Source organism: uncultured Gilvimarinus sp. (assembly GCF_963972205.1).
Lineage (GTDB): Bacteria > Pseudomonadota > Gammaproteobacteria > Pseudomonadales > Cellvibrionaceae > Gilvimarinus > Gilvimarinus japonicus.
Window position 1 is genome coordinate 1 of sequence record NZ_CAXAUC010000007.1, and the last position, 57671, is coordinate 57671.

General features: G+C 52.7%; 46 protein-coding genes (1 of these 46 running past the window's edge). 25 read left to right on the forward strand and 21 right to left on the reverse strand.

Translation table 11 applies throughout. From position 1 onward, the window contains the following. Positions 1-52: 52 nt before the first annotated feature. Positions 53-2062, reverse strand: a complete 2010-nt coding sequence (gene rep / locus AACY82_RS11520; protein ID WP_339616968.1) for a DNA helicase Rep — start codon at positions 2060-2062, stop codon at positions 53-55. A gap of 281 nt (positions 2063-2343) precedes the next feature. Between rep and AACY82_RS11525 the strand changes: the two genes are divergently transcribed. Continuing rightward, positions 2344-4071, forward strand: a complete 1728-nt coding sequence (locus AACY82_RS11525; RefSeq protein WP_339616969.1) for an EAL domain-containing protein — start codon at positions 2344-2346, stop codon at positions 4069-4071. Here the strand turns inward: AACY82_RS11525 and AACY82_RS11530 are convergent. Continuing rightward, a complete protein-coding gene (locus AACY82_RS11530; RefSeq protein WP_339616970.1) occupies positions 4068-5576 on the reverse strand; it encodes a YifB family Mg chelatase-like AAA ATPase in 1509 nt (502 codons plus the stop codon). The two genes, AACY82_RS11525 and AACY82_RS11530, sit on opposite strands and share 4 nt — an antisense overlap. A 52-nt stretch (positions 5577-5628) precedes the next feature. After that, positions 5629-5874: an accessory factor UbiK family protein gene (locus tag AACY82_RS11535; RefSeq protein ID WP_339616971.1), complete on the reverse strand. Its 246-nt coding sequence runs from the start codon at positions 5872-5874 to the stop codon at positions 5629-5631. Between the two features lie 454 nt (positions 5875-6328). On the opposite strand from AACY82_RS11535, the gene AACY82_RS11540 reads away from it, so the two are divergent. The 3 genes from AACY82_RS11540 to AACY82_RS11550 all read left to right on the forward strand — a co-directional run bounded on the left by AACY82_RS11540 (position 6329) and on the right by AACY82_RS11550 (position 8542). Continuing rightward, the gene (locus AACY82_RS11540; RefSeq protein WP_339616972.1) at positions 6329-6667 is read left to right on the forward strand and encodes a P-II family nitrogen regulator; all 339 of its coding nucleotides are present in this window, start codon (positions 6329-6331) and stop codon (positions 6665-6667) included. A 51-nt stretch (positions 6668-6718) separates the two neighbouring features. After that, positions 6719-7987 carry an ammonium transporter gene (locus AACY82_RS11545; protein WP_339616973.1) on the forward strand — a complete coding sequence of 423 codons (1269 nt, stop codon included), beginning with the start codon at positions 6719-6721 and terminating at the stop codon, positions 7985-7987. 216 nt (positions 7988-8203) lie between these two features. Further along, complete coding sequence (locus AACY82_RS11550; protein ID WP_339616974.1) at positions 8204-8542, forward strand: P-II family nitrogen regulator; 339 nt, start codon at positions 8204-8206, stop codon at positions 8540-8542. A 133-nt stretch (positions 8543-8675) separates the two neighbouring features. Here AACY82_RS11550 and AACY82_RS11555 read toward each other — a convergent pair whose 3' ends face one another. Then, positions 8676-8999, reverse strand: coding sequence for a hypothetical protein (locus tag AACY82_RS11555; protein WP_339616975.1), 324 nt, complete (start codon positions 8997-8999; stop codon positions 8676-8678). Between the two features lie 397 nt (positions 9000-9396). On the opposite strand from AACY82_RS11555, the gene AACY82_RS11560 reads away from it, so the two are divergent. Further along, on the forward strand, positions 9397-9675 hold the full coding sequence (locus AACY82_RS11560; RefSeq protein ID WP_339616976.1) for a hypothetical protein: 279 nt from the start codon (positions 9397-9399) through the stop codon (positions 9673-9675). Between the two features lie 312 nt (positions 9676-9987). Here the strand turns inward: AACY82_RS11560 and AACY82_RS11565 are convergent, their stop codons facing one another. From AACY82_RS11565 to AACY82_RS11575, 3 genes are all read right to left on the reverse strand, one after another. After that, the gene (locus AACY82_RS11565; RefSeq protein WP_339616977.1) at positions 9988-10584 is read right to left on the reverse strand and encodes an exopolysaccharide biosynthesis protein; all 597 of its coding nucleotides are present in this window, start codon (positions 10582-10584) and stop codon (positions 9988-9990) included. Next, positions 10581-10784, reverse strand: a complete 204-nt coding sequence (locus tag AACY82_RS11570) for a CsbD family protein (protein ID WP_339616978.1) — start codon at positions 10782-10784, stop codon at positions 10581-10583. The genes AACY82_RS11565 and AACY82_RS11570 overlap by 4 nt, the downstream gene beginning before the upstream one ends. A 252-nt stretch (positions 10785-11036) precedes the next feature. Next, positions 11037-12131, reverse strand: a complete 1095-nt coding sequence (locus AACY82_RS11575) for a GNAT family N-acetyltransferase/peptidase C39 family protein (protein WP_339616979.1) — start codon at positions 12129-12131, stop codon at positions 11037-11039. Positions 12132-12273: 142 nt separating this feature from the next. Between AACY82_RS11575 and AACY82_RS11580 the strand changes: the two genes are divergently transcribed. After that, on the forward strand, positions 12274-13728 hold the full coding sequence (locus AACY82_RS11580) for a RimK family protein (protein ID WP_339616980.1): 1455 nt from the start codon (positions 12274-12276) through the stop codon (positions 13726-13728). A gap of 93 nt (positions 13729-13821) precedes the next feature. Continuing rightward, positions 13822-14853 (forward strand): LacI family DNA-binding transcriptional regulator, encoded by a 1032-nt coding sequence (locus tag AACY82_RS11585; protein WP_339616981.1) that lies wholly within the window; start codon positions 13822-13824, stop codon positions 14851-14853. A 53-nt stretch (positions 14854-14906) separates the two neighbouring features. On the opposite strand, the gene AACY82_RS11590 is transcribed toward AACY82_RS11585, so the two are convergent. After that, complete coding sequence (locus tag AACY82_RS11590; RefSeq protein WP_339616982.1) at positions 14907-16412, reverse strand: MFS transporter; 1506 nt, start codon at positions 16410-16412, stop codon at positions 14907-14909. A 59-nt stretch (positions 16413-16471) separates the two neighbouring features. Continuing rightward, entirely contained in the window at positions 16472-18877 is a 2406-nt protein-coding gene (locus tag AACY82_RS11595) for a glycoside hydrolase family 15 protein (RefSeq protein WP_339616983.1), read from the reverse strand. A gap of 270 nt (positions 18878-19147) precedes the next feature. Between AACY82_RS11595 and AACY82_RS11600 the strand changes: the two genes are divergently transcribed. The 3 genes from AACY82_RS11600 (at position 19148) to AACY82_RS11610 (ending at position 29210) form a co-directional block, all read left to right on the forward strand. Continuing rightward, positions 19148-20779 carry an alpha-glucosidase gene (locus AACY82_RS11600; RefSeq protein WP_339616984.1) on the forward strand — a complete coding sequence of 544 codons (1632 nt, stop codon included), beginning with the start codon at positions 19148-19150 and terminating at the stop codon, positions 20777-20779. Positions 20780-21390: 611 nt separating this feature from the next. After that, positions 21391-27804, forward strand: coding sequence for a starch-binding protein (locus tag AACY82_RS11605; RefSeq protein ID WP_339616985.1), 6414 nt, complete (start codon positions 21391-21393; stop codon positions 27802-27804). A 17-nt stretch (positions 27805-27821) separates the two neighbouring features. After that, positions 27822-29210, forward strand: coding sequence for a DUF1552 domain-containing protein (locus AACY82_RS11610; protein WP_339616986.1), 1389 nt, complete (start codon positions 27822-27824; stop codon positions 29208-29210). Between the two features lie 184 nt (positions 29211-29394). Here AACY82_RS11610 and xerC read toward each other — a convergent pair whose 3' ends face one another. The 4 genes from xerC to lysA form a co-directional block, all read right to left on the reverse strand. Continuing rightward, entirely contained in the window at positions 29395-30333 is a 939-nt protein-coding gene (xerC, locus tag AACY82_RS11615; protein WP_339616987.1) for a tyrosine recombinase XerC, read from the reverse strand. 44 nt (positions 30334-30377) lie between these two features. After that, positions 30378-31040: a DUF484 family protein gene (locus tag AACY82_RS11620; RefSeq protein ID WP_339617131.1), complete on the reverse strand. Its 663-nt coding sequence runs from the start codon at positions 31038-31040 to the stop codon at positions 30378-30380. Between the two features lie 31 nt (positions 31041-31071). Continuing rightward, positions 31072-31902 carry a diaminopimelate epimerase gene (gene dapF, locus AACY82_RS11625; protein ID WP_339616988.1) on the reverse strand — a complete coding sequence of 277 codons (831 nt, stop codon included), beginning with the start codon at positions 31900-31902 and terminating at the stop codon, positions 31072-31074. 77 nt (positions 31903-31979) lie between these two features. Beyond that, entirely contained in the window at positions 31980-33227 is a 1248-nt protein-coding gene (lysA, locus tag AACY82_RS11630; protein WP_339616989.1) for a diaminopimelate decarboxylase, read from the reverse strand. A 359-nt stretch (positions 33228-33586) separates the two neighbouring features. On the opposite strand from lysA, the gene AACY82_RS11635 reads away from it, so the two are divergent. From AACY82_RS11635 to AACY82_RS11685, 11 genes are all read left to right on the forward strand, one after another. After that, complete coding sequence (locus tag AACY82_RS11635) at positions 33587-34297, forward strand: ABC transporter ATP-binding protein (RefSeq protein ID WP_339616990.1); 711 nt, start codon at positions 33587-33589, stop codon at positions 34295-34297. After that, entirely contained in the window at positions 34278-35234 is a 957-nt protein-coding gene (locus tag AACY82_RS11640) for an HlyD family efflux transporter periplasmic adaptor subunit (protein ID WP_339616991.1), read from the forward strand. Before AACY82_RS11635 ends, AACY82_RS11640 begins: the two co-directional genes overlap by 20 nt. Then, positions 35231-36403: an efflux RND transporter periplasmic adaptor subunit gene (locus AACY82_RS11645; protein WP_339616992.1), complete on the forward strand. Its 1173-nt coding sequence runs from the start codon at positions 35231-35233 to the stop codon at positions 36401-36403. Before AACY82_RS11640 ends, AACY82_RS11645 begins: the two co-directional genes overlap by 4 nt. After that, the gene (locus AACY82_RS11650; protein WP_339616993.1) at positions 36400-37623 is read left to right on the forward strand and encodes an efflux RND transporter periplasmic adaptor subunit; all 1224 of its coding nucleotides are present in this window, start codon (positions 36400-36402) and stop codon (positions 37621-37623) included. The genes AACY82_RS11645 and AACY82_RS11650 overlap by 4 nt, the downstream gene beginning before the upstream one ends. Further along, entirely contained in the window at positions 37620-38858 is a 1239-nt protein-coding gene (locus tag AACY82_RS11655; protein ID WP_339616994.1) for an ABC transporter permease, read from the forward strand. The genes AACY82_RS11650 and AACY82_RS11655 overlap by 4 nt, the downstream gene beginning before the upstream one ends. A 228-nt stretch (positions 38859-39086) precedes the next feature. Next, the gene (locus tag AACY82_RS11660; RefSeq protein ID WP_339616995.1) at positions 39087-39836 is read left to right on the forward strand and encodes a phosphatase PAP2 family protein; all 750 of its coding nucleotides are present in this window, start codon (positions 39087-39089) and stop codon (positions 39834-39836) included. A 46-nt stretch (positions 39837-39882) separates the two neighbouring features. Further along, positions 39883-40680: a DUF1206 domain-containing protein gene (locus AACY82_RS11665; RefSeq protein WP_339616997.1), complete on the forward strand. Its 798-nt coding sequence runs from the start codon at positions 39883-39885 to the stop codon at positions 40678-40680. Positions 40681-40687: 7 nt separating this feature from the next. Further along, entirely contained in the window at positions 40688-41602 is a 915-nt protein-coding gene (locus tag AACY82_RS11670; RefSeq protein ID WP_339616998.1) for a lipid kinase, read from the forward strand. Between the two features lie 31 nt (positions 41603-41633). Beyond that, positions 41634-42077: a hypothetical protein gene (locus tag AACY82_RS11675; protein WP_339616999.1), complete on the forward strand. Its 444-nt coding sequence runs from the start codon at positions 41634-41636 to the stop codon at positions 42075-42077. 101 nt (positions 42078-42178) lie between these two features. Continuing rightward, positions 42179-42886: a pseudouridine synthase gene (locus AACY82_RS11680; protein WP_339617000.1), complete on the forward strand. Its 708-nt coding sequence runs from the start codon at positions 42179-42181 to the stop codon at positions 42884-42886. A 606-nt stretch (positions 42887-43492) separates the two neighbouring features. Further along, positions 43493-44350: a hypothetical protein gene (locus tag AACY82_RS11685; RefSeq protein ID WP_339617001.1), complete on the forward strand. Its 858-nt coding sequence runs from the start codon at positions 43493-43495 to the stop codon at positions 44348-44350. Positions 44351-44432: 82 nt separating this feature from the next. Here AACY82_RS11685 and AACY82_RS11690 read toward each other — a convergent pair whose 3' ends face one another. Continuing rightward, positions 44433-44603: a hypothetical protein gene (locus AACY82_RS11690; RefSeq protein WP_339617002.1), complete on the reverse strand. Its 171-nt coding sequence runs from the start codon at positions 44601-44603 to the stop codon at positions 44433-44435. A 125-nt stretch (positions 44604-44728) separates the two neighbouring features. On the opposite strand from AACY82_RS11690, the gene AACY82_RS11695 reads away from it, so the two are divergent. The 4 genes from AACY82_RS11695 (at position 44729) to AACY82_RS11710 (ending at position 50064) form a co-directional block, all read left to right on the forward strand. Next, positions 44729-46021 (forward strand): hypothetical protein, encoded by a 1293-nt coding sequence (locus AACY82_RS11695; protein WP_339617003.1) that lies wholly within the window; start codon positions 44729-44731, stop codon positions 46019-46021. A 440-nt stretch (positions 46022-46461) separates the two neighbouring features. Continuing rightward, positions 46462-47106 (forward strand): DUF2959 domain-containing protein, encoded by a 645-nt coding sequence (locus AACY82_RS11700; RefSeq protein ID WP_339617004.1) that lies wholly within the window; start codon positions 46462-46464, stop codon positions 47104-47106. Positions 47107-47228: 122 nt separating this feature from the next. Then, a complete protein-coding gene (locus tag AACY82_RS11705; protein ID WP_339617005.1) occupies positions 47229-48449 on the forward strand; it encodes a hypothetical protein in 1221 nt (406 codons plus the stop codon). 1204 nt (positions 48450-49653) lie between these two features. Further along, a complete protein-coding gene (locus tag AACY82_RS11710) occupies positions 49654-50064 on the forward strand; it encodes a hypothetical protein (RefSeq protein ID WP_339617006.1) in 411 nt (136 codons plus the stop codon). A 68-nt stretch (positions 50065-50132) separates the two neighbouring features. Here the strand turns inward: AACY82_RS11710 and AACY82_RS11715 are convergent, their stop codons facing one another. From AACY82_RS11715 to AACY82_RS11745, 7 genes are all read right to left on the reverse strand, one after another. Beyond that, positions 50133-51119: a glycoside hydrolase family 43 protein gene (locus AACY82_RS11715; protein ID WP_339617132.1), complete on the reverse strand. Its 987-nt coding sequence runs from the start codon at positions 51117-51119 to the stop codon at positions 50133-50135. A 254-nt stretch (positions 51120-51373) separates the two neighbouring features. After that, positions 51374-52582 carry a D-mannonate dehydratase ManD gene (gene manD, locus AACY82_RS11720; protein WP_339617007.1) on the reverse strand — a complete coding sequence of 403 codons (1209 nt, stop codon included), beginning with the start codon at positions 52580-52582 and terminating at the stop codon, positions 51374-51376. Positions 52583-52707: 125 nt separating this feature from the next. Continuing rightward, positions 52708-53634 (reverse strand): sensor domain-containing diguanylate cyclase, encoded by a 927-nt coding sequence (locus AACY82_RS11725; protein ID WP_339617008.1) that lies wholly within the window; start codon positions 53632-53634, stop codon positions 52708-52710. A 48-nt stretch (positions 53635-53682) separates the two neighbouring features. Next, the gene (locus tag AACY82_RS11730) at positions 53683-54087 is read right to left on the reverse strand and encodes a GNAT family N-acetyltransferase (protein WP_339617009.1); all 405 of its coding nucleotides are present in this window, start codon (positions 54085-54087) and stop codon (positions 53683-53685) included. A 92-nt stretch (positions 54088-54179) separates the two neighbouring features. After that, the gene (locus AACY82_RS11735; RefSeq protein ID WP_339617010.1) at positions 54180-55706 is read right to left on the reverse strand and encodes a hypothetical protein; all 1527 of its coding nucleotides are present in this window, start codon (positions 55704-55706) and stop codon (positions 54180-54182) included. A gap of 191 nt (positions 55707-55897) precedes the next feature. Beyond that, positions 55898-56323 (reverse strand): DUF6491 family protein, encoded by a 426-nt coding sequence (locus AACY82_RS11740; RefSeq protein WP_339617011.1) that lies wholly within the window; start codon positions 56321-56323, stop codon positions 55898-55900. Between the two features lie 167 nt (positions 56324-56490). After that, positions 56491-57671: the 3' portion of a glycosyl hydrolase 115 family protein gene (locus AACY82_RS11745; protein WP_339617012.1), read on the reverse strand. The gene runs 1696 nt beyond the window's last position; only the last 1181 of its 2877 coding nucleotides appear in the window; the start codon falls outside the window, past its right edge; the stop codon is at positions 56491-56493.

Genomic DNA, 57671 nt, shown 5'->3' on the forward strand with positions numbered 1-57671 from the left:
CCCGTACCCCGTACCCCGTACCCCGTACCCCGTACCCCGTACCCCGTACCCTTCAATCAAACATATTTAGCAAGCTAGAGATAGTCTGCTCACCAGTGGCTTTTACCTGCTCGGCCGTGGCGGGGGTAAAGCCTTCAAACACAATATCTTCTTGTGGCAGCTCGTCGATAAAACGACTGGGCGTGGTCTCGTTAATATCGCCGTACTGCTTGCGTTTACCGGCCAGTGTCAGGGTCATAGTGCGCTGGGCGCGGGTGATACCCACATAGGCCAAGCGTCGCTCTTCTTCTATGTTGTCGGTTTCAATGCTGTTGCGATGGGGCAGCAGGTCTTCTTCCATGCCAACTAAATAAACATGGGGAAACTCCAAGCCCTTGGAGGCGTGCAAAGTCATTAATTGCACTTGATCGAGGGTCTCTTCTTCTTCTTGGCGCTCTAGCATGTCTCGCAGCACTAGCTTGCTGATGGCATCGTCGATGGTCAGAGGCTCGCCGTCATCGTCCCGCTCGAGCATTTTGCGAATGGAGTCGGTTAGATAGCGGACGTTATCCATACGTTTTTCGGCGGCTTTGGCGCTGGAGGAGTTTTGATGCAACCAGGCCTCGTAGCCGATGTCCTCCAGCATTTGCTCAATGCCCGCTACGGGTTCGGGACCGTTACAGCGCTCAACCACCCGGGCAACCCAATCGCTAAACAGGCGTAACCTCTCTAGGTTTTGTTTGGGAACGTGGCGCTGTAGGGCGATGTCGTCAGCGGCGGCAAACAAGCTTAAATGGCGCTCGCTGGCAAAGCGTCCCAGTGCTTCTAGGGTGCTGGTGCCAATCTGCCGACGCGGGGTGTTAATAATACGTAAAAAGGCGTTGTCGTCGTCCGGGTTGACCAGCAACCGCAGGTACGACATCACGTCTTTGATCTCGGTTTTGCCAAAAAACGACGAGCCACCGCTGATTTTGTAGGGAATTTGGTGCTGCTGTAGCTTCATCTCCAGCAGCCGGCCCTGATGGTTGCCTCGGTACAAAATGGCGTAGTCGCTGAACTTGCCGCCCCGACGCAGCTTGTTGGCTAAAATCTCGGTGGCGACGCGCTCGGACTCGGCGTCTTCACTGGCGCACTTCACTACACGAATCTCGTCGCCCAGGCCCATCTCACTCCACAGAGCTTTGTCGTATTCGTGCGGGTTGTGGGCAATCAGGTGGTTGGCCACCCGCAAGATCCGGCTGGTAGAGCGGTAGTTTTGCTCCAGCTTAATTAAGTGCAGACTGGGAAAGTCTTCTTTTAACAGCACCAGGTTTTCGGGTCGTGCGCCGCGCCATGCGTAAATAGATTGGTCGTCGTCGCCCACCACCGTCAGCGCATTGCGGCCACCTACTAGCTGTTTAACCAATAAGTATTGGCTGGAGTTCGTGTCTTGGTATTCATCCACCAGTAAGTACTGAATTTTGCGCTGCCAGCGGGCCAGCACTTCGGGATTGGTGTTAAATAAATGCACCGGTACCAGAATTAGATCGTCAAAATCCACCGCGTTATAGGCGCGCAACGCTTGGTTGTAGCGCTCGTAAATACGCACCATGGTCAGTTCGGCTGGGCTTTGGGCCAGCTCCTCCGCCGTTTCTGGGGTGGTGAGGTCGTTTTTCCAGTTGGAGATTTGGCTTTGCACCATATTGAGGTGGTCGTTATCCATCTCGCCGTCTTTCATCATTAGCTCTTTCAAGAGCGAGCGGGCGTCTTCGGCGTCGAAGATCGAAAACCCCGGCTTAAAACCGAGGGCTTTGGCCTCGCGGCGGATAATGTTGAGCCCTAAGTTATGAAAGGTCGAGACGGTTAACCCCCGTGCGGCACTGCCTTTTACCAGCCCGCCAACCCGCTCTTTCATCTCCCGCGCAGCTTTGTTGGTAAAGGTTAGGGCGGCAATGTGTCGCGCGGGCATATCGCACTTTTCGATTAGATAAGCGATTTTGCGCGTAATAACCGACGTTTTGCCGCTGCCGGCCCCAGCGAGTACCAAACAGGGGCCATCAACGTAGAGTACGGCTTCGCGTTGGCGGGGGTTGAGTCGGGTCACAGGGCCTCATTACTAGCAGGTGGCGGGATGACAACAGAGCGCGCCATTGTAGCAATGCCGCGAGCGAGATTAAACGTAAAGTTCAGACGAGAACTGTGCAAAAAGTGCGCGAATGGTGTATGTTTGCAAATTAGTTTGGTTATGTTGATTTAGGCGCTAAATGCGCCATACTAAAACTACCATATTGTTTGTGTAACCTATTTAATAATAAAGCCCAGAGCCGCTAACGACGGTGACCAAGGCTAATTAAGACGGAATTTGACGGTGAGCAGGGAATACCAATGACAAGCTGTACCCGAGTACTGCTGCTGGGCGACGAGGACGGCCTCGTCGAGCACCTAGGCCGGTGGTTGGAGGAAGCTGCGCCCGGCTGCTACCAATTAATGGCAGGCCATATAGAAGAAGATGGGTTGGCGACCTTATTAAGTGGTGATTTTGCCGCAGGCTTGCTGCTGGTTGCCGATCAGCCCACCGTAGCGCGCGATTTACTGGCAGCCGTAAAAAATCAATTTTGCTCCGTACCGGTAGTGGCTTTGTCGCATACGATGGATCTGGTGCTCGATCGCGAGGCCATTCCCAGTGGTGCCGCCGACTATTTAGCCCTCGACAATATCAGTGCGGTGCTGCTGGAGCGCTCTTTGCGCTACGCCATCGAGCGCAAGCGCACCGAGCAAAACTTGGCCCGCCTGGCCCACCACGACCCCCTGACTGATATCCCCAACCGTGTGCTGTTTCGCGACCGGCTTGAAAATGCTATTCGGGTGGCCGCCCGCGATCGCGCTCGTTTCGCCTTAATGTTTATTGATTTGGACGATTTTAAAGTAGTGAACGACCGCTATGGTCACGACATCGGCGATAGCCTGATTCGCTTGTGCGCCGAGCGTCTGCAAAAGCTGCTGCGGCGCAGCGACTCGATGGCGCGCATGGGCGGAGATGAATTTACCCTGCTGCTGTTGAATGTCGAAAGTTCGTCCAATATCGCCCACTTGGCGGTAAAAATTATTGAGCAGATAACCACGCCCTATGAAATCAACGGTTATCAGTTGTCCGTCGGCTGTAGTGTCGGGGTGGCATCTTTCCCCGAGGCTGGCCGCAGCGCCGACGCCTTACTAAAAAGTGCCGATTTAGCCATGTACCAAGCCAAACAGCTTGAGGGCAGCAACTTCCGCTTTTTTACCGAAGAGATGAACCGCGATGTGCGCTATCGCTTGAGCTTAGAAGAGGACTTGCGCCGCGCGGTGGAGAATCGCGAGCTTTACTTAGAGTATCAACCGCGTTTTGCCGTTAGTAGCGGCAAAGTGGTAGCGCTAGAGGCGCTGCTGCGTTGGAACCACCCGCAAAAAGGGATTTTAAGCGCGCCCAATTTTATCTCGATCGCCGAGGACACCGGGCTTATTTTTGCCATCGGCTATTGGGCGGTGCGCCAAGCCTGCGATGATTTACAGCGATTAAAGCGCGACGGCGGTATCGAGCTGAAAATGGCGGTAAGGCTGTCGGCGCGGCAGTTTCGCGACGACGCTATGGTGCAAACGATGGCCAATATTTTTGCCGAAACCGGCGTTAACCCGAAATGTATTGAGTTTGAGCTGACCGAGACCGCGTTGATGGAAAACATCGAGATGGTCAGCCTGTGTATGCGACCCCTGTCTTATTTTGGCGTGACCTTTACCCTGGATGACTTTGGTACTGGTAGCTCGTCGTTTTTGCACCTGCAGCGCTTGCCGATTGCCGCGCTTAAAATCGATTCACAATTTATGGCCGACTTACTCCGCCGGCGCAGTGAGCGGCGCTTGGTAGCGGCGATGATTAATCTGGCGCACAATTTAGGGAAAGTGGTGGTGGCTGATGGCGTCGAGTCTGCCCGGCAACTGCAGTGGCTGGTGGATGAAGGTTGCGACCAGATGCAGGGGCATTACCTGGGGGCACCGGCAACCTATCGCAAGCTGCTCGATAATATCCACTCCCTACATTTGGTGGGGGGCGCGCCTGCGCCTAAAAATCAACCTTAGGGCGCCCGGTCCAGTGCCCTAAAGCTAAGCGCTTCGGCCAGCTGAGGTCGGCTAATGGCGTCTTGCTGCGCCATATCGGCCAGTGTACGGGCCACTTTTAAGACCCGGTAATACGAGCGAGTCGAAAGTCCCAGCCGTATCACCGCCGCCTCCAGAAATTGCTGATCCTCCTGTGCCAATGGGCAAAATTGCTCGATATCTTTAGAGTTCATGTGCGCGTTGAGCTTCTGTTGCCGCTGTTGCTGTTGTTTAACCGTACGGCTGACCCGCGCTTGGACCGTGGCGCTGGGTTCGCCTGCGGGTGCGTTGTTGAGCTCGCTGGGGGGAATGTTGTGCACCGGTACGTGCAGATCGATACGGTCAAGCATGGGCCCCGAGATCTTATTGCGATAGCGCTGTATTTGTTCGCTAGTGCAGCGACAGCGCGAGTCGTTGCCGGCGCTGCGGCCGCCAAAGTAACCGCACGGACATGGGTTCATGGCGGCGATCAACTGAAAGCGCGCCGGGTAGCAGGTTTGCGCGCGGGCGCGGGAGATACGAATTTCGCCGCTTTCCATGGGCTCGCGCAGCACTTCTAGCACTTGTCGCTGAAACTCGGGCAGTTCATCTAAAAATAATACGCCGCCGTGGGCCAGCGAGATCTCACCGGGACGCGGTTGGGTGCCGCCACCGACTAAAGCCGCCGCCGAGGCCGTGTGGTGCGGCGCGCGAAATGGCCGCTCGAGCCAGAGCGGGCTATGTTCGACGCCACAGACCGAGTAAACCGCGGCCACCTCCAGTGCGTCGCGCTCATCAATCGCGGGCAAGATACCGGGTAGGCGGCTGGCGAGCATGGTCTTGCCGGTGCCGGGCGGGCCAAACATTAATAAATTATGGCCGCCGCTGGCGGCAACCTCTAGCGCTCGTTTTGCCTGCTGTTGTCCTTTGACGTCCGCTAGCTCTGGTTGCGGGCGACGCGCTGGGGTGGCGGGAAAGTCACTGTTGGGCAACTCACTGCGCCGGTGCAGGTGAGCACAAACCCGCAATAGATTCTCGGCGCTGTAAATGGTGGTGTTGCGTGCCATGGCCGCTTCGGGGGCGTTCTCGCTGGCGACGATTAAGCGGTGCCCGTCGCGCCCGGCCGCTAACGCCGCAGGCAGGGTGCCGGTTACCGGTCGCACGGCGCCCGATAGCGCCAGCTCACCTATTAGTTCAAGCTCGTTTAGAAGCTCGCTGGGTACTTGCTCGGAGGCGGCGAGAATGCCAATAGCGATGGCCAAGTCGTAACGGCCGCCCTCTTTGGGCAAATCGGCGGGCGCTAGGTTGACGGTAATGCGGCGCGCTGGAAACTCAAGATGGGAGTTTAAAATTGCGCTGCGCACTCGGTCTTTGCTTTCTTTAACCGCCGTTTCTGGCATGCCGACAATCGCAAGAGAGGGCAAGCCATTGGACAGGTGCACCTCAACGGTGACCGGCGGGGCCTCGACGCCGAGCTGGGCGCGGGTGTGAACAATGGCGAGTGACATAAGCGATCCTTGCGTTGCGAGCGAACCTTAAATCCTTAGGGTTGCTTGGAATCTAGCTCTGTGAGGGGCTTGGGTCAATGTTGCGTTCAAGCTTTGCGACTTCGGCCTCAAGCGCTTCCAGGCGCGCCCGGGTGCGAGCCAGCACCGCTGCTTGAGCGTCAAAGTCGGCGCGGGTGACCAAATCCATGCGCCGCACTACCGATTCAAGCGCGGCTTGTAATTGTGCTCTGGGCAATGCGTCGGCACCGGGCAGGGCATTTTGCAGCTCGCTAAATATCCGCTGAGTAAAATCTGACATGTTAAACGCTCGCAACAGGATTTTGGCTCCATATTGTACACCCTCAAAAATCAAGTAGGTGGAATTGGGCGACCTGAAGGCCGCAGGCGCCGGGTTGGCTCGCTTCTGGCGCGCCTTTGTGGTGCAGATTGAGTCGTTTTTGGGAGGGTAAACAAAATAGTGCACAAATGGTGCGCTGCATTTTGTGGGTGGCTCGATTTTGGTGCGCTGGTGTGGGCGGGATACGGTCTTTATCGTATGTTTTTACCACAAACGAACGTCAAGCTTCTGATAATAAAGGGTTTTCTTTAATTGGCCTGCTCTGTGCAAAGTTGTGATCGAGTACACAGCAAAGGGCGTGGAGTCTCTTTATTGGGTCTACATACTTATCTGGTGGTCGTTTGGGCCGCCAGGCAAGCGTCTTTCCAGTGTTTACCCGCACCTTCGGGTGCGGGATTTTTTAGGAGCACAATAAATGAAATTGGTAACAGCGATTATCAAGCCGTTTAAGCTCGATGTGGTGCGCGAAGCGCTTTCCGACATCGGTGTACACGGTATGACAGTCACCGAAGTGAAAGGCTTTGGTCGTCAAAAAGGTCACTCAGAGCTGTATCGCGGCGCCGAGTACGTGGTGGATTTTTTGCCTAAAACCAAGGTGGAGATCGCGGTAAAAGAGTCGGATTTGGATTCTGTTGTCGAGGCCATAACCAAGGCTGCTAACAGCGGCAAGATCGGCGATGGCAAGATTTTTGTTTCGCCGCTCGAGCAAGTTATTCGGATTCGCACCAGCGAAACCGGCGATCAAGCGATTTAAGACGACTTCTAAGCAGTTAAGAAGATTTTTACAACAAACGGGGATTAAGCAATGGAAAATCAAATTTTTCAGTTGCAGTACGCCATCGATACCTTTTACTTCTTGGTATGTGGCGCACTGGTAATGTGGATGGCCGCCGGCTTCTCCATGCTGGAGGCGGGCCTGGTGCGCGCCAAAAACACCACAGAGATTTTGACCAAAAACGTCGCTCTGTTTTCGATCTCGTGCATTATGTACTTGGTGTGCGGTTACGCCATTATGTACGATGGCAGCTTCTTTTTGTCGGGCATTCAGGGCGGTGAAACCCTGGTGGCCGATGCACTGGCAGCGTCTGCTGAAAATGGTTTTGATGGCGATTCGGTTTACTCCGGTGCCTCTGACTTCTTCTTCCAGGTGGTGTTTGTGGCTACCGCGATGTCTATCGTCTCGGGTGCAGTTGCCGAGCGTATGAAATTGTGGGCATTCCTGGCTTTCGCTGTTGTTATGACTGGCTTTATCTACCCAATGGAAGGTAGCTGGACCTGGAACGGTGCTGATGTATTTGGCATGTACAACTTGGGCGACCTGGGTTTCTCTGACTTTGCCGGCTCCGGTATTGTTCACATGGCCGGTGCTGCTGCTGCTTTGGCGGGCGTTATCCTGCTGGGTGCACGTAAGGGCAAGTACGGTAAAAACGGTGAGATCCACGCCATTACCGGTGCTAACCTGCCGCTGGCTACCTTGGGTACGTTTATCCTGTGGATGGGCTGGTTCGGCTTCAACGGTGGCTCGGTACTAAAGCTGGGCGATATTGCCAATGCTAACTCGGTTGCCATGGTGTTTTTGAACACCAACGCTGCCGCCGCAGGTGGTTTGGTTGCTGCGCTGATCGTTGCTCGTATCTTGTTCGGCAAAGCCGACTTAACCATGGCCCTGAATGGCGCGTTGGCCGGCCTGGTTGCTATTACCGCTGAGCCTTCTACCCCAAGCGCATTGGGTGCCACCATCATCGGCGCGGTGGGCGGTATCATCGTGGTCTTCTCAATCATCACTTTGGACAAAATTAAAATTGATGACCCGGTTGGTGCGATTTCGGTCCACGGTGTGGTTGGTTTGTTTGGCCTGCTGGTCGTGCCTTTAACCAACGATGGCTCTACCTTTGTGGGCCAGATCGTGGGTGCTTTGACCATCTTCATCTGGGTATTCGTTTGTAGCCTGATTGTATGGAGCATCATTAAAGTGATCATCGGTCTGCGCGTTAGCGAAGAAGAAGAATACGAAGGTGTCGACTTAGCTGAGTGTGGTATGGAAGCCTACCCTGAGTTCACCTCTTCTAAGTAAGAGTGTCAGGTGCTAGCTGTCCGGGTTTACCCCGGGCAGTGGCTTAAAAAGTCCTCTCAGAAGTAGATTGTCGGTAAGTTTGGCTTGGATGGATGATTTTCCCGCGACTTGCGTGTATCTTTACCCATAGAATTTGGTGGCTCCTTTGTGGGGCACAACCTCAAACCGCTACAGCAAGCTACCTGGCTGAGACCAAGACGAAGAAGGAAATCCATAATGAAACTGATTACTGCTGTCGTTAAACCGTTCAAACTCGATGATGTCCGTACAGGACTGTCTGAGGTCGGTGTACAGGGTATGACCGTAACCGAAGTAAAAGGCTTTGGTCGGCAGAAAGGCCACACTGAGCTGTACCGTGGTGCTGAATACGTGGTTGATTTTTTACCTAAAGTTAAAATCGAACTGGCGGTGGATGATACGCTGGTCGATCAGGCGGTAGAGGCGATCACTAAAGCGGCGCAAACCGGTAAAATTGGTGACGGTAAAATCTTTATTACACCGCTTGAAGAGATTATTCGTATTCGTACCGGCGAGACCGGCAGCGAAGCGATTTAACGCTTTGTGAGTTGATGTAAGACACAACCAGCTTGACTCTTTACAGGACAAGCAGATAAAAAAACAGCGGCCAATGGCCGCTGTTTTTTTATCTGGCTCGGCTGGACAGCTGAGCCACGTTAACGCTCGATGCTTACGGTTGAGGCGACTGTAACGCCTGGCGAATCAGGCGCAGATAGCGCCGCTGCTGCACGATAAAAAACATTGGCAATACTACCACCAGCATAATGATGGCAGCGGTATCTTGTGACAACTCAAGCGCAGGTGCCAGCAGCGCCATAAATCCGGCCGAACCGGCAAACATCAAAAAAAACTGAATCAGGTTACCGCGCCAGCGCTCAAGCCGCGTGTCTGGGCCAAACGCGATCGCTTTGGCGGCGGCTAAGCGCCGCTCTTGCTCGGCAGCAGGAAGATCTGTCAGCTCGGGGAAGTACTTGAGTTCGCGCGGGTTTGCCATAGCCAACCTCGTTTATAGCCTTAATCGGATAGCCGTGCAGTGTAACGGTTTCGCTCCCAGCATAACAGATAAATACCGTGAAAAAGGTCCGGCCGTGGTCGCTGGGTGTCGCGTGCTGGGTAAAACAGAAACACAAAGGCGCTATATCTTTTTACGGCATTTAGGTAAATAACAAAAATGAACACCGGTCTTGTCTCTAATAAAAAACTGAACTAAAAAAACGCAAAAAAAACTGTGACCAAAAGCGTTTGTTGCGATATAAAGGCAACAACCCCATAGAATAAAAGTCAGTCTTACCAAGGTGATTCTGTCTTCTTAATCAAGGGAGCTGACAGTGTTGCTGTGGGTGTTTTTTGTTTTGGCATGGATAAGACATACGGTTTGAGAGGTGTTATTTATGGCGAGTCAATACGAGCTAAATGAAAGCCGCACGCTAGACGACGACAACGATATAGACGTAGACGATAGCGATGAGGTCAGCGCCAGCGATGACGCTAAAGGTCAGGTACAAGAAGATTTTAATATTGCCTCGCGTGAGCGTGTAAGGTCTGAATTGCAGGCGCAGATAGAGGCGTTTTTAGCCGGCGGTGGTCAAATCAACGAGGTGCCTAATCGTGCGGTAGGCTCCGATCGGCCGAGTAAGCCGGCGAGTGAGTATTCTGGGCGTTTGATGTAAGTGCAGCTATGCTGCCATTTACTGCTTGCAGAATTAACTGTTAGATAAAAACATGTTGCCTGGCTAAAAATAAGGCTCGCGGTGGTGGGCCTTATTGTGTGTCTAGGCTATTTACTGCGAATGCATAGTGTATATACATTCGGCGCATGTAGTGGGTAATAAACAGCCTTGTGTTTGAGAGGTAGGTTTTCTGAGCCACCCGATTTAATCAGGTCTAAGCTAATCATAGCCACGCTGGTGGTACACGTACAATTAGGTTGCCCGCCCGTAAAACCGGTTATTAATAAGCTGTGTTTAGCAACGAGGCTTAATTTACAGCAGGTAAAATAATAACCACGCGCTGCCAATCGCGCTGAGTATTAAGCCTATCAGTATCAAGAGCCCGTCTCGTGCCACCAAGCCTAAAGATAAAAGCACCAAGACGCTAGAAGGAATTGCGGCGGCAAAAGGTACCAGCTCTAAGGGAATTAGCGCCAGCGCTAAAAAAATAGCGATCACCGCAACGATTCGATTACCGGCTTGGCCTGTCATAAAACTGTAACGCGGTTTGATAGCACGGTCTATTCTCTGAGTCACCGGACGAGATTTATTCAGCAGTTTTGAGAAGCGATTACGCGAGACTTCGATTCGCGCCAAGCGCTTTGGTATCCATGGTTTTTGAGCGCCCGCCAACAGTTGCCCCGCGATAAGTACAATTAATATCGCACAAATGGTGGGTACTCCCGGAATGCCACCTGTGGGCAGCAGCGTGATTAACGCTGGTAGCAACAGCAGGGGCCCAAAACCGCGGTCTTTCACGCTGTCGAGTATTTCGCCAACGCTAAGGCTTTTACCCTCGCCGGACTCCTCGATTAAATCGATAGTGCCCGTAAGGTCGTCGTTGCCCATACGGGCTTCGCTTACGTTCATTGTTCGTATTGCGTAGACCATTCATTCACTTCGCGCTCGGCCTCCTGCTGGGTAATACCATAGCGCTCCTTTACCGCGCCGATTAATTTGTCGCGTTTTCCGACGATACGCTCAATGTCATCATCTGTCAGTTTGCCCCATTGCTCGCGGGCAGCGCCTTTCATTTTTTGCCAATTGCCCTCTAATTGCATCGTGTTCATAACGGTCTCCTAGTGTGCCAAGAATTAAGTAGAATCGGGTGTGTGCGACCTAAGCGTCTCTTTATCAACACCCTTTCTTCCTACTTAGATAGCAAACTTCGATCCAAGCTGACAATCTCCCGCAAGGTGCACGTCTGGCCTTGGTTTCACCTGAGGTGGGGAGCGCGCGATCGTGCAAACCGAGTCGCTCATTGGCTAATTTACAAAATCGCGCCTTAGGCGGGCGCGATTTACAAATGCAGGGCTCGGGGGTTAGCACTGCTCTCGCAGCAAAACCGCCGCGCGATAACTTTTTTTGCCATAACCCAGCAGGCGGTTCAGTTGCTCAAGCGCCAAGGGCACGTTGGCGTTGTCCAGTGCACTGCGGTGCTCGGCGGCATCTACGTCTGGGTCGTGCAAATAGGCAAAGTGTTCATCCATGGCCGACAGCCAAACCCAGTGCGGGGCTTTGTTACGGTTTAGTTGCCAAGTGCTTATTAGTAGTAAAATTGTGTAGCCGGCCTCTATGTGTTGGCGTAACACGTTTGAATTGATCGCACACACATCGCTGGGGATCTTGGCGTGCTGCAAGCGTGCGACGTGATCATTGTGGATCAGTTCGACCAGCGCCTTTTTGTGTTCTCCGCGAACACTGTCGATTAGCGCCACTTGGCTGCTCGACTGTAATAACCGAACATCAAAGCCGCGTTGGTGCAGCGCTAAGGCTAGTCCGTGGGGTGAGCAGCCGCCGTGGCCGCGGGTCATGTAAACGGTGGTTGCTTCGCGCCAGAGGTTGATTTCATCGATGCGGCTGTAGTGATGGGAGGGGCGAATCTCTTGCATGGCCATAATAGCCGCCGCCGGGCCGCAGGTGAACTCGGTGGTTTGCGGGTAAAAATTGGCACTGGCTTTGGCACGGGTGCTGCGCTCTAGGCGTTTTTCTAGTTGTAGTGCATCGCCACCGTTTTCATAGTAACCGGCCAGCTGCTTGATGGGGCGAAAGCCTAAAGAGTGGTACAAGCCGATAGCGGCGGCATTGGTATCGGCGACTTCTAAGCGCAAAAAAAGTGCGTCGCGTTGCCGGGCGCAAACCTCGGCGGCTTGCATTAACGAGCGAGCCAGCCCCCGCCCGCGGGTTTGCGGGGCAACGGCGAGCGAGTATATCCGTGCTAGCGAGGTGCCGCGACGGAATAAGATCAGGACATAGGCCTGTACCGGCTGGTCGATCACCAAGATCTGGTTTTGTTCGGTATCCAAGAAATGCTTAAAGCTGCGCCGACTAATACGATCGCCGCTAAAGCTCGAGTTCTCAAGTGCGACCAATGCGTCTAAATCGGACAGTTGGGCGGGGCGAACAGACGAAGTCATAGGTATCTCAATGACAGGTTCACATAGTGCAAACCTTTACAATGGTAAGGCAAAATAATGCTTGCCAATTGCCGCGATTTTGCCACACTTGCGCCGCTGCGCAATGGATTTTTTGCGCTTATTTAAGGTGACAAGACGACCCATGACGCAATTGAAAATCATTGTTGAAAAAGCCTCCGACTGGACCGGCCTTTACCCTTCGGCCGATGTGATTTTAGCCAGTGATTATTTGGCCGACGCCGATACTCGCCAGCGCTGCCGGGTGATTAATTTATGCCGCCAGTACGATTACCTCTCGACCGGTTACTACTGTTCGCTACTGGCCGAAGCCCGTGGTCACAAAGTGCTGCCGTCGGTAAAGACGCTGCGCGATTTATCGCGACGCCAATGGCAAGAGGTGCTGGCTCTTAATGTAAAGATAGACGAAAAACTCAACGCTATTGCCGGCACGAGTGATTCGGTGTCGCTGCTTGTGTGCTTTGGTAAAACCGAGGCTGAGCCACTGGCTGAGTTGGCGCGCGCGCTATTTGAGCAAATCGCCGCGCCGATTTTGCGCATACGCTTTAAGCGGAAAAGCGGGTGGCAGATTCAATCGCTGGAAACGGTGCCTTTAGGGCAGCTGCAAGAGGCCGAGCAAACACTGTTTGCCAATGCACTGGACAGCTTTAGCCGGTTGATTTGGCGCAAGCCCCGCGCCCGCAAAGAGTACAAATACGATTTGGCGATTTTGGTTGATAGCCAAGAGCCCATGCCGCCCAGTAACTCGACCGCGATCAAGCGGTTTATCAAGGCGGCCGCCAAGCAGGGCATTATGGCTGAGACTATTGGTCGGGGCGATATTAATCGGTTAAGCGAGTTCGATGCGCTGTTTATTCGCGCCACTACCTCGGTGAATCATTTTACCTATCGGTTTGCGCGCCGCGCGCAAGCCGAAGGGCTGGTGGTGATCGATGACCCAGATTCAATTTTGCGCTGTACCAATAAAGTCTACTTAACCCAGTTGTTAAAAACCCATAAGTTGCCTATGCCGCCAACGCGCATTTTAAGCCGTGCCGATATGGGTAGCGAGCAAGCGTTGATTGACGAGCTGGGTTTGCCGGTAGTGGTTAAGATCCCCGATGGTTCATTTTCGGTGGGTGTAAAAAAAGCCGGTAGTCGCGAAGAGCTGGCTGCGGTGATGCAAGAGATGTTTAAAGACAGCGCGTTGCTGTTGGCGCAGCGCTATCTTTATACCGAGTTCGATTGGCGCATTGGCGTGCTGGCTGGCCAGCCAATTTACGCCTGCCGTTATTTTATGGCCAAGAACCACTGGCAAATTTATCACCACTCCAGTAAGGGCACGGCGTCGGGTGGCTTTGACGCCATGGGCACCTTTGAGGTGCCCAAGCCGGTGCTAAAAGCGGCGGTGGCGGCTAGCAAGCTAATTGGTAATGGCTTTTACGGGGTGGACTTAAAGCAAAATGGCAATGATATTTCGATTATCGAGGTCAACGATAACCCCTCCATTGACTCCGCCGTTGAGGACAAATATTTAGGTCTGGAGCTGTACGATGTGATTATGACCGAGTTTAAGCGCCGCTTGGACGAGCGTGGCTGAGCTTAGGGCGTGCGCCGGTTGTGGTTGCCGGCGCCAATTTACGCTAGTATCGCTGGAATGCTTTTATAACGATAACATGTGAAGAGAGTCCTAATGAGCGATCGTAAGCCCACCTCTTTTGATATTGCCTACCGCGCCGGAGTGTCTCAGGCGACGGTTTCACGGGCGCTCAGAGATAGCCCCCTGGTTAATGAAGAAACTCGCCGTCGGGTGCAGGAAATTGCCCGAGAGCTGAATTACAAAGTCGATAAAAACGCCCGTAACTTGCGCTCGCAAAAAACCCGCACTGTGGCACTGCTGCTCAACGAAGACCACGGCACGGGCGACTCTTTAATTAACCCCTTCTTTTTGTCGATGGTGGCTAGCATTATCAGTGCTACCGCCGATCGCAATTATGACTTGTTGGTGTCGTTTCAGCAGTTTAGTGAAGACTGGCACGCCGACTACGAAGACGCCAACCGCGCCGACGGTATTATCTTTTTAGGCTATGGCGATTACACGACCTACGTTAAAAAGCTCAATCATCTCGACGAACAAGATGCTCACTATATTACCTGGGGGCCAGTGCTGCCCGGCCAACCGGGGGTCTCGATCGGCTGTGATAACTATAACGGTGGGCGCAAGGCGGTTGAGCATTTGCTAAGCCTTGGGCGGCGCGATATTGCGTTTGTCGGCGGTATTGGCGAGGGTAGCCCCGAGTTTAAAAGCCGTTACGAAGGTTATTGCCAGGCGCTGAATGATGCCGGCATTGCTGTGAATCCGGCACTGCAAATAGACGCCGAGACCTCGGAAGATGCCGGTTATCAGGCCGCCTTACAGTTACACGAGCGCGGTTTGCGTTTTGATGCAGTATTTGGTGCGAGTGACTTAATCGCAATTGGCGCCATGAAAGCGGTAGAAGAAGCCGGCATGACAATCCCCGACGATGTCGCCATTATGGGTTTTGACGATATTTCCATGGCGGCCTACACCCACCCACCGCTGTCTACCGTACAGCAAAACACCAAACTTGCCGGTGAATTGCTGGTGGATAGTTTATTAAAGCTGATGGAAGGCGAGAAACTCGATTCGTTTTTGATTCCCGCCGAGCTGATTGTGCGCGGCTCTTGCGGGGGCAAGCGCTAATGTAACGGGATGGCGCGGTTCGCCCCGCCCCGCTATAGCGGTGTTAAACTCGTCTAATCCTCGTCATCCACCAGCATGGTAAAGCCGGCGGCAATGATAAAACACACGCCGCCCAATACCAGCGCGTAGATGCTTTGCCCTTCAAACACGACGCCCACCAGTAACCCCAGCACACTGGCGGCCAAAATCTGCGGTATCACGATAAAAAAGTTAAAAATCCCCATGTACACGCCCATTTTGTGTCCCGGCAAAGCGCAGGACAAAATGGCGTAAGGCATAGAGATGATCGATGCCCAGGCGCAGCCTACCCCCGCCATCGACAGTAGTAGCCAGCTGGGGTCTTTGATGATCACAAACGAGATAAAACCAGCGGCGCCCAACAGTAAGTTAATGGCATGGGTGAGTTTGCGGCCCAGTTTGCGGGTCATCAGCGGGATGATAAACGCCGCCAGCATAGCAAAACCGTTGTACGAGCCCTGCAGTACACCGGACCAATCGGCACCTTGGTTGTACAACGCACCACTGGTATCGGTGGCGCCAAAGTGAAAGCTGGCGATGGCGGGGGTTACGTAGATCCACATAGCAAATAACGCAAACCACGAAAAAAACTGCACCACCGCCAATTGCATCATGGTGCGCGGCATATGAAATAGGTCGTGGGTGACGTGGTACACACCGTGATCGGTGTTGCCGGCGTTTTGCATCCAGCCGGCCAGCACTTGCAGCAAGCCGAACACGGCAATACCACCGGCCAGAATATACAGCTCACCATTGAGGCCCAAGCCGTAGATAAGCCCCGCGCCTACGACGCCGCTAGCACACCAGGCAAAGCCGCCTTTAAGGTAGCGTGCGGCGGGGCGATGGATACGGTCAGCGAGCGATTCTACCTGGCCCTCTTGGGCGTTAAAGGTGGCCAATTGCTCGGGGGAGTACTCGCGGGTGGTGAAGATCGTCCAGCTCATGGCCAGCAGCAGCACAACGCCGCCCAAGGTAAACGAGAAGATGACTGAATCGGGCACAATGCCGGGGACGGCGGTGTTATTCATGCCCCAAACGTTGGTCATTAGCCACGGTAATGAAGAGGCCACCACCGAGCCGACGCCGATAAAAAACGCCTGCATCACAAAGCCCAGCGTACGCTGACGCTGGGGTAGCATGTCGCCGACAAAGGCGCGAAACGGTTCCATCGAGATGTTAATGGAAGCATCCATAATCCACAGCATACCCGCTGCCATCCACAAGGTGGGCGAGTGAGGCATGACAAACAGCGCGCCACTGGTAAGTAGCGCCCCCACCAAAAAGTAGGGACGGCGGCGGCCAAAGCGGTTCCAGGTTTTATCCGAGAAGTAGCCGACGATGGGCTGTACCAGCAGGCCGGTAATCGGCGCCGCGACCCATAAAATGGGCAATTCATCGATCTCAGCACCCAGCGTTTGAAAAATACGGCTGACATTGGCATTTTGCAGCGCAAAGCCAAATTGGATGCCAATAAAGCCGAAGCACATATTCCAGATTTGCCAGAAGCTTAGCTCCGGGCGGGACTTGGCGGCCTGTGTCATAGAGGTCTCATTATTTGTTGTTATATCGTTGGCAGCGCATTTTTGCGCCCCTAGTGTTGTTATGGTTCGTAACGCTCTTCTACTGCTGGGTAATGATCCCACACTTGGCGGTCATTGAGTGAGCGTAACAGCTTAATGTATTCGGCGTGGGTCCAGGCAAGCGGTGTCGCCGAGTTAGTGCCCTGGCCTTTGGCGTACTGGTACGTGCTGTTGTTGCCCACGCCGTCCCAGACTTGCTCCGGGAGCATTAGCCCCTCGTTGGCAAAGGCCTCTAGCGCGCCGGCGTAGGTATTACTCAATCCGGCAACCGCTTTCTGGTTGTCGGTCGCCAGTACGTAAGCCAGCTCATAGTGGCCGCGCTCGCCGCTTAAGAATGGCCAGACGCGACCGCGTTGGTCGGCGTGATTTTTACCGCCAATAGCGTAACCGGTGCCATCGCCGGTGCGTTCGCCGTAGCCGTCGCCACCGTAGCGGCGCCAGCCAGAGTATTGTTGACCATTTTTGCTAAAGTCGTATTTTACCCGTAAATAATCGGGCAGTTCGGCGCTGTCGATCTCATCCAGCGAGTCGCGCACGGCGGCATCGGTGGCCGGTAGCACGCCGTAGCGCACCAACTCTAAAAAGCCGGGGTCGACAATCTCGCTCTCATTTAGCGGCCCTTGGCCATTGCGATCCATCAGTTTAGCGGCATCGCTGGGGTCATCATTGCGGTTAATGCGCAAAAAGTAGCGGCCGTCGGAGCCTTTGCTTGCCAGTGCGCCATCGGTGGTAAAGGTACGCGATTTGAGCTTGTCGGCGTATTCATCGGCGCGAGCTAAGTAGTGCTGTGCTCGTTCGGGTTCGCCAGCCAGCTCGGCCAGTTCGGCGGCGCTGACAAGGCCGGTGATAATGGCGGCGGTGGTGGAGGGGGAGTGTCCCTCTTGTTCTTCCCAGCGCTCTTGTTGGGTAAAGGGTGGGTGGATGCTGGTGGTGTTCCAGCCTAGTGAGATATCGCCACCATCGGCCAAAAAGTCGGCCGCGGGACGCAGCATATCGCGATACCACTGGCGTGCAGCGGCATCATTTAAGATGCCCTCTTGCCATAAGCGCCAGCCAAGCATAATGGGCATGGCGGTTTGATCAAGCTGCACGGAGAACCATTCAAGGGTGCCGTCGACGTGGGTTTTTTGTAAAAACCAGCCGGGCGCGCCGGTATAGCCTGGCGTTTGCGGGCCAACTTGGACTTTTTTCAGGTAGCGAAACGCCACCTCGGGGGTTTGGGTGTCGCCCAAGGCTAAAAAGGCCATGGCAACTTGATAAAAATCCCGTGGCCAAACGGCTTTGTATCCGGTGGATGATTGCGTGGCGGGGACGATGTCGCCCCAAGGGTTGGACAGCGAGGCGATCAGTGCACCGGCGTGGGTTTTATCTTCTTGCGCTTTTAGCACCAGGGCGCTGGCGTAGGCTAATTTGCCGCCGTCGGTAGCGCTGGCACTTAAGTTGGGTAATGCCTCAAGGCTGGCTATGTAGTCTTCCCAGCCGATGGCTTCGCCTGCACCGTTAAACTCGGCCAATACTTGACTAAAGCCACGGCTTAACGATGCATCGGCTTGCTCGCGCGCCGCATTATCACTGCCGCCAAAACCTAAGGCAAAATCCCATTGGGCGCGGGTGTTGCTCAGGGTGGGAAGGGTTAAGGCAATGCTGACATTGCCCGGTACCGCGCCGGTAGAGCGGTAAAAATGCTCCTGCGAGCCATCGTCCAAATCGCTCCATAGATCGGAGGTGCCGACAAACCCGACCGAGCCTTGCACCTCGGCTTGCGTGGTAATCACCATGCTGGTGTCGCCTTCACTGGCGTACCAGTAGTGGCCGTCACCATGTGCGATGTCGCCGGTGCCGGTGTTGGCGATGTGCGGGTTGACGACTAAGTGTGCGGTAATGTCATCGGCGAGCGCGGTAAACGTTACTCGCTGTAGTAGTGTGTTGTGTTGAGGGTCGGTGACGAGCTGTTTCTCAATTTTGTACTGCCCGTCTTTATCGGTATTGGTGATTTTATAGGCGAGCGATAGCGGACGCCCCTCGGCGTCGGTGTGTAAATACTCAATCTCAGTGGTAGTGGCGTCTTGCTCTAAGTCCACAAACCCCGGGCCGCTCACCACAAACTGCATGTCTTTAATTTGTGCCTCGTGAATCAGCCCGTACATGGTTTCGGTCACAATACCTTGGGCCAGCGAAAACCATACCTTAGACACTGCGCCGGTGGCGGCTTGGTCGCTGTACTCGCCGTTGTGGTACTGCTCGTAGCTGGTGCCGATGCCGGTTTTGCCCGAATAAGCCCAAGTGGGCGGCGCCCCGGGTGCGTTGGGGGCGACCGATACGGCTTCGTCATTTACCGGGTCGTGGCTGGAGGTATCGTTACACGCTGTAAGGGTCGCTACGGCGATGCTGCCAATTAGGCTGGGGAGTAATTTGCCAAGGGTCATGTTACATCTCTCTTATCATTTTAAGCCCGTCACTTAGCGGGGTCGTGCGGCGCAAAATAGGGCATTGACGTCCAAGATAATCGAGCCCAGAGGGAGCGGCAACCAAATACATACGTATTCATAGCCAATTTGCGCTGCATACGAATGCAGTGGCTTGCGCGTGTTCCAGCGGGTGAATTAGTCTTTTCTAGGCCTGTTATAGGTGAATTGACAATAACGAATGCCGGAGGCTCTTGTGAGCCCCACGGACCCGAACTTTTAGGATGTATCATGCAAAACACTCCTTGGTGGCGCGGCGCCATTATCTATCAGGTTTACCCCCGTTCATTGATGGACAGTAATGGTGACGGTGTGGGTGATATTGCCGGCATTATCGACAAGCTCGATTACATCGCAAGCCTGGGGGTGGATGCTATTTGGGTGTCGCCGTTTTTTCGCTCGCCCATGAAAGACTTTGGTTACGACATTAGCGATTACCGGGACGTCGACCCGCTGTTCGGCACGCTGGACGATATCGATCGTTTAATCGCCGAGGCACACAAACGTGACATTCGGCTGATTATCGATCAGGTGCTGAGCCATACCTCCGATCAGCACGCCTGGTTTCAGGAAAGCCGCGAATCAAAAGATAACCTCAAAGCCGATTGGTATGTGTGGGCCGACCCAAGTGAGGACGGCACGCCTCCCAATAACTGGCTGGCTATTTTTGGCGGCTGCGCGTGGGAGTGGGAGCCGCGCCGCGAGCAGTACTATCTGCACAACTTTTTAAAAAGCCAACCCGACCTCAATTTTCATAATCCCGATGTGCGCGCGGCAATTTTGGCCGAGGTGGAATTTTGGCTAAAGCGCGGCGTCGATGGTTTACGTTTGGATGCCATCAATTTTTGTTTTCACGATAAACAGCTGCGTAACAATCCGGCAAAACCTGCCGCTGAGCGCAAAGGCCGTGGCTTTAGCGAGGACAATCCTTACGCGTTTCAGCGCCACCTTTTTGATAACACCCAGCCCGAGAATCTTGAGTTTATGCAAGAGATTCGCTGCTTGATGGATCGGTATCCGGGCACGGTAACTCTGGGTGAAATCTCCTCGGAAGATTCTCTCGCCACCATGGCCGAATACACCCAAGGCGACAAGCGTTTGCATATGACTTACAGCTTTGAGCTGTTGTCGGAAGAGTTTTCGGCCGCGTACATTCGCCATACTGTCGAAACTTTAGAGCAAGGTCTGGGTGAAGGCTGGCCCTGCTGGGCGATTGGCAATCACGATGTGGCCCGTGTCCTTAGCCGCTGGGGGGGCGATAGCGCTTCGCCGGCACTGGCAAAAGTTCTCAACGCGATGTTGTTTTCATTGCGTGGCAGTATTTGCAGTTACCAAGGCGAAGAGTTGGGTTTAACTGAGGCGAATATCGACCAGCATCAGCTGCAAGACCCGTACGGTATTGCTTTTTGGCCACGGTTTAAGGGGCGCGATGGATGCCGCACGCCGATGCCCTGGAGTAACGGTGTGGCCGGTGGTTTTACCGATAGCTCACCTTGGTTACCTGTGCCGCAAGAACATTTGGCCCGCGCGGTATCGATTCAAGATGACGCGCCCGACTCGGTGCTGAATGCCTATCGGACTTTTACCGATTGGCGCAAACAGCAGCCTGCACTTTTGTGGGGTGATATTAAATTTTACGATTTAGGTGAGAACCTATTAGCGTTTACCCGCGCTACCTCTGAACAAACATTATTGGCGGTTTTTAATTTGTCGTCGCAATCAGTGAGTACAGAGTGCACTCGGGCGCTGTGTGACGAGGGCGAGATAACCCCTGTAAGTGGTCATGGGTTTTCGGGTCAGCTACAAGAGGATACATTGCTTTTAGCTCCATTCGACGCCTACTTCGCTGCGCTTACTCGTTAAACATCTAGGCTCGCTGTGCATAGCAGCGGGCCCTTCCCTTCTTCGGTTAATGCCGCACTATAATTTATTCTCCTGTCTAAAATACCTCGTCATAGCTTTTGACAAATAAGCGTTATTGCATACGTATTCATGTTGAACAAAAACTGAACTGTCCATAGTCTTGGATGATAGAGATAAAATCGCAGCCATAAATAATAACGAGGGCGCACATGAATATCTTCCTGAACCTTTCAGTAATTTCTCTTTTTATAGACAGCACTCACGCTGACGTTATTTTCCAGTGAACTTTATAAGGCGTTAATTTATCGCTTGATATGAGGCCGCCCGGCCTAGTTTTATCTGATGACTATTTTACAGATCGATATTAACGCCTAGTGAAGTTCTTTCGGGAAATTACGTGCCTAAAAAATACCTTTAACGGTATTTTTCCCGCAAGTTTATTTGAAAGTTTTTGCTCTGACGGTATTGAGCGTGTTCTTCCAATAATGGCGCCTGTTACAGCGCTAATAATAATGACTGGGTAGATTGCTATGATTTATAACAATCGCATAATCGCTAGTATGCAGCGCTGTTTTCGTTGTGGTCTTCTTTTTGCTGTTTCAAGTATGCTTGTGGCGGTTAGCGCTGAGGCGCAGCAGTGGGATAGTGCGTATCTGCGCGGTACCTCCAATAACTGGGGTGCTACCGCATTAACCTATGATGAAGATGTTCAGCTCTGGCAAACGACGCAAGTATTTGGCGACGATAATCCTCGATTTAAGATTTCACGTTTTGATAATTGGACCGAATCCTATCCACAAAACGACTATGTAGTGACATCGGGGGCGGGTCGCTACATTATTCGTTTTAATGATGTAACACACGAGATTAGCGTGGCAGATGCTGAGCCAGAGCCTGAAACGACAATAGCCGAACATTCCGTTTGTTTTGCGAATCCAAACAATTACAATCAGGGTTATGTTTATTTCTGGGATGCTCGTCCCGCCGCTTCAACGTTCCAGCTCAAGGCGTGGCCGGGCTATGAGCTAGCGGATAATAATGGTTACCTTTGTCTTGATTTGTCGCCATTGCTGCAAGCTGACTCACTTCCCGAATCAGTTAATGTTATTTTTCACAATAATGAAGGGGATCAAACAAGCGATCTATTGTTGACGGGGGATGCTTGCTTTTCTGGCAGTCAGTGGGTGAGCTTAGCCGATTGTGGCTTTACCGCATACATGCCCGCATTTGCTATTGACGCCGGTGACAACGTAACGACTGATGCCGGTAGCTCTGTGACGCTTAAAGCTACCGCCAACAATGGAGAAATCGCGAGTGTTGAGTGGACAAGCGATGTTTGGCCTGAGGTGATAAATGGCAATAATGTTGTATCGCCCATTTTATCATCCGCAGGAAGTTACACGGTTACCGCCACGGCCGTTTCAGAGAGCGATGAACTGGCCAGCGACAGTTTCTCATTGACAGTTAACCCCGCGCCCGATGTTGATCAAGTCAGCAGTAACAGTCTTTGCTTTACCAACCCTAACGATTTTCAGCAGCCTTATATTTACCTCTGGGGAGCAGTTCCCGATGGTGCCCTAACCGGGACGGCACCTTGGCCCGGCAATGCGATGACACAAACTGGCGATCATTATTGCTTTGATGTGACACCGCATTTGAGTGGTGAGATGCCGAGTACAGTCAATATCATTTTTAATGATGCCGGCAATCAACAGACAGAAGATTTAACCTACAGCGGGGATGCTTGCTACAGCGCTCAGGGCTGGCGCGATCTCGCCGATTGCGGGTTACATGTTGCGGGGGAGCTTCCTGTCGCCAATGCAGGTGAAGACCGGGTTATTACAGTAGGAGATGGTCTCGAACTGTCGGCCGCTGCATCCAGTGGACCCTATCAAGAGGCTCGCTGGAGTAGTGCGCAGTGGGCGGAAGATTTGTTTGGTGAGCAAGTAATGAGCCCCGCCTTCGAAGCGGTAGGAGTGTCTACTGTGACACTGACTCTAACCACCGCGGCAGGCAATACCGTTACGGACTCATTACAGGTCACGGTATTGGGCAGCGGGGATGTACCGGGGATGACTCAGCGACCGGTACTTGCGCAGCCGCATAACTTTCCCATCGTCGGTCGTGTTTCTCAGGGTAATTATCGCTTTGAGGTTGCCTATCCAAATCTGACTAATCAGTTTATGTCACCGGTTATGATTACGCCCGAAATGACCAGTGGCTTAATGTTTGTTGTCGATAAACCAGGCGTGGTTTATGCATTTCCGGATACGCCTGATGTAACGCCGGCGGATGTGGTAACTCTGTTGGATATATCGAGTCAGGTAAAAAATTATCACGAACAGGGTTTGCTGAGCATTGCTTTTGATCCCAGCTACGCCATTAACGGTTTTATTTACGGTTACTATATTAATGGCACTAACGACAATGAACGTGAGCCTAATGGTCAGTTTGGTGATGGTGTGTTACAGCGTTGGACTGTCGACGATCCTTACAACCCCACAGAAGTTTTAGCCGGGTCGAGTGTAGAGCTTCTTCGTATCGCGCAACCGGGTCCCGATCATAAAGGTGGCATGTTGCAGTTTAGCCCAGAAGATAATTACCTTTATCTAGGGGTGGGCGATGGTGCCTACGGTCATAGCGCTATGACTTCGTATGCGGAGGACCCGCGCACCAACAATAACGCTCAAGTGACGAGCAATTTACTTGGCTCGATGATTCGTATTAACCCTCTCGAGCAACCCGTGAACGGCAAGTACTACGATATACCCAGCGATAATCCTTTTGTAGGGGTGGCAGGCTTTCGCCCGGAGATTTGGTCCTACGGGCACCGCAACCCTTGGCGTTGGGCGTTTGATTCTGAAGCGCCTTATACCTTGTGGGAAACCGAGGTCGGTCAGGCGGGCTTTGAGGAAGTCAATCTAATTAAAAAAGGTAAAAATTACGGTTGGCCCGTATGTGAAGGTAGAGACAATCGCGGCAACTTAGGGGGTCACCCAGCTAAAAGTTGTAGCACAGATTTCGAGCCTCCACGGGAGGGCTATAACCATCCTGTCGGTCGCTCCATTATTGGCGGTATCGTCTATCGTGGCAATGCGTTGCCAGGGTTGAGTGGTCGATTTGTGTTTGGTGACTATGTTACCAAAAAGATTTGGGCGGTTGCCGATGGTGAAGACAAGGCACTCGTGAGTGACGCTTTTCCTGAGAATATCGCCTCATTTGGTACCGGTACTGATGGTGAGTCGTTATTGGTATCGACCTACGGTGTTGAGTACGGCGGCAACTCGACGATTTATCGTTTGCTAGATGATGATGCCGAGCGAGCGAGTATTCCCAAGCGGCTATCGGATACCGGGTTATTCTCAAGCTTGCAACCGTTAACACCACTTGATGGTGTGATTGAGTACGACGTTAACGTGCAAGGCTGGTTTGATGGTGCTCATGTTCGGCATTTTATGGTGGTACCCGAGGGTGAGGTTATTAACTTTTCGGCAACAGAGGATTGGGATCTTCCCGCCGGTTCAGTCTTGGTTAAACACAAAACGGTTAGTGCCAGTGATGGTGCTCAAGTGCCCTTTACCACGTCGGTTTTGTTTCGCCAAGAAACCGGAAACTGGCAGGCGGCCAATTATCGTTGGAATTCTGAACACAGTGAGGCGACGTTGGTGACCCAAACATCAACCGTTACCGACTCCGATGCCGAAGGCCGCGAGCGAGCTGTACAGGCTCCTGCTGATTGCGGCTCGTGCCACACTGGTAACGGCAGTCGCGACCCGTTGGCACTACATACCCGTCAGCTGAATCGCGATTTTGATTACGCTGGCATAACGGATAATCAGATCGATGCGTTTAACTATGTTGGCATGTTTGACTCGGTGATTGATGACGCCCGTAGTTTTACCGCGTTTAGCGCCTTGACTGATACCAATGCGAACCAAACGGCGCGAGCAAAGGCATATCTAGACACTAACTGCTCGCATTGTCACTCCAGTAGTTTTATGGATATGCGTTATGACACCCCACTGGCGCAGATGAAACTACTTAATGTACAGACCAGCGGTGGTAAATATCGCATCAAACCCTTTAGCCCTACTGATAGCTTGGTTCATATTTATCAGGTTAGCGATGGCAACCGGATGCCGAAAGGAACGCTCTACACGAATCCTTTAGCTGCTGCGTTCTTTAATGATTGGATTGCCGCTCCCAGAGCGGAGCAGGTAGCTCTTGACGTCAATGTGGCTGAGACCGTCAACCCAGGTGATACCGTTACGGCAAACGTTGCCGCCGTTTTTAACAATGGTTTTAACCATGCGGTGGAGGCCATCACTGCCGCCGTGACCAGTAACCCCGGTATTTTAACGGTGGAGTCGATTACTGGGAATGAAGTCATCCTGCGAGCAGAATCTGCAGGCGTAGCGAGTTTGACGGTTCAAGCGGGGGGCTACGATAGCTCGGTCAATATCGAGGTGGTCAACATCGATACCGCCCTGAGCGCTATCGCCATTTCACCCAACCCTCTCGCACTGACTGCAGAGCAGCAATTGGTAGTCTATGGAGTACGAACCGATGGTACCAAAGTGAATTTATTTGGCGAGGCGAGTTGGCACATCACTCGTGGCAATGATGTCGTCAGTGTGAATCAACAAGGCTTAGTGACCCGCTTAGCGAACGGAACGGCAACGGTGTCGGCACAAGTGGGTGATTTAACGGCGAGTGTCGATCTTGTCGAGGCGGAGCAAGGGATATCTCTACGCTACGATAACAGCGATAACTGGCCCGCGGTACACGCCTACCTGTGGATAACCGTGAATGGCGTCGATCAGCCTTTTGCTGATTGGCCTGGAGTCGCGATGACCAATGGTGGTGATGGTTGGTGGAGCTACCAGATCGATGCCGACTTATTGCCTGAAGACTCGGTGAATGTGGTTTTTAACAATGGCGGCAACGGTGAGCAAACCGCTGATATCGATAATATTACCCAGTCGTCTAGCTACAGCAATGGCCAATTGCAGCCATGGGATGACGACACTGAAAACAATGCCGAGATTGTTCGGCTGGCGGTTATTGGCGGCAGTACCGAAAATAATGAGCGAGATTTTTCGGTGGGAAGTGTGGTGACGGTAACCGCCGATGATGCGCCATTGGGTACTGAATTTACCGGCTGGCAGGGCGATGGCGCGGCATTTATTGTGGGGTCGGTTAGCGACCGTCGAGTACAGGTTTTAATTCCCGAGCACAATGTTTCTGTGCAGGCAGTGTTTGCCGGGCAGTCCGATAAGTATCAAGCGGGAAGAGATTTTTACGCCGCGCAATGCGCGACTTGTCACGGTGATGATGGTAATGGCGGGGTCGCGACTGCCATTAATAATTTAGGTGAGTCCTGGAACCAAAGCTTACTCGCCAATTATATCGCTGATTTTATGCCGATGGATAACGCGGCCAGTTGCAGCGGTACCAGCGAGAGCGACTGTGCTTTTGAAATCTCGAGGATGATTATTGCCGATGCCTGGGAGCAATCGGTTTGCAACGGTGCCGAGTGTGAGGGCAATGCTATTGATGCGCGTAACCTGCGCCTATTAACCAAAGAGGAGTATCTCAATAGCGTAAGAGACGTGTTTAATATTAACTTCTCGGCTGAGATCATGGATACCGTGCCGGCGGATGGGCGCTATAGAAACTTTACCACTGCATCATATTTGACCTCGGGTTACGATCGTACTCTGGGCTATCAAATGGTAGCCAAAGAACTCGCCGAACAAGCGATAACCCGCTATACCTTTCGCGGATTGGCTAACGGTTGCCAAGAAGCGCGTTGCGCCATTGAACGCTTTGGTAAGCGCTTGTTTCGTCGTCCACTCGAGAGCGGCGAGATCGACGCTTATCTCGCCTTGTTCAGCGATGAGGATGCCGGCCGCAGTGCGTTGCAAGCCATGTTGATGTCGCCGCATTTTATGTACCGCTCAGAGCTCGGGCAACTAAATGCAGAATCGGGGCTATACCAGCTGTCCGCTTATGAAGTGGTGACGTCTCTCACCTATACCTTTTGGGCCACTACGCCCGATACGGTACTGATGGATATGGCAGACGATGGCGACTTTGATATTAATAGCGCGTTGAGCTATGTGCTTGACGATGCCCGTGCCGAGCGCGGTTTACTTCGCTTTATCAAGGGGTGGCTTATTAACAACCAGTACCCATTCCCAGCGATTAATAACCCCGATTTAGTGGTGGCACTAAAAGAAGAAACTGTGCGCTTTGTGCTCGATAACATCGAATCAAATATGCCTTTCTCTGAGCTGCTGTTGGCGGAGTATACCCAGGCGAATGATTTGGTGGCTGACCATTATGGTCTCGCCGGGGAGACAACCGAAGGTTGGGGGATGCGCCGTTACGCTAACGATGATCCGCGCACCGGCGCGGGTTTATTGGGGCACGCTAGCTTTTTAGCTTCGCGTACTAATACGGTGAATCCGTCGCCCATTAAGCGCGGGGTGTTTGTGCGGGAGATGCTCATGTGCCAAGAGTTTCCACCTCCGGCCGCGGCCAACTTTGATGTTCAGTTTGAAGATGACGACAGTAACCGTGAGGCGACGGCGCGTCACACCCAAGAGCCCGCCTGCCGCGCCTGCCACCAGTTTATCGATGGTGTGGGCTTTGGCTTTGAGCGCTATGACAGTCAGGGTTTGTATCGGGTCATCGAAACTCTGGGCAATGGTGAAACCCAAGAGATTGACGCTAGTGGTGCGATAAAGAGCTTGTACTCTCCCGAGACCGTTATGGACCCGGACAGCGAGGCGGTACCGTATCATTCTATCGCCGAGTTGGCCGCGTTAATCGCCGGCAGCGGGCAGGGCGAGGCTTGTTTTGCGCGGCAGTTTTATCGCTATTTTGTGGGGCGTGAAGAAAACGAACTGAGCGACGAAATTATTATTCGCTCGTACAGTCAGGATCTTCGAAACGGGGGCGGCATGCGCGACATGCTGAAAGATTTGGTGTTATCCGATAGTTTCACTCAGCGCCGCTAAGCGATAGGAGAATTATCATGACAACAGTAACGAACCGATCACGGCGGAAGCTATTGCTTAATATGGCGCGTACTGGCGCGCTACTGCCCTTTGCTGGACAAATGTTGGGGCAAAACGTCTACGCCCAAACCGGTAGGGCCCAGCGTGTTTTGTTTTTGTACTACCCCAACGGGGTAGTGCCATACAACTGGCGGCCGGCGCAATTTGACGGCGGCATTGGCGGCTCGCAAGAGTTGAGTTTTGGTTTGGGGCCTCTGGCTAACTGGCACGATCGCCTGATTGTGTTAAAAAACTTAACGCTGGATATCGGCTCGGGCGCCGGTGCGCACTACAACGATATGCGTGGTATTTTAACGGGTAATAAAGATATTAGCGCCTCCAGCGCTAGCATTGATCATTTAATTGCCGAGCAGCTCGGGAGTGAGAGTGTGCTGAGCCTCGGCGTGCGCACCGGATCTAAGTCGGACATTATGATTTCTAAGCCACGTAATGTGGGTACCACTGAGCGACCGATTCCCAATAACGATCCGCGCGATGTGGCGGCGAAGCTGGCGCTGGGTATTGGTGATGTGGATAGCCCGCAGTCCGATGAGATGCGCCGTATCTATGAGGCCATTTTGGACGATTTTGACTCGCTGGCAAATGCCACGCTTGATACCGCGCGCCGGAGTAAACTTGCCATTCATGAAAACGCGTTAAAGCGATTAAAAGATCAGTCGGGCGTGCAAGTCGGTGAATGCGCGTTTAGTACAGATGTTTTATCGGACCCCTACGCCAATTCTACGCAAGCGTTGAGTCAAACCGAATGGCAAATGTTTCCGCATTTATGCCGCGCGCAGATTGATAATATTGTCGGTGCGTTTTCCTGTGGTTTACATCGGGTAGCAACATTGCAGCTATCCAAAGGCGATGAAAATGGCAATCTGGTTAACTACTCGTACGACGAGTGTTGGCAAATGGCGCAGCAAGCGCTCGATCAGGGAATTAAGCCCAGTCAGAACGGTGATCCGGTAACGCCAATGACGCGCTGGTACAACGAGTTCGCCAGCCACAGTGCTTCCCACCGGCCAGGCGATGTTCCCCATACCGCACAGGTGCGATGGTATCATTCCTTGCTGGCCTATACTTTGGAGCAGCTGAACCATAAAGGGTTGCTGGACGATACCTTAGTGGTGATGTTCTCTGAGGTGGGAGATGGTTCTCAACACGGGGGCGCGGCAGGCTCGGTCACTTTAGCCGGGGGGGCCGGTGGCGCGCTCAATACCGGGCGGATTATCCACTGTGGCAACGGCAGTAATGCAGACCCTCAACGTATCTGGGGGACTCACCAATTGTTTGGCGATCTTGCCCGCTTGATGGGGGTAAATTCTTTGCCAGAAGCGCACTGGAGCGGAGGTGTAGTGTGACGAAGGTGCATACGTATTCAGTCGGTGCGGGGCTTTGTATACGTATGCATAACATTGTAACCGGGCATTAAGCTGACTACTCTAAAGCTCTGCATTCGTTCCGGTGAATGTGACAGAGATACATGGGCTCTCTTCTTTGTATTGTGTTGGCGCGGCTTTGGCCGCGCCTTTTTTTGTCTGTCATTTAATCTTGCTTATCATCTTCGCTATCGCGGCGCCGTTGCGCTCGCGGATGAGCGCTGTCGTACACTTTTGCCAAATGTTGAAAGTCCAAGTGAGTGTAAACCTGAGTGGTTGAGATGTTGGCGTGGCCTAGCAGTTCTTGCACCAGACGTAAATCCGAGCTGGACTCGAGCATATGGCTGGCAAATGAATGGCGCAACATGTGTGGGTGTACGGGCTGACCTACGCCTTGGCGCAAACTGATTTGCTCAAGCCGCGCTTGCACACTGCGGTGGCTAATACGGCTGCCTCTTTTGCTGACAAACAGTGCTTGCTCGCTGGCGTTAGCGTGTAAATCCCGGACGCTTAAATAACGTTTAACGGCGGCGATGGCAAAACGCCCTACGGGCAGCTCGCGCTGCTTATTACCTTTACCGGTCACCCGGATACTGGCGCCAGCCAAATCGATATCGTGTATGTTACTGCCCACCAGCTCGGCTAAACGCAAGCCCGACGAGTACATTAGCTCGACCATGGCACCGTCGCGCAGGCTGATAAAATCGTCGCCGTCCAGTTGCACAAATTGACCGGCTTGATCCACGTCTAACGTTTTGGGCAATTTTTTGGGTGATTTGGGTGCCTGTAGGCCCTCGGCGGGATTGGCGTCCGTCCAGCCGCGCTTTATGGCGAAGCGAAAAAAGCTGCGCAGCGCCGATAACCAGCGCGCTAAGGTTTTGCCGCCGCTGCCGGTGCGGTGTTGCTGGGCGAGCAGCAGGCGCAGCTCTTGGTGATTGATGGCGCTAAAGTTGTTTAGGCCGCGGGTTTCGGCGTATTGCTGCAGCTTGCGCAAGTCGCGCCGGTAGGCGTCTAGGGTGCGGGCAGAGAGTTGCTTTTCTACCCGCAGGTATTGTGTAAAGGCCTCGACTTCAGACTCTAGTGGCAGTGCTTCAGATGTGAGCATAAGCCGTCTCTTTGATGGCGCCGCAGGTTATGTTTTGCGTCGTTTTATTGTGGCAAATAGCGCGGCAGTAAGCGGTTGAGTACCTCGGCAATATAGGCTAAAAACAAGGTGCCCATGCTGGAGCGATAGTACTTAGGGTCGCGGTTGCCGATGACCAGCAGGCCAAAGGTTTGGCCGTTGCTGAGCGGTACGGTTGCCGCCGAGCCCACCTGCATGGCGGCGTCGCCAAACAGATATGCTTTTTCTTTGTCGCCCAGCTTGCCGCAAAACGAGCGATTACTTTTTAACAGTGCGCCAATGTTATCGCGGGCTTCTTTTAAGCTAACCACGCGCGCCTGTGAGCCTCCGATGCTAGCGGTGTCGCCAAACAGCAAGGTGCGGGTAAAGTGGATACCAAACTCTTTGTCAAAGCTGTAGTGCAGCGCGTCGATAATGTCGCCTAAGTCGCGCCCCTCTAGTAGCTCTAAGATCAGCCGTTTGGTTTTATCAAACAGGCGATCGTTGTCGCGGGCGTTATCGAGTAAATGGCTTAAGCGGTGGCGCATATCCATGTTGCGATCGCGCAGCACCGCCACTTGGCGCTCGACGAGGGAGATGGCGGTACCACTGTCGTGGGGCAGTTCGATCTCGGCCAGCAGGGCCGGGTGATCAGAAAAAAACTGCGGGTGCGCCATCAGGTAGCGAACCACGTCTGAGGCGCTTGGCATGGGAGGCGTGTTGTCGCTGTTGTCCGTCATATTAAATTTTGACCTGTCCGTGAAATACACTGGTCGCGGGGCCGGTCATAATGACCGGTTGGCCTTCTCCGGCCCACTGAATGTTTAGGTGACCGCCGGGCAGCTCGACATCGACGTTGTCATCTAATATGCCCCGCAGCCGGCCGGCGACGACGGCGGCACAAGCGCCAGTGCCACAGGCGAGGGTTTCGCCCGCGCCGCGCTCGTAAACGCGCAGTTTGATGGCGCCCGAGTTTATTACTTGCATAAAGCCGGCGTTAACCCGGCGGGGAAAACGCGGATGAGACTCTATTTGCGGGCCCAGGCTCTCTACCGGTGCGCTGTCGACGTCATCGACTACGTATACCGCGTGGGGGTTGCCCATGGAAACTGCCGATACACTGATGTCGTGATCGCCCACCGTAAGAGGGTAAACCACCGCGCGATTGTCGGCGGTAAATGGGATCTCGGCAGGCTCCAGCACTGGCACGCCCATGTCGACGCTGACGTTGTCATTTTCATCGACGGTGAGCACCATAACGCCCGAAGCGGTTTGCACCCGAATAACATTTTTCCCGGTCAGGCGGCGATCGCGCACAAAGCGGGCAAAGCAGCGCGCGCCGTTGCCGCAGTTTTCGACTTCGGTGCCGTCGGCGTTAAAGATGCGATAGCAAAAATCCACATCGGGTGAGGTGGGCACTTCGACCAGCAGCAGTTGATCACAACCGATACCAAAGTTGCGGTCGGCCAGCGCTCGCACCTTGTCGGCGCTAAGGCGTATTTTCTGGCTGATGCCGTCGATGACAACAAAGTCGTTGCCAAGGCCGTGCATTTTAGTAAACCGCAATCGCATAGGGGTTCCTGATGCTGACTTCTTAAATGATAGACCAACCATATTATCGTAATTGGCCGGTCTTTGCCCATGCCGCGCTATTGCTCGACGATATGCTCGCCGCGAATCATATCGACAAAGCTCTCGCGCTCGCGGATCACGTGGACTTGGTCGCCGTCCACCAAGATCTCCACCGCGCGGGCGCGAGTGTTGTAGTTCGAGCTCATGGTAAAGCCGTAGGCGCCAGCGGACATCACCGCGAGGTAATCGCCGGGGGCGAGGGCTAAATCGCGATCTTTGCCTAAAAAGTCGCCGGTTTCGCATACCGGACCGACTAAGTCCCAACGCTTGGCCTGGGCTTTAGAGGGCGCCAGTTGGCGAATGTCTTGCCAGGCTTGGTACAGAGCCGGGCGGATATTGTCGTTCATGGCGGCGTCGATAATGGCAAAGTTGTGCGCCTCGGTGGGCTTTAGGTAGAGCACTTTGGTCAGCAATACCCCGGCATTGGCGGCAATCGAGCGGCCCGGCTCAAACATCAGCGCCAGTTCGCGGTCACCGATTTTGGCTTTAATGGCCGCCATATAAGTCGCCACCTCGGGTGGCTGCTCGTCGCGGTAGGTGACGCCCAGGCCGCCGCCCAAATCTAAGTGGCTAATCTGAATGCCATCGGCGCTGAGGTTATCCACCAGCACCAGTAACCGGTCGAGGGCATCCAAAAACGGGTCCAGCTCGGTTAACTGCGAGCCGATATGGCAGTCGATGCCCTGGATATCAATGTTGGGCAGCTCGGCCGCGCGGCGATATACCTCGGGGGCGCGGTTAATATCGATGCCAAACTTGTTCTCTTTGAGCCCGGTGGAGATATACGGGTGGGTTTTGGCGTCCACGTCCGGGTTAACACGCAGGGATACCCGTGCGATTTGGCTCTTCTCTGCGGCGACCTGGCTTAGCAGCTCTAGCTCGGCCTCGGACTCGACATTAAAGCAGTGAATGCCCACCGCCAGTGCTTTGGCCATCTCGGCGGCGGTTTTACCCACGCCCGAGAAGACAATGCGCTTGGGGTCGCCGCCGGCGGTCAGTACCCGCTCTAGCTCGCCTCCCGAGACGATATCAAAGCCGGCGCCTAAGCGTGCCAACAGGTTGAGTAGGGCGATATTAGAGCTGGCTTTTACGGCGTAGCAAATCATGCCGGGGTGCTGGCCCAGCGCCTGGGCATAGGCTAAGTAGTGCTGGGTAAAGGCCGCGCGGCTATAAACGTACGCAGGGGTGCCATATTGCTCGGCGATGTCGCTTAAACGCACATCCTCAGCGTACAGCTCTGCGCTGCGCTCGGTAAAAAAAGACATAAGATTCTCTCTTGGACTAATCTGCCGGTGTGGATTCTGATGGGGCGGAATCTTCAGCGGGCAAGTACAGCGGGCCCTGCTGGCCACAGCCGGTACACAGGCAAATCAGGGCGGTGGCGCATAAAAGCCGTAGATAGGTCATAAACTCGTCACAGGTTGTGGGCGAACAAAACGGCTAGTATAACCGCCGACTCAGGCGGGAACAATTATACGAATCGGTTGCGGTTATACTCTGGTATACATTCTTTGCATTTCCTTTCTTGCGACGAATTATACGACATTGTACAACAGGGACTCCGGCAGCTTGCACCTTTACTATCTATCCCAATAATCGGGTGTTCGACAGCGCGGCCTACAGGATGAACGTTTTGAACCAAACTATAATAGAGCTGGAAAACCTGCGTAAAGAGTACCGCAGCGGTGAGATATCCGTGGCGGCGCTACAGGGCGTGAGCTTTGCGATCGCCGAAAACGAATTTATTGCCATCATGGGGCCCTCGGGCTCGGGCAAGTCCACCCTGATGAATATTCTCGGTTGCCTCGATCAGCCCAGTTCCGGTCGCTATCATCTGGGCGGGCGCGAGGTCAGCACCATGAGCGATGACGAGCTGGCCGCGGTGCGCAACCGCGATATCGGCTTTGTGTTTCAGTCGTTTCACCTGTTGCCGCGGCTTAATATCGTGCGCAACGTGATGTTGCCGCTGAAATATTCCGACATTGACCCGGCCGATGCGCGCCAGCGCGCCCGCGATATGTTGGCGCGGGTCAACCTTGAAAACCGTCTAGAGCATGTGCCCAACGAGCTGTCCGGTGGCCAGCGCCAGCGGGTGGCTATTGCCCGGGCCTTGGTGAACCGCCCAAAAATTATCTTTGCAGATGAGCCCACCGGTAACCTCGACAGTAAAACCTCAGTTGAAATTATGGAGTTGTTCTCGGAGCTACACCGCGCCGGGCAAACCATCATCTTGGTCACCCACGAGCCCGAAATTGCCGAGTACGCGCAAAAGGTTATTCATATGCGCGATGGACAAATAGAAAAGGTAGAAATCAATGCGTCTCGCACTGTGTAGTTTGTTGCTGGCACTGCTGAGTTTGCCAGCGCTAGCCGAGCCTTTGTTGTTAAGCGGCGAGGTAGCCGCGCGGGACTCGCAAATGTTTGTTGCACCGGAAACCGACGAATGGATAGTACAAATTGCCTGGATGGTGGAAGAGGGTACCCGGGTAGAGCCGGGCGATGCCGTGGTGCAATACGATTCTGCCAGTGTTGCCGCCAACCTGGAGCAACTAGAAGAGGGCCTGCGCAAGGTAAGAGCCGAGAGCCGGCGCAATGACTTAATACAAGATTTAGAGCTGAGAGAGGCGCAGCACTTATATGACGTGGCGGTTTTAAACTTAAAAAAAGCCAAGTTCGATGCCGGTATTCCCAGTGAGCTGTTAAGTGAGTTGCAGTACGAGCAATATCAGTTGGCGCTCACTCAAGCCATAAATGATGAGGTGGAAACCCGCAAAGCGTTGGCCGTAAAAAAAGAAGATGTTGTCGCTGAAAAACAGCGCAGCCAAGTGGAGATTGCCGGCGCTAAAAATGAGCTGCGCCGGGTGCAGTTAATGCTTGATAGTATGACGCAATACAGCGCGCGATCGGGCACCGCTATGTACGTCGATCACCCTTGGACCCGCAATAAAATTCGCCAGGGTGATTCGGTCGAGCGCGGCTTTAGTGTGCTGGAGATCCCCTCCACCGACGACTTGCATGTGCGTGCTTGGCTGAATGAGGTGGACATTGCCCAAGTCCATGAGGCACAACAGGTCAGTATCGGTTTTGATGCCCGCCCGACACTCCAGGTAGCCGGTGTTATTGAGCGTATTGGCAAGCAAGCCGAACCGAAAAACCACTGGGGCGATTCAGGTTATATCGATGTCGATATTCGCTTTGACAATAAAAAATCATTGGGATTGTTGCCCGGTATGAGTGTATTAGTGGAAGTTAGCCCGGAGGGCTCGCCATGACTTTTGCCCGAGTATTTACGGTTGCTGTACTGGCGGTATGGCTAAGCGCCTGTGGTGGCAGCGATGAGCCGACGCTAACCGTCAGTAAATCGGATATTCCGTTGGCGATTCAAACCACTGGCGAGTTGGCGTCGGCGCGCACCATCGAGATCGGCCCACCCAAAGTAAAATACACTTGGCAATATAAGCTTTCTTATTTAATACCTGAGGGCACGTGGGTAAAAAAGGGCGACCGTATTATGGCCTTTGACGCGCAACAGCAGCACTCGCGTTTGCGCGATTTGCAAAACGCGTTAGCCACGGAGCAACAGCGCTTAGAGAGCCAAGCATTGGACAATAAGCAAGAGCGAGAACAGTTAGAGCTGGATTTGGCCGAAGCCAAAATGGAGCTGGAAAAAGCCACCCTTAAATCGAGTAACGTCGATGATTTGATGGCGCGTTTAGAAGTCGAGAAGTTACGTATTGATCGTCATATTGCCGAGCTGAACTATGACATGGTGGATTTTCGTCGCGCCAACCGTATCAGCCAAATGGCGGTCGACCGCGAAATTACTGAAAGCGAAGTGTCGCGCTTAACCTCGGAGGTAAATGAACAGCAGGACGCCATCGAAGAGATGCAAATTCAAGCGCCGCGCCCTGGTATTGTGGTTTACAAGCCTAACAACGAAGGCGATAAGCCCGCTGAAGGCGATCAGTTTTCGGTGATTCAAAAAGTGATTGAGCTACCTGATTTAGAGAGCTTAATTATCGAAACCACCGTCGACGAACAGATTGCCCACAAAGTTAGCGCCGGTGACCGGGTAGAAATTAAGTTAGATGCAGTACCCGAACGCACGTTTACCGGCAAGGTGGATTCGCTGGGGCGAATTGTGCGTTTGAAGTCGCGCCGCGAGCCCAGCAAAGTGTTTGATGCTGTCGTCCGTATTGATAACCCCGACACCGATGCGATGCGGCCGGGGATGGCAGCACGCTTGTCGATCGTGCAGCGCATTGAGCCAAATGCCGTGGCACTGCCCCAACAAGCGTTAATGTATCGGGACGATAAAGCCTATGTGCGTGTAAAAAGCTTAACCGGCGAGCGCCAACAAGAGGTGAAAGTAGCGGCGCGGCAAGCTGGCGAGGCGATTATTACCGAGGGTTTGAATAATGGTGACGAGGTGATGCTGTGAGTTGGCGCTGTAAGTTAACGCGGGCGGTAGCACCCGGTGTGGCGATGATTTTTTTAACGGGGCTGATGGCCTGCTCCAGCGAGCAAGAGTCGACGACCTTAACCATGGTTGTCGCTCCTAAGCCTTTTGAGTTTAGCGTGCCGGCCAAGGGCGAGTTAATCTCGGCCGAAGAGGTGACCATCAACGCCCCGTCGGGTAACCGGGGCCGGTTAACCTTGGCGTGGATGAAAGAGGAGAACAGCCGGGTTAGCGCCGGCGACGTCGTGGCTCGCTTTGATGGCACTGAGCACGAGCTTGAAAAACAGCGCGCCGAACTTGAGCTTGCCAAAAATTCATTATCGCGCGATGTAACCTCGCGCGGCTTGGGACAGAACCAGTTTGCCATTGTTCAGCAAGCCGGTGAGGTCGCGCAAGAGAAGGCGATGGTCGAGCGCTTTAGTGTGGACGATTTAACCGTCTACTCAAAGAATGAAATCATCGACCAATTGTTAAGCAAAGATTATTTGGCCGCGCAACAGGATTATCTCGACTGGCGCCAAAGCTCGCAAAAAACGCAGGGCGAGGCGCAGCTACAATTGTTAAGCCTTGAGGGCAAAAACTACCAAGATAAAATAAAACTGCGTCAGGGGGCACTGGAGCACCTAGAAGTGCTGGCACCGGTTGGTGGTATTTTGATTCACGCCAAAAACTGGCGTGGAGAAAAAGTCCGCGCCGGCCAAACATTATGGCCCGGCTCTAAGTTGAGCTCGATTCCGAGTTTAGAAAAACTACAAGCACGCCTTTATGTACTCGAGACCGAGGCCGCCGGAATTGAGATTGGTCAAAACGCCGAGATTTTATTGGACGCCTACGCCGATAGACCGCTCACCGGTAAAGTGGTGGCGCTGGCTAACATTGCCGCGCCACGGGACACCCGCAGCCCCACCAAATATTTTGAGGTGATCGTAGCACTGGATCAGTCCGACCCGAGTTTTATGCGCCCGGGGCAAAAGCTTGAAGGCGACGTTAGGGTTGCGCATAAAGATAATGCGTTGAGCATCCCCAACCAAGCCGTATTTAAAGATGAACATGAATCCTGGGTTTATGTAAAGCGCGGCGGCGGGTTTGCCCGTCAGGTTATCAAAACGGGCTTGCGCAGCCTCACCCAAACTGAAGTGGTCGCGGGAATAACCGCTGGTGATGAAGTGGCGTTACTGAAGCCCGCGGGAGAAACCTTGTGAAGAAATTAAAAGAAAGCTTCTTAGAAGCATTAGAGCAGCTGTGGTTTCACCGTTTGCGCACCTTTTTAACCTTGCTGGGCATGATCTTTGGGGTGGGGGCCGTTATTGCCATGGTCAGCGTCGGTGAGGGCGCCGAAAAAGAAGCCCTGCAGTTGATCGAATCTATGGGGCTGCGCAATGTGTTGGTTGAAGAAAAGTCTATTTATGGCGAGCGCTTGCGCGATGTGCGTAAGCACTCGGTGGGGCTATCGCTGCAAGATGTGCGCGCCAGTATGGAGACGCTGCCCTTTGCGCTTAACTACAGTGCCGAGAAAAAAATCGAGGTGTACGCGCTGTTTAGCCGCAATGCTGACAGCGACAGTGAGGTCTTAGGCGTGACACCAAGCTTAAGTGAGTTGGGCAGTTTGCAGGTGGATCGCGGCCGTTGGCTAACGGATGACGACAACCGCTATTATCGTCAGGTGGTGGTGATCGGTACTGCGGTGGCTAATCAATTGTTTCCCCGTGGCGATGCTGTCGGGCAGACCCTTAAAATTAACCATCTGTGGCTGGAGGTGGTGGGGGTACTGAAAAGCAAAAACCTGAGTAAAGATAATTTTCAGGGCGTGCAGTTGTCCGGTGAAAATAACCGTATTTATATGCCCCTTGAGACGGCCTTAAAGCGTTTTGACTTTCGCGATATGGCCTCGGAGATCGATGCATTTAGGGTTGAGTTAAGCCCCGGCATTAGCCCTCAGGTGGCCGCTAAAAACCTCGGCCATTTGCTTGACCGGCGGCACGGCCAAGAGCAGGACTACAATATTGTGGTGCCCGCCGAGCTGCTTAATCAGCACGAGCAAACCCAGCGCATCTTTAACATTATTATGTCCTGTGTGGCGGGAATTTCGCTGCTGGTGGGTGGTATCGGCATTATGAATATTATGCTGGCGACGGTGCTGGAGCGCACCAATGAGATTGGCCTACTGCGTGCCATTGGCGCCACTGAAAAAAACGTGCGCGACCAGTTTATTATCGAGAGTGTCACCATCGCCGGTATTGGTGGCTTGCTGGGCATTGTGCTCGGCTTTAGCTTGGCGGCGGTGATCTCGACTTTTGCCGGCTGGCCTGTAGCCTGGTCGTTAAATGCGGTGGTGGTCGCGGTGTTGTTTTGTACCGCCACAGGTTTGATTTTTGGTATTTATCCGGCGATTAAAGCCTCACAGCTCGACCCGATCACAGCGTTGCAGCACGATTAAACCTGTGCGCCGGCCAAGTGCCGGCGCACCTCCTACCTTTTTGCGCTGATCTTCTATCGCCGGATTTTGCAAACTCTACCGGTTCGCGTCGTAATTTACAGAGCGCGTGCTCGCTAGCTGCGCGCGAGGCCGTGTGTTGCGGGGCTGCGGCGATGGCGTTGTTCTTGCAATATCCTATAGTTCTAACAACTAGACTGATAAATTCAACATATATTTAGGGTTGTGGGGATGATGGGATTTAATCGTTTTTTTACCTGGCTGGGCAGTCGTGAATTAACCGTAATGTGCGTCGTGTTTGCATTGCTGGCATCAATATGGGTGTTTGCCGAGATCGCCGACGAGGTGACCGATGGCGAAACACACGAGTTTGATCGCAGCGTATTGTTGATGATGCGCACTGCCGACGATGTCTCCGATCCTATTGGGCCCGGCTGGGTCGAAGAGATGGGACGTGATATCACCGCACTGGGGGGCAATGTGATATTGACGCTATTAACGTTGCTGGTGATGGGGTACCTCGTCTTGTGCCAGCGCCGCCGGTTAGCGTTAGTGGTGTTGGTGGCATCACTGGGCTCGCTGGGCGCTAACACCCTGCTTAAAGATTCCTATGAGCGCGACCGACCGGATTTAGTCCCCCACGGGGCCGAGGTGTATACCGCGAGCTTTCCTAGCGGTCACTCTATGGTGGCGGCCGCGACTTACTTAACCTTGGGGGCGCTGCTGGCTCGGGCCGAAAAGCGCCGTCGTTTAAAGGCGTATTATTTGGTCGCCGCGCTGACGATTACGTTGCTGGTGGGGGTTAGCCGGGTGTATCTCGGTGTGCACTGGCCTACAGATGTTCTTGCTGGCTGGACGGCGGGGGCTGGTTGGGCCCTAGCGTGTTGGTTGCTGGCCGGTTGGTTACAGCGCCGTGGCCAAGTCGAGCCAGAATCGAACAACCCTAGTGCTTTAGCGTCAGCTGATGAGGCGGCTAAGTAATGTGCCGCCACCTTCTTGGATTTAATCAAAACGTAAAGGATTTTAAATGAGTACACCCCTAGTTATTTTGGCCAATGTTTCCGCCATCGGCGTACTCGCACGCATGGGGTACACCGCACGCGCTCTGGTTTATTTAATGGTTGGCTCGCTCGCGGTTATGACGGCGATTGGGGTGGGAGGCGAAACCACCAACAGCCGTGGCGCTGTGCGTGAAATTGCGCAACAACCTTTTGGTCAATTTTTGTTGGTATTGCTGGTGGCGGGCTTGCTGGGCTACGTTATTTGGCGCACGACTCAAGCGTTGACCGATACCGATGATCACGGCACCTCGGTTAAAGGCCTGGGCGTGCGCGCGGGGTTACTTATTAGCGCAATTACCCACGGAACCTTAGCGCTGTTTACGGCAAAGCTGGTGTGGTCTGGCTCTGACGATAGCAGCGGACAACCGACGTGGCTGTCGTCCGACCCGGGGCTCTGGCTACTGGCGGCGATCGGCGCGGGAATGGCGGTTGCGGGCGTGGCACACATGGTAAAAGGCTGGAAGGTTGGCTATGAGAAGTTTATGCGTTTGCCGCCCTCGCAAATTGTCTGGATGCGGCCGCTGTGTCGTTTTGGTTTAGTGGCGCGCGGTGCGGTGCTAATTTTGATTGGCGCTATTCTCGCGCGTTCCGCTATCATGGCCCGCAGCTCTGAGGTGAAAGGCATCGCCGATGCGTTGAACACTTTGCGCGACAACCCCTACGGCGCCTGGATGCTAGGTATCGTAGCGGCAGGACTCTTTGCGTTTGGGTGTTATAGTTTGCTAGAGGCGATATTCCGCCGCATTGATAGCAATGACGAATAAGGTTGATATGAAAGCCCCGCAGATACGTAACGCTCTACTGATTATTAACCCTAAGGCGCGCCAGGGCGCCGAGGCGCAGTTGGATGACGGGTTAGCGCGGTTAGAGCAGGCGGGTATCAGCGTCGAGCGGTTAGCCTCCCAAGGGCCAGAGCAAAGCTGCCAAGCGGTGCGCGAACGCAAAGATAATTTGGACTTAGTCATCGTCGGCGGTGGGGACGGAACGATTAGTTCTATGGCCAGCACCTTGTACCAATGCGACTTACCCCTGGCCGTGTTACCACTGGGCACCGCAAACGATTTAGCTCGCTCGCTGGGCTTGACCGGAGCACTTGACGAGGCCTTTGACGTTATCGTCGCTGGGCAGCGTCAGCGTATTGATTTAGGTGTAGTGAACAAACATTATTTTTTTAACGTCGCGCACCTCGGGCTCGGGGTTCAGGTTTCCGAAGAGCTTACCGACGAGGTAAAAAAGCACTGGGGCGTGTTGAGTTATCTAAAAGCGTTTTTTGCGGCACTGGCCCGTGTTAAACAGTTTAAAGCCAATATGTCGGTCGATGGTGTGCATTACCGCCAGCGCTCTATTCAGATGGCGATTGGCAACGGCCGCTATTACGGCGGTGGCAATGTGGTGGATGAAAAGACCCGCATTGATGATGGCAAGCTGTCACTGTACAGCTTGCGCCCGCAAACCGTGTGGGAGCTATTAACCTTGGCGCCGCTGTTGCGCGACGGCCGGCAGCGTTACAATAAACGTGTATTTAATGTGCAAGCCGAACGCATAGAGATTACCACTGGCCGTAAACATATGGCGATCCACGCGGATGGTGAGCCGGTGGCGCAAACCCCCGCGCATTTTAGTGTGGTACCACAGGCCTTAGAGGTTCTGGTGCCAGCGTTTACAGAGACTGACTTGCCCGAATAATGGTTACTTATTTACAAAAGGATGCCCGCTCATGAGTGTATTGCGCAATGATTTACAAGTCGCACTAAACGATTTACATGTGGCCTTAATGGAAAGCGCCGATCACTACCGTTATGCCGCCGAGTTTGTCAGTGACGCGTTAACGGGCGAACTATTTGAAACCCTTGCTGAGGCGCGCGATCTACTTGCCGACGAAGCCGAAGAGGCCATACGCGATAGCGGCGATCTACCCTCTGTCCCCGATGTTGATCGCGAAACCGGTGAGCAACTGCTGCAGCGCCTAGAGGCGGTATTTTCGGCGGACGAGGCGGCCGATGTTATGGCGCAACGGCTAGAGGGAGAGGCTCAGTTTGAAGAGCTTCTGAATACCCCTGGGATAAAAGCAATTGACAAGGATTACCCCACACTGCGCCGCGCTTGCTTGCAAAGTATTGAGGTGGCCAGAGAAAAACTTAATGGCTCAGCGCCCTCTTAGTGTCTTTTTCTGGCGTTTACGGTGTATAGCGCCGCTACATTTAACGTTTAGCCTCTAGTTTATTGCCGAGATCAGTATGTTGCGTTTGTGTACGTTATGCCATGAAATCTAAAGTTAGTCGGCTCGATCGTTTTATTAGTCAGAATAGTAATTTCTCAATTTCAGACGTGCGGTTGTTAATTGCGCAGCAGCGAATTTTTTTAGATGGCTGTGCGGCGTGCTCAATCCAGCAAAAGGTAACGCAATTCACTCGTGTGGTACTGGATGGTTGTTTTCTGCAAAATAACCAGCCGGTTTATCTTATGCTACATAAACCCCAAGGGGTCGTTAGCGCCACCCAAGATGCCAAGCATAAAACCCTGCTGGATCTTATTCATCATCCTCAGAAGCACGAACTGCACATTGTGGGACGCCTGGATTTTAATACCACAGGAGTTGTGTTATTGACTAACGACGGCGCCTGGTCACGCAAGATAAGTTTGCCCGAGACAAAACTGAGTAAAACGTATGAAGTTACCTTAGCCCAACCCCTGAATGATAAATATATTGCAGCGTTTAAAGACGGCATCTATTTTAATTATGAAAAAATCACCACTCAACCGGCATCGTTAGAAATCTTAAGTGAATACACAGCAAGACTTTCGTTGACCGAGGGAAAGTATCATCAGGTAAAGCGGATGTTTGGTTTTTTTCAAAACGAGGTGGTGGCGCTGCATCGAACTTCTGTCGGAAATCTCGCTCTCGGCGATCTTAAGCCAGGCGGCAGTCGTGTACTAACTGAAAAAGAACTCGACGAGCTGTGGGCTTAAGTGCACATTGGTAAAAAACAATGTGCACTTGCTGGTGTTTTGCTCAGCATTAAGCAAGCGTCGACGATACCATGAGGCAATATGGCTTCATGGTATCGAGCCTTGTTATAACCCTAGCGGTAAAATTACAGCCTGCGTTTAACCGCCGAGTATATTGGTGCTCGCTTTTTTGGAGGCCTTTGCGGCTTTTTTCTCTTTGGCGGTTAAAAGCGGTTTCTTCTTGGTATCTTTTTTACTGTTTTGCCCTTTACTCATGATACGTTCCTTTTAAGTTGCCTATAAAGCTAAGGGCAATGTCAGTCAGTTCAAGGGCTGATATTGCCTACGGTAAAAACGCCACATTGTAGAGTAACAGCAGCAGTATGGCCCTAAGTAGCGGCAATAGATAGCGATAGTGTGTTAGTGGTTAAGCGTGGGTGACTATTGTCCGTGCGACTCTTTGTAAAGCACGAGTAAAGCTTTACAAAGAGTACTCAAACGAGCCGGATTTGTTTGACAGAAGATCGGTTAATACTTATTTTATGTTAACGATAACAATTCGGTGGCCTTGATGGCGCAGTAGCTATTGAGTCAGGCGGAGAACACAACATAAAAAGGTAAAATGCCATGTCGATGATAAGAACGCCCCGTTTACTCACATCCCTATTGCTGGGCTTGGCTGCGGCTCACGCAAGCGCTTCGGGGTTTGGCCCGGCGGCGGCCGTGAGTGGCCAGTTTCAGCCAGAGCAGGATTTGTTGGTTGCTAATTTTGATAGCAAACCCGACCCCGATGACTTACAAGCGATCGCGGCGCTGGGCACAATGCTGCAGCACGAACGATTTTCTGAGGTCGATTTTTTAGCCGTGGCCGGCGCTTACGGTATCCAAGGCGGTAGCTATATTGCGGCGCCAAAGCTTTTTAAATTGGCGTTTGGCGATCAGTGGGTAGATGCGCACGGTGATCGTGAAGCGGCGGTTAAGGCGGCAAGTCAGCGCGCCATTAAAACCTTAAAAGACGGCGGTGATGTCTGGCTACAAGAGGCGGGGCAATCAGATTTTAGCGCGATGCTGGTTAAAGCGATCCGCGCAGAGTTGCCAGCACTGAATAGTAAGCAGCGAATTCATACTGTGCAGCACAGTACTTGGAACGAAGAGCAAACGACCCCCGAAGATTTTTTATACGTTCGCGAATACACCGATTACAGTAAAATACCCGATGGCAACGGCGGTGGTAACGGCACGCCGAGCTTTAACAATAAAGACGGCCGGTGGTGGACGATAGTGACGCAACACGAACAGTTAGGGGCGTTGTGGAAAGAGGCAAAACGTTTAAGTGATGCTAATAATGCCCGCGCTGGTTATGACAACCCGACAATTGCCGCCGGTGGTTTTGATTTTTCGGATACCGTAGAGGCGACCTGGATTTTTAACCTAAATCAATTAAAAGATACCGATGATTTTTTTGCGACATTTGTGGGTGAATAAAGGGCGGCCTAATAGATTGCTAAACGAGCCGGCATAAAAAAGCCGAGGCATGTGCCTCGGCTTTTTTGTTTAACGCTCAGTGTTAATCGGCAAAAGCATTCACTGTTTCGATGCTGCCGTCTTCGTTGTGATGGATCGGCATCATCTTCACATTACGCAAGTGAGTCTGGCCGCCAGAGAGTTTCGTGTCGTGATAAATGTAGTGGTAGAAGGGGGCGTCAAGAGAGATCAGGCGCTTACGGGGTTGAGTCATGGCTCCTCCTTGAACGTGCGGTGCAGTGAACCCCTTGAATTTACTTTGGTTTAGAGGTGTGGCATTGTCAAGTTTTGAGTGTCCCTAATATTGTTGTTAGAGCAGCAATTTGGTGAGTGTATGAATTGTCCGATAAGCCGGATGTTATCCGGATGTTGAGCCGAGTTTTTGTTGTATTTATTATTTTTTTGATGCTTTCGGGGTCGACTATTGTTCAGACTGAGCGGAGTGAGCTTCAGAAAGAAATCGACAGGGAGTACTCAGGTTCGCGTTTTTGGTATCACCCAGAGCTGGTGGCCCGGTTAGGGCGACAAGCTGACCTTATTGTGAAAGCATGGGTGGCTAGTGACCTAAGTGATGTAGATGTGGGTCCACCAAAGTTTTTACTGGAAATGAACGAGGTGTGCTTTTCGGTTTCAGCGGTTGCCAAAGGAAATGTTCCTTCTAAAGATATTTCTGTGTTTGTTCGAATTTCGGCTTTGCCCTTCCCTGGAAGCAAGATAAATTGGGTCGAGGCGGTAGAGGAGCGGCACGACGATTGGGCCGCACAGAGGAGTGCGCTGAGGGACGACTTAAGCTTAAATCAAGAAGCGTTCGATATGGGAGATGTTACGGAGAGCGTTTATGTCGAGAATCGAGAGTCTCTAAGTGCCAAGCTGCAGAGTGTTCCGTGGCTTTCCTCTGTCAGCGATCTGGACTACTTGTCACACACAGCGATACTTGATGGTCATGAGTACATTCTTTTTCTGACGCGGAATGGCGATGGCTCATATGAGATTTTAGCTCCTGCTTTCTATGAAGCTAAGAAATTAACAGAGCTCCAAAGGGCGCTTAGTTCTACCTCTTCACCTGATGAAGAAAAAGCCTTATTAGAGTTCCATCCTGTCGATGCATCTGATTTTCCAGATGGCCATTGCAAAATAATTACTAATGAAGTTGATAATCATGTCAAGGATGCACGTAACGATTTTGGGTCACGCTATTTGCATGTGGATGATCGCCAAGATGAGCGCGATCTTGATGAGTCGTCAGGTGAGCCCACGGAGGAAGGTGCGCTCTTGCTAGAAAAAACGTTGGTTTCAGCTATTTTGTACAGAGATGCAGGGCATGTAATTGACGTTCCGATAAAATACAGTATTACACAAAAGCAAGTAGACCTAGCCATTAGCTCATCAGGCGTCGAGTATCTTATTTTTAATCTTGGTTTAGATGTTTCGTTGATGGTTAATGAATGTAATGGAGAAAAGAGAGTAGATAGATTGCGTTCTTATGCGCGCAATATGGTTACAATCAAAAATTTACTTTTTCAGTATAAAACAAGTGAAGAGTTCCGGCAGCTATTTGAAAAAGTTGTTGACCCCCCATCTTTTGACGTTTGTGCGTTCGCGTCTGATGTTGTTGATTTTACTCAGCAGTAGCTCGTCGCTGTAATGGTATTTTTGAATTATATAGGTGCCTCAAAACTTTTCTTGCTGGTACTAGATTTTTGGTGGAGGAGTAAGGTCTTAATGGGATGGTAAGGGATTGCAAAGCTGCCCGCCAAGTTTAGGAGTACGACCGGGGTCAGGCATTACGATTTACACCGGAGGGAATGCCAGCATTGGAGCGGGGTTCCAGTTGTTGCTCGGCCAAATCAACGGAATTAATCCCGCATTCCCTGCTTCACGCTCGTATCGCCATCTGGATGGTATAGATCCTGCTTGTTCAATGTTCTTCTTTACGAGTTGCCCTAAAATACGCTTTAGCAGCGCTAAGAGAGCAAAAATCACAATCTTAGCGCGCTTTTTGACAATTACTAGGCTAAATCAGTGAGCATCTTGTGCATCTTTCTACCACTTAAAGTTATGGGTAAAAATACATGTTAATACGTCGTTGGGTTCTTAGTTCTTTTTTGGTCTTGATTCTGGCGGGTTGTCAGTCGGTGTATTACGGGGCGATGGAGAAGGCCGGCGTTCACAAGCGTGATATCATGATTGACCGCGTGGAGTCGGCGCAAGAGTCGCAAACTGATGCTAAAGAGCAGTTTGAATCCGCGCTGGAGCAATACCAATCGATGGTTACGATTGAAGACCAGGATCTGGTTGAGCGCTACGAGAAACTCAACGACGAATACGAAGACAGTAAAGCAGCGGCTGAAAAGGTGTCTGAGCGAATTAATTCGGTAGAGGATGTTTCAGAAGCCTTGTTTGATGAGTGGGAAGATGAGATTGAGCTTTACAGTAATGCCAATCTTAAACGTCAAAGTGAAGCGAAGTTACGTCAGACCAAAAAGCAATACGAAAAGCTTATTAAAGCGATGCGCAGCGCAGAAGCACGCATGGATCCGGTTTTACAAGTTTTTCAAGACCAAGTTTTGTTTCTCAAGCATAACTTAAATGCTCGGGCCATTGATTCACTGCAAGGTGAGCTGGGAAATGTGAACACTGAGGTCGCTCGGCTGATCAGAGAAATGGAAAAATCCATTGCAGAGTCGGAGGCGTTTATTAGCAGCCTGAAGAGTTAGTAGAGGGCTTTTACTCGCGAGAGCGCTCAGAACGAGTGATGCACGATGAGAGCTATAGGTGTAAGGCACGTTAGTGTATTTGTCGTAATCTTGCTAAATCAGTAGGCATTACAGGAGTTTTCATGGATCGTTCGTCGTCCGACAAAGCCTGCTCAGCGTTGGCTCCCATCGAAATTGGTCTGGTCATTATCGGTCGTATGGATCGTATCGATAAGCAGGCCATTCGGTCTGCGCGTGAGCAGCTGCTAACTTGGTTGCAATCACAGTTCCCTCAGTTTGCTTGGCGGATTAGTGCGGTGCAGCGCGAGGAAGTGCCGCTGAGCATTCGCCAGGAGCCTTCTGCATTGTTGCGCGATGGCAGTGATTTGCGCGATGCCGAAGGCTGGGATTTTGCCATTTTGTTTACCGCCGCCGATTTAACCTGCCGTTATAAGCCTTACTCGATCGCTGTCACATCCAGCGCTCTGGATCTCGCCGTGGTGTCTACCAATCGGATTGACCCTCATGCATTTGACGCTGAGGTAGATGAAGGCGATCGAATAAGCACTGTGGCGCGGCGTTTAACCACGCTCTGCATCCGCTCCTTAGGGCATCTAAATGGCCTTGCCGTCGCCCGCGACGAAAACAATTTTATGCATATTCCCTCATCGCCTAAAGAGTTGTCGCAGATGACGGAGTTTGACAGCGCCCAGCACAGCGCAATTGAGCATAACCTGCATCAAATTGCTGACCCACGCCTGGAAGAAACCCAAGCGGCCACCGAGTTGTCGCCCCTGCGCTTTTACTTGCAGTCGACGTACATTAACCGACACGAAATTTTTGATGCAGTGAGACACGCACGCCCTTGGGAGTTTCCGTTGCGATTATTACGTCTTACGGCTGCAGCGGTTTCAACAACCACACTGTTAATGCTCACCGCAGAATCCTGGCATTTGGCATCCAACCAAGCCATTACTAAGCTTGCCATACTATTGGGTATTGTACTGATCGTTACCACCGCCTTGGTCGCCGTTAGGCAGCGTTTGTTAATTCAACGGCGCCGGTCGCTAATGAGAGAGCAAATCGTTATTGCCAATGTCTCGGCGGTGGTTATCGTATTAATCGGCCTTGCTACCACGGCTTCCGCTCTTCTTGCGCTCAATGTATCGGCAGGGTTCTTTCTATACTCCCCGAGTTTAGTGGCATCCTGGATTGACTCGGATGTAGGTATGGCTGTGTCCACTGTCTATTGGCAAGTGGCTTTATTCGTCACCACATTGGGGCTATTCATTGGTGCCTTAGGGGCCACTTTCGAAGAGCAGCACCACTTTCGTCATGTGGTTTTTGTGGATGAAGAAATATGATTACTTTACTCGTGGTCTAACCTGCCTTGGCTCACGTTATATTTGCTATCTGAACCCGCCTATGTTTTCTGGCCGCACCCATTACTAATTTTATGCTGCTGTATCTATTTAACGTACGAGCAAGTCAACTAAGTTCGCTCACCCTGCGCTAGGCCTGCCTCAGATCGGCCATTGTTGGTAGGATTAAAGCTTCCAGCTTTAGCCTCGGTGTTTAATGCGTGCTGAGCATTACCTTATAATTTTACGTGCTCTATGGAGTCTCGCAATAGTCGCCTTGACCGTTTTATTTCCCAGAGCAGTAATTTTTCTAGGTCGGACGTTCGGCTGTTGTTGGCACAGAGGCGGATTTTGGTTGATGGTTGTGTAGACCGTTCAACCCAAAAACAGGTTTCGGTTTTTTCTCGCGTTGTATGGGATGATAACTGCCTGCAAGACAAGCAGCCCATTTATTTGATGTTACACAAGCCCAAAGGGGTGGTTAGCGCGACTAAAGACGGCAAGCACACGACGGTTCTGGATTTGATTGACCATCCTGAAAAAAGATCTGCACATCGTCGGCCGATTAGACTTTAATACCACCGGCAATGCTATTGCTCACCAACGATGGTGCCTGGTCGCTGACGCAGGATGAGATCGATCAGAGCAGTAAAAATTAATACTAAGTAGGCTCTACATTGAAAGTAATGTCACCCGTAGCTGAGGCTCATAGATAACGATTTCACAAAACCAATGGCTGATGCTGTAAGTGTAGATAAAGCTTTATAAAAATCACCGACTTGGTTTAACAGGCTGCTTTCCTCAGCATAGTTTTGTTTTCGGGAGTAATGCCCTACAAACCATAAAATACCCTTTCTGGTGTCTATTATGAAAAGGATAAAGCCATGTTAGTGATGAAATCTCCTCGTTTAATGAAAACTCTATCATTGCTGTTTTTTCGTGCGGCGCCACTGGGAACGATATTGCAACACGAGTCACTAGTAATATTAATTATTTGGCCGTTTCTAGCGCTTAAGGAGTACAAGACGGTAGCTATATCGCATCGCCTAAACTTTTTAAGCGGGCTTTTGGCAAGCAGTGGATTGATGCCCACGGTGATCGCGAGGCGGCAGTTCAAGCCGCGAGCGAGCTTGCGCAAAAAACGTTACAACAGGGCGGCGATGTATGGTGTCAGGAGGCAGGGCAGTCGGATTTTAGAGCGGCTTTGGTGAAATCGATTCGCGCCGCCATGCCTTCACTGAACAGAAAGCAACGTATTCACACGTTTCAGCACGGCACCTGGAACGAAAATGCGACGACGCCTGAAGATTTGTTGTACGTGCGAGAGTATGCCGATTACAGCAAGATTCCCGATGGAAATGGTGGCGGTAACGGCACACTGAGTTTTAATAATAAAGGCGGGCAGTGGTGGAGTCGGTTAGCAGAGCACAAAGCGCTGGCGCCTTTGTGGATAGAAGCTAAACGTTTACGCGAGGAAAACAATGGCCATGCCGGTTACGATAACCCGACTATTGCCGAGGGAGGGTTTGATTTTTCTGATACGGTAGAAGCCACCTGGACATTTCGTTTTAACCAGCTCGAAACAACCGATGATTTCTTTCAGAGGTTTGCTGCATAATAGCAAGCATTGCACTGATACAAGGCAATAAAAAGCCGGGGCATTTGCCCCGGCTTTTTTACGCGGTGTTAATCGGCAAAAGCATTCACTGTTTCGATGCTGCCGTCTTCGTTGTGATGGATCGGCATCATCTTCACATTACGCAAGTGAGTCTGGCCGCCAGAGAGTTGCGTGTCGTGATAAAAGACATACCACTGACCATTGAACTCGGCAATCGAGTGGTGGTTGGTCCAGCCCAATACCGGCTCTAATACTACGCCCTGATAAGTGAAGGGGCCGTATGGGCTATCGCCGGTAGCGTAGGCGATGTTGTGGGTGTCGCCAGTGGAGTACGAGAAGTAGTAGGTATCGTTGTACTTGTGTACCCAGGCGGCTTCGAAAAAGCGTTTTTCGTTGTCGCCGTGTTTAATGGGTGTGCCGTCCGAGTTGAGCAGCATGATTTCTTTGGGCTCTTCGGCAAAGCTCACCATGTCGTCGCCCATTTTAGCAATCAAAGGTGCTACGGCAGGTTCGTCATCGGCGGGGTAGCTGTCTTCCGCGATGTATTCGCCGGTGGTCCAGCGCTGCAATTGACCGCCCCAAATACCGCCAAAGTACATGTAGTATTCGCCATCGGTGTCTTCATAAACCGTTGGGTCCATACTGTAGCTGCCTTCAATAGGCTTGGGCTCGGCGGTGAATGGCCCGGTCGGCGAATCGCTTACCGCGACGCCAATGTGAAAGATGCCGTCGTAATCTTTGGCGGGGAAGTATAGGTAGTATTTATCACCTTTCTTTGCCGCGTCAGGTGCCCACATTTGTTTTTCGGCCCAAGGTACATCGTCTACGTCCAGCACCACGCCGCTGTCTTTTACCTCACCGCCAGCTTCTGTTAGTGACAACACGTGATAGTCGCGCATAGCAAAGTGCGCGCCTGTGTCGTCCATTGGAATGTCGGTTTCGATATCGTGAGACGGATAAATGTAGAGAGTGTCGTTCCACACGTGGGCCGAAGGGTCAGCGGTGTAAATATCGCTAACCAGCGGCTGCGATACGTATTCGCGCTCGGCGGCCATACGGCGGTTTTCGGCTTCTTTTTGTACCACGTCGGGTACGTCTGAGCTAGCCGTTGCGGCTTTGGCGGGTGTAGCGTTGGGCGTGTTTATGGTCTCGCTCTTTTGCTCGCCGCAAGCGGCTAGGGCGGCCGCCATGGCCGTCACTAGGGCGAGTGATGTCAGATTTTTATTAAATTGCATGACAGTCTCCGGGTCTTTTTTAAGTTAATAACATTAAGCGTGATAAAGCGTTGATAGTGTTTGATTGTGGGTATTTACCAGTGCCAAAGCGTGCCGTCCTCTAGCCGGTTAACCGGCAGGCTAGCGCGTTTATAGGGGTGCTTGGCCGCTTCGGCCTCATCGATATCCACTCCGTGGCCAGGTATTTCGCCGGGGGTAAAGTGGCCATCTTTAAATTCGTAAGCACGGCTAAACACTGATTCCATCAATGGGCTGTGGGGCATGTGTTCTTGCACACCAAAGTTAGGCACCCAGTAATCAAAGTGTAGTGCAGCGCCCATGCATACCGGCGATAAATCGGTGGCGCCGTGAAAGCCGGTACGCACGTGGTACAGAGAGGCTAGATCGGCAATCCGACGCACATGGGTAATACCGCCGCCGTGAACAATGGTGGTGCGAATATAGTCGATCAGCTGGTTCTCGATCAGCTCGCGGCAATCGTGAATACTGTTGAATACTTCGCCCACAGCGATGGGCGTGGTGGTGTGCTGGCGGATCAGCTTAAAGCCTTCCTGGTTCTCCGCCGGTACGGCATCTTCCATCCAGAATAGGTGGTACGGCTCTAGTTCTTTGCCGAGCCGAGCGGCCTCGATGGGGGTAAGGCGGTGATGCACATCGTGCAGCAAGTGTAGGTCGTCACCAAACTCGTCGCGAATCGCGCGAAATAGCTTGGGTGTAAAGTTTAGGTATTTCTCGGTGGACCAGACGGACTCGGTGGGTAAGTCGGCATCGGCGGGCTCGTAGGCTTTGCCCTCTTTGGCGACCCCGTAGGTGCTGGCGACCCCGGGAATACCGCACTGCACGCGGATGGCTTGATAGCCGGCATCGCGGGCGCGGGCCACTGCCTCTAAGGTTGAGGGTAGGTCTTGGCCATTGGCATGGGTGTAGGCCATGATGCGGTCGCGGCTGCGACCACCGAGCAGTTGATATAAGGGCATGCCCGCGAGTTTGGCCTTAATATCCCACAGTGCGGTGTCGATACCGGCGAGCGCCGTCATGCCTACCGGCCCCCGGCGCCAGTAGGCACCGCGGTAAATAAACTGCCAGATATCTTCGATGCGCTGCGGATCGCGGCCAATGAGCGCTGGTAGCACGTAATCTTCTAGGTACGAGACGACGGATTTTTCGCGGCCGTTTAGGGTGGCATCGCCAATGCCGTAAACGCCTTCATCAGTGGTGATTTTAACGGTGACAAAGTTGCGGCCGGGGCTGCATACAATGACTTTGGCTGCGGTGATTTTCACGCCAGTGGGTTCCTCGTGCACTTGAGTGGCGCTTTTCGGGCGCCTTTATAATATCTTATAGTCAATAAAACCATAAGATTAGCGATATTTAGCCTAAACTACAAGCCCGTTTGCCTGTTGTGGTTTTATCCGTTGACGATTTTATTGCGCCCGCTTTGTTTTGCGCGGTACAGGTTTTTGTCGACGGCATCGATAAAGGCTTTGAGCGAATCGGATGGCTGAGGTGTAATAGTGCCAACGCCTTGGCTAACGGTAACGACCGGGCTGGCCGGCGATATTGGGTGGGGCAGCTGCAATTTAAAAATAAGGCTGCGGCAACGCTCGGCGACTTTGGCGGCGGCAGCGGCGTCGGTTTCGGGCAAAATAAGCATAAATTCTTCGCCGCCATAGCGGGCAAAAAAGTCGTTGTGGCGCGTGACTCCCTGACTTAGGGTGCGCGCAACCTGCCGCAAACAGTCATCACCTTGGATATGGCCAAAGTGATCGTTGTACTGCTTAAAGTAGTCGATATCAAAAATAATCACCGTCAGTGGTTGGCTGCTGCGGCGCGCGTGGCTCCACTGTTTGTCGAGTACTGAGTCGAGCATACGGCGATTGGCGACGCCGGTTAAGCCGTCTTTAAACGATAGCTCTTCTAGCTCCTGCTGTAAGTGGACCAGTTTGTCTTCGATTTTTTTGCGCTCGCTGATGTCGAACATAAAGCCCACCAGCGAGTCGACGGCGCCGGCTTCGTTGCGTACCACGTGCACCACGTCGCGAATCCAAAGGTAGCTGCCGTCGGCGCATAGGGCGCGGTAGTCGGCCTCGTGGTCGACGCCCTCTTTTGACTGCGAAATACAGAAGTTAACCACCCAGTCGCGATCTTCCGGATGCATGCGCTCGGCCCAGTCATTGGCGCTGCACCAGCTGTCGGCGCTCCAGCCCAGCAGTTTTTCGATTTGCGGGCCGATATAGGCAAAGCGCATGCTTTCCCAGTCGATTTTCCACGGGATGGCATGGGTGGACTCTAACAGGGTTTTGTAAAACGCCGCGCTTTCAAGCTCGTCAGTCATGGGTGGTTTGCTCCCGTTGAGCGCACTGGGACTGTTTTTAAGGGGAGGTTACAAACGTTTTGCCATTTTAACGTAATCGACCCCGCCTTTACTGAATGGCTCACTCTCGACGGCCATGCCAAAGCGGCTGTAAATCCCCGTGGCCGATGAGCGGGCATCGCACCAAAAGCGCTTGGCGCCATGTTCTTTTAGTTCGTCTAAAATGTGGGCCAACAAGGCGCTACCAATACCTTGGTTTTGGTGTTCGGGCAGGGTGGCAAATTTGCGCAGCCGGGCATCGCCGCCCTCGATAAAGATAGAGGCGACGCACACCAGCTGGTCATCGATAAAGGCGCCGTAGTGTAAGGCGTCTTCATCGCCGCTCACCCGGCAAAAATCCTCGGTGCGGTCTGGCCATAGCACGAGATGACGCAGGGGCAGGACTTGGTCTATATCAATTCGCGCTAACTTCATAATTATTTTCCGGGGTTGAGTGTCTGGGCGCAGTGCGGCAGACACTCAGTGTAGACGATCCTTGTGGCAAAGTGTCAAGCCGCGAATTATGGCTATTGTGTAAGTTTAGTATTGCTGATGAACGCGATACGCTTGCCGTCTGGCGACCAGCTGGGGACATTGATGCTGCCTTGGCCGCCGTATAGGTACGCAATAATGGTAGGCTCTCCGCCGCTGGCGGGCATTTGCCGCAAGTAAACATGGCGGTAAAAAGGGTGGTCTCCCGAGTCAATATCATCCATATAAGATAAAAATACGATGTTCTTGCCATCGGGCGACACATGGGGAAACCAGTCGTTATAGCGGTCAAACGTCAGTTGCTCTTGTGCGCTGCCATCTGGGGTCATGCGCCACAGCTGCATGGTGCCGGTACGGTTAGAGTTAAAGTAAATCTTGCTGCCGTCTGGACTGTACTCCGAGCCATCATCAAGGGTTTTGGTGTTGGTCAGCTGGGTTTCTTTGCCGGTGGCAATGTCGACTGAGTAAATATCGTATTGCCCCTGGCGGTCGGCAGTAAAAATTAGCGATTTATCGTCGGGTGAAAAACCGTGCAAATACGAGTGGCCGACGCCGGGCTTGGTGACCTGGGTGGGTTTATCGCTGCCGGTTAGCGGTAGGGTATAGAGCGTGGAGCGACCGTCTTCTTCTTTGGCGTGGTGGCTTATGCCAATCTGTTGGCCGTCCCACGACAAGACATGATCATTGTTATTGTTAGTGGCAAAGCCGGTGTTTAGCTCGCTAACAGCGCCCGATTTAACATCGTAGTTGTGCAGTAAACCCTCGGAGTTAAAAATCAGGGTGGCGCCATCGTGGGTCCAGTTGGGCGCCTGAATCGAGTTGGCGGCGCGATAGACAATGCGGCGCTCGAAGCTTTCCATGTCCATGATTTCAAGGTTACTGCCAATGTAGTCTTGATAGGGCGTAAAGTCTTTATCGGCGGGTTTAATGATTCGCACATTGTTAAATGTTGCGCGTTCAGTGGCATCTGCATTGTGAGCGCAGACCGCTAAGCCGACGTACAAAGTATCGGCTAATGTCAGGTGAGACACTTGGGTGACCTGAAAGGGCTGGCCAAATTTAGCGGCCGAAAAAATATAGGTGTCGCCGCGCCGCTCTAGCTGAATAACATCGGGGGCGGCTACCTTCAGGCGATACTCATCGGTGTCGTCGCCCGCGCTGGGGCGAAACTGCAGCGAGCTCAAACCATCGCCGTGGACTGCGGCAAATACGTGGGCAGAATCGGGGGTTAGGCTCTCGCGCACATCCCAGCCCGCTTTGCGGTGTGGGTCGGTGCCGTCGCCCTCAAATTGCACTTGGGCGCGCACAATAAAATCGCCGGATAGCTCGTTAAAGGCAAGGTTTAACTCGTCGCTTTTGCCCCACATATTTTTACCTGAGGCGCTGACGGTATAGCTCTGTTCGGCGGCGTTAAATTCAACTTGGCCTTTGTGTGCGACGGGACCGATATCGCTGTGAGAGGCAAACTGGCCAATATCATGGGCGTGGGCCGATAAGCTGATTCCGGCCGCTAATACCGCGCCGAGGGAAATGGGCTGCCAGTGTTTTAAGTGATTTATCATGTGGGGCTCCTTGTTATTGTGTTTTTAGCTTGTAGCTCTGAGCTGTGGTTGATCATGCAGAAGCATGGCGCAGCGCGCAGGCCTGTGACAGTTTAGATTTGTAAAATTCGGTAGGGGGCCCCGGCGCTTTATGCGTCGGGGCTGGGGGGTTGCGCTGGACAGTTGTAATAAGTGATTTGCGCGGGGGCGTGTTACTCGGCGTTGTCTGCGGCGGCTTTGCGTGCAGCCATGGCGGCATCGTGAGCGGCAAACGCCTCTTCGCGGTTGGCAAACTCAAAAATATTGCGAATGGTGCAATTGTCGCCGCCAGTGCGCACGTGGTCCATACCGCCGCCACACACCTCATAAAAACGGCTGCTAAACATGGCGCGTGCTGAGGTTTCTAAATTGTTGCAGCCAGGCATGACCGTGGCGAGGTAATAGTTGTTGCGGGCGTCAATGGAGATAACGTCCTGGTCCAGCACGCCGTAGCCACGGATGTCGCTGGTATCGATACAGGCTCGGCCATTTTGCCCAGTGGTATCGAGCAGTGTGGAGGATATATTGGGCATAGTGCTGCTGCAGCCGGTTAATACGGCGGCGATTGCGAGGCCTGTGAATGCAGTTCGAGAGATCATGCTGGCTCCTAAAATGTCAATAACAAAGCGAGTGGTCGAGCGTTTTTATTGAGATTATTAGTGTAGACGAGATTCACTCTATTTAGTGCCGCAAATTTTAGGCAAAAAAATCCCCGGTGGATCGCTCCGACCGGGGAAAGCTTCCTGAGGTTGCTCCAGGGTTTGGTTTAGCGGTGGTAGCTCTCGGGGGGGCCGAGATAGCTTGGTTTTAAACCGCCCGTATCGATGATCAGTTTTTGCAGGGTGACGCCCGGATCGACGGCGTAAATTCGCAATGTGTGGCGGCCGGGTTGATCGATGTGATGCACACTGCTGGCGCGCCGCACGCTGTCGCTAACCGCCTGCTGCCACGCCGGTTTGGACAGATCGGCAAGTACATCGACTACTTGCGGCTCGGCATCATCAAAGCCGACGGCGTAGCGCAAGCCGCGGCCCGGCACAAAGTTCAAGCTGGGGGCAAACAAACCGGTCAGGGTGATCTCGCCGCGGCTAAAAAGGTAAACGTCGTACTCGACCCAAGGGGCTTGCTTGTCGCCGCTAAATTCGGTATCGGTAATGGGGAAGACGGAAATCGAGCCTTGGGTGCGCCCGAGGTTGTCGATGCTTTGCCAGTCGCCGCCGGCCGCCGATTGCTTGGCGCTGTAGTGGGGTGCTTCAATACTGACAACGCCATTCGACTCGACAAAACCGGTAGCCTCAGCGCGTGCCTCCGGCGTTGGCACAAACGCCTTAATATTAATAGTGGCGCCGCCCCAGCCAGTGCCTTTAATCAGTACCGATGCGTCTTGGTGCCCGGTAGGCGCTTTGTCCCAATTAATGCTAACGAACACACGCTCGCTCACCTCAATGCGACCTTCGCGGCGGCTTAAGGAAATCCAATCGGCGCTGGGGGTGGCGGTAAAATCAAAGGCCTCCGTGCCGCGGTTGTAAATATCCAGGTAATAACTGGTGGGCCCATAGGGGCTAAACTCGGGCAGTGTTAGTGCCCCGGTTTGGGGCCAAGCTCCGCTCATGCCTTGCACGGCGACGCCCATGTCTGCGGCGCCATGGGCTTGGTAATCGTAAGTTACCGGCATGGTGTTGGCGGGCGGGTTGTTCCAGTGGGTGTAGCCAATATGGGGTTGCGCCATAAAGTGGTTCCACTTGCCGCCGTTGAGTTTGTGGTAGCGCTTGGTTAGTTCGGCGTCAGCGTTAAACAGTTCTTGCGCGCGCTCGGCGTACAAGTTGGCGTTAGCGCGGCCTTGGCTGGCGTACAAACGGTTTTTGGCGGTAACGTTGTAGAGCTCATTAACAAGGTAAGTCGCTGTGACTGGATGCAGTACTAATTGAAAAAACGCATCGCGCTGGG

Coding starts and splice junctions, on each gene's coding strand:
- AACY82_RS11545 (WP_339616973.1), top strand. CDS start 6,719: ATGGAAAATCAAATTTTTCAGTTGCAGTACGCCATCGATACCTTTTAC.
- AACY82_RS11675 (WP_339616999.1), top strand. CDS start 41,634: ATGAGTGTATTGCGCAATGATTTACAAGTCGCACTAAACGATTTACAT.
- AACY82_RS11690 (WP_339617002.1), bottom strand. CDS start 44,603: ATGACTCAACCCCGTAAGCGCCTGATCTCTCTTGACGCCCCCTTCTAC.
- AACY82_RS11600 (WP_339616984.1), top strand. CDS start 19,148: ATGCAAAACACTCCTTGGTGGCGCGGCGCCATTATCTATCAGGTTTAC.
- AACY82_RS11525 (WP_339616969.1), top strand. CDS start 2,344: ATGACAAGCTGTACCCGAGTACTGCTGCTGGGCGACGAGGACGGCCTC.
- AACY82_RS11665 (WP_339616997.1), top strand. CDS start 39,883: ATGAGTACACCCCTAGTTATTTTGGCCAATGTTTCCGCCATCGGCGTA.
- AACY82_RS11570 (WP_339616978.1), bottom strand. CDS start 10,784: ATGAACACGATGCAATTAGAGGGCAATTGGCAAAAAATGAAAGGCGCT.
- xerC (WP_339616987.1), bottom strand. CDS start 30,333: ATGCTCACATCTGAAGCACTGCCACTAGAGTCTGAAGTCGAGGCCTTT.
- AACY82_RS11680 (WP_339617000.1), top strand. CDS start 42,179: ATGAAATCTAAAGTTAGTCGGCTCGATCGTTTTATTAGTCAGAATAGT.
- AACY82_RS11590 (WP_339616982.1), bottom strand. CDS start 16,412: ATGACACAGGCCGCCAAGTCCCGCCCGGAGCTAAGCTTCTGGCAAATC.
- AACY82_RS11555 (WP_339616975.1), bottom strand. CDS start 8,999: ATGGCAAACCCGCGCGAACTCAAGTACTTCCCCGAGCTGACAGATCTT.
- dapF (WP_339616988.1), bottom strand. CDS start 31,902: ATGCGATTGCGGTTTACTAAAATGCACGGCCTTGGCAACGACTTTGTT.
- AACY82_RS11635 (WP_339616990.1), top strand. CDS start 33,587: ATGAACGTTTTGAACCAAACTATAATAGAGCTGGAAAACCTGCGTAAA.
- AACY82_RS11560 (WP_339616976.1), top strand. CDS start 9,397: ATGGCGAGTCAATACGAGCTAAATGAAAGCCGCACGCTAGACGACGAC.
- AACY82_RS11575 (WP_339616979.1), bottom strand. CDS start 12,131: ATGACTTCGTCTGTTCGCCCCGCCCAACTGTCCGATTTAGACGCATTG.
- AACY82_RS11535 (WP_339616971.1), bottom strand. CDS start 5,874: ATGTCAGATTTTACTCAGCGGATATTTAGCGAGCTGCAAAATGCCCTG.
- AACY82_RS11565 (WP_339616977.1), bottom strand. CDS start 10,584: ATGAACGTAAGCGAAGCCCGTATGGGCAACGACGACCTTACGGGCACT.
- AACY82_RS11620 (WP_339617131.1), bottom strand. CDS start 31,040: ATGCCAAGCGCCTCAGACGTGGTTCGCTACCTGATGGCGCACCCGCAG.
- AACY82_RS11540 (WP_339616972.1), top strand. CDS start 6,329: ATGAAATTGGTAACAGCGATTATCAAGCCGTTTAAGCTCGATGTGGTG.
- AACY82_RS11730 (WP_339617009.1), bottom strand. CDS start 54,087: ATGAAGTTAGCGCGAATTGATATAGACCAAGTCCTGCCCCTGCGTCAT.
- AACY82_RS11685 (WP_339617001.1), top strand. CDS start 43,493: ATGTCGATGATAAGAACGCCCCGTTTACTCACATCCCTATTGCTGGGC.
- AACY82_RS11645 (WP_339616992.1), top strand. CDS start 35,231: ATGACTTTTGCCCGAGTATTTACGGTTGCTGTACTGGCGGTATGGCTA.
- AACY82_RS11595 (WP_339616983.1), bottom strand. CDS start 18,877: ATGACCCTTGGCAAATTACTCCCCAGCCTAATTGGCAGCATCGCCGTA.
- AACY82_RS11735 (WP_339617010.1), bottom strand. CDS start 55,706: ATGATAAATCACTTAAAACACTGGCAGCCCATTTCCCTCGGCGCGGTA.
- AACY82_RS11705 (WP_339617005.1), top strand. CDS start 47,229: ATGGATCGTTCGTCGTCCGACAAAGCCTGCTCAGCGTTGGCTCCCATC.
- AACY82_RS11670 (WP_339616998.1), top strand. CDS start 40,688: ATGAAAGCCCCGCAGATACGTAACGCTCTACTGATTATTAACCCTAAG.
- AACY82_RS11585 (WP_339616981.1), top strand. CDS start 13,822: ATGAGCGATCGTAAGCCCACCTCTTTTGATATTGCCTACCGCGCCGGA.
- AACY82_RS11715 (WP_339617132.1), bottom strand. CDS start 51,119: ATGGCCGCCGAGCGCGAATACGTATCGCAGCCGCTGGTTAGCGATATT.
- AACY82_RS11700 (WP_339617004.1), top strand. CDS start 46,462: ATGTTAATACGTCGTTGGGTTCTTAGTTCTTTTTTGGTCTTGATTCTG.
- AACY82_RS11640 (WP_339616991.1), top strand. CDS start 34,278: ATGCGTCTCGCACTGTGTAGTTTGTTGCTGGCACTGCTGAGTTTGCCA.
- AACY82_RS11610 (WP_339616986.1), top strand. CDS start 27,822: ATGACAACAGTAACGAACCGATCACGGCGGAAGCTATTGCTTAATATG.
- AACY82_RS11740 (WP_339617011.1), bottom strand. CDS start 56,323: ATGATCTCTCGAACTGCATTCACAGGCCTCGCAATCGCCGCCGTATTA.
- AACY82_RS11550 (WP_339616974.1), top strand. CDS start 8,204: ATGAAACTGATTACTGCTGTCGTTAAACCGTTCAAACTCGATGATGTC.
- AACY82_RS11725 (WP_339617008.1), bottom strand. CDS start 53,634: ATGACTGACGAGCTTGAAAGCGCGGCGTTTTACAAAACCCTGTTAGAG.
- AACY82_RS11530 (WP_339616970.1), bottom strand. CDS start 5,576: ATGTCACTCGCCATTGTTCACACCCGCGCCCAGCTCGGCGTCGAGGCC.
- AACY82_RS11580 (WP_339616980.1), top strand. CDS start 12,274: ATGACGCAATTGAAAATCATTGTTGAAAAAGCCTCCGACTGGACCGGC.
- lysA (WP_339616989.1), bottom strand. CDS start 33,227: ATGTCTTTTTTTACCGAGCGCAGCGCAGAGCTGTACGCTGAGGATGTG.
- AACY82_RS11660 (WP_339616995.1), top strand. CDS start 39,087: ATGATGGGATTTAATCGTTTTTTTACCTGGCTGGGCAGTCGTGAATTA.